This window comes from Sphingopyxis granuli NBRC 100800 (assembly GCF_001591045.1).
In the GTDB taxonomy this organism is placed as follows: domain Bacteria; phylum Pseudomonadota; class Alphaproteobacteria; order Sphingomonadales; family Sphingomonadaceae; genus Sphingopyxis; species Sphingopyxis granuli.
On the sequence record NZ_BCUA01000004.1, the window covers coordinates 1 to 57,671 of the forward strand.

Genomic DNA, 57,671 nt, shown 5'->3' on the forward strand with positions numbered 1-57,671 from the left:
GGCGGCGCGCAGCGCGGCCGCCTTGGCGCCGGTCGTCGCGGCGGCGAGCCGCTTCGCCGCAGCGCGCGCGCGCGCGCCCAGGGTGGCGACCAGCGCGTCGGCATCGGCAAAGGGCGGGGATTTCGGGGCTTCGGCGGTCATCGCGCGGCTCCTATCACGCTTTGGCGCGGCGGCGAAAGCCCCGTTGCGCCGCCCGCCTGCGCTGCTACGAAGGCGCGATGAGCGGGGATATCGAAGGCATCGGGGCGGCGGTGACGGCGGGGCTGGCGAGCCGCGCGATCGAGCCGCGGCACGGCGGCGCAGGCGGCGGTCACGAAGGCACGCGCTGCCTCAATTGCGGCACGACGCTCGTCGGGTCGCATTGCCACCGTTGCGGGCAAAAGGCCGACGTCCACCGCAGCTTCGGCGCGATCGGGCACGACCTCGTCCACGCCATCTTTCATTTCGAGGGCAAGCTGTGGAATACGCTGCCTTTGCTCGCCTGGCGGCCGGGCGACCTGACGCGCCGCTATATCCACGGCGAGCGCGCGCGCTTCATCTCGCCGCTCGCGCTGTTCCTGTTCGCGGTCTTCCTGACCTATGCGGTGCTGTCGATGGTCGGCGCGGGCGGCGGCGTCGGCGAAGAGATCGCGCGCGCGGCCGCCGAACAGACGCGCTCCAACGCGATCCGTTCGAGCCTGCAGGACGAGGTCGAACGGGTCGAGACGCGCCTCACGGACAAGAGCTTGCCCGCCGCCGAACGGCGGAAGTTGGAGAGCGCACGCGACACGCTCCAGAAAAGCGCCGACTATCTGGGCGTGGCGCGCAGCCTGACCCGCGAGGAGCGCGCGGCCGGCCCGCCCGTCCTCGCCGATCCGGTGCAGCAGGTCGCGACCAGCGCCAGTTTCGCGACGCGCACGAAGGCCGATACCGGGATTCCCGCCATCGATCACGGCCTGGATAAGGCGATCGCGAACCCTGGACTGCTCTTCTACAAATTGCAGGCCAATGCTTACAAGTTCGCCTGGGCGCTGATCCCGCTGTCGCTGCCCTTCATGTGGACGCTGTTCCCGTTCAGCCGCCGCTTCCACATGTACGATCATTTCGTCTTCGTGACCTATTCGATCAGCTTCGTGCTGCTGCTGTTCGTCGTCGTGCGGCTGCTCAACCTGACGCTGATCGGCGAGGTCGCGACGCTCGGCGCGATGCTCTATCTGCCCTTCCACATGTATAGGCAGCTTCGCGGCGCCTATCGCCTGTCGACCGCCGGCGCGCTCCTGCGTACGGCGCTGCTGCTCTTCTTCAGCCTGTTCGCGGCAATCAACTTCATTTTCCTGCTGCTCGCGCTTGGGCTGATGAGCTAGGATCGGGGCGTGGAGAATGAGGACAGCAGCGCATCGGACCTGATCGACGTCCGGATCGCCGCCCTCGGCGGCTGGCGCGGCGCGACGCTGGCGCGCATGCGCGCCCTGATCGCCGAAGCAGAGCCCGAGGTGGTCGAAACGGTGAAATGGCGCAAGCCGTCGAACCCGCTCGGGGTACCGGTCTGGGAGCGCGGCGGCATCCTGTGCACCGGTGAAGTCTATAAGGACAAGGTCAAGCTGACCTTCGCGAAGGGGGCGTCACTCGACGATCCCGCACGGCTGTTCAACGCCAGCCTCGACGGCAACACGCGCCGCGCGATCGACCTGTTCGAGGGCGATTCGATCGACGCGGCGGCGTTCAGGGCGCTGGTGCGCGAGGCCGTGGCCGCCAATGCGGCGAAGAAACCGCGGGGGTGATAGTCGACCGGTGGGCAAGGCCCTGACTTCGATGGCTCTGGATTGACCGGTTCGTCATTGCGAGCGGCGAAGCCGCGCGGCAATGACGAGGCCTTCCAACCGCGTCTAGCTATACGGCGGCGCGTCCTCGAACTCGGCGAACCACGGATAGTCGTTCGCGACGCTGGCGGTGAAGTTCGGCGGGCGCTTTTCGAGGAAGCTGGTCACGCCTTCGGCCGCGTCGGGGCTGCGGCCGCGCGCGAAGATGGCGCGGCTGTCCCAGCGGTGCGCGCTCATCGGATGCGGCGCGCCGAGCATGCGCCACAGCATATGGCGGGTCAGCGCGACCGACACCGGCGCACTGTCAGCGGTCATCTCGCGCGCCTTGGCGATCGCGGCGTCAATCAGGTCGCCGGGCGTGTGGACCGACTGGACCAGCCCCTTTTCCCGCGCCTCCGCGGCACCGATCAGCCGCCCCGAAAAGCACCAGTCGACCGCGGTCTGGATGCCGACGAGGCGCGGCAGGAACCAGCTCGACGCGGCTTCGGGGACGATGCCGCGCCGCGCGAAGACGAAGCCGTAGCGCGCCGTCTCGCTGGCGAGGCGCGCATCCATCGCCAGCGTCATCGTCGCGCCGATGCCGACCGCGGCGCCGTTGATCGCGCCGAGCACCGGCTTCCTGCTGTCGAAGATGCGCATCGACACGCGCCCGCCCGAATCGCGGATCAGCGGGTGCGACCAATCGATCGTGCCGTCTTCGGCGACCGGGCTTGCCGCCACCCCGTCGGGCAGCGTCGCCGCCTTGTCGGTGCGCTTGTCGTAATCGAAGGTCGCGGCCCCCTGGCCAAGGTCGGCCCCCGCGCAATAGGCGCGGTCGCCCGACCCGGTGAAGATCACCGCGCGCACCGCGTCGTCGGCGTCGCACTCGTCGAGCGCGGCGACGATCTCCAGCATCATCTGGGTGGTGAAGGCATTCATCCGGTCGGGCCGGTGCAGCGTCAGCAGTGCAATGCCGTCCTGCTTGTCGAGACGAATCTGGTCGAAGCTCATATCACTCTCCTTGGGGCTCGGGACATGGTTGCAAGCGGGACGGGTGAAGGCAAGTGCTAGTTGACGTGGACGTAAGCGTAAACCCGTGCAGCCTGCCTGCGCGGTCGGTTCGGGACCGGGCTCATCCTTTTCTTCGACAAGAAATCGTTCCCCGGCGAAAGCCGGGGTCCAGATGGTGCAGCGCTGCCCCGCGTGGACCCCGGCTTTCGCCGGGGAGCAGGTCGGGCCTGCCTGAGCAGCATACGGACCTGATGCGTTCGGGGTGACGGGCGCGAGGCACGCATCTTTCCTACCTTTCCGCCCCGGCGACGCGAGGGATGACGCGCCGCGACTTTGCCGCTATAGGCCGCCTCGTCGCCCCGGCGCCGCGCCTCGCCTGAGTCGCTTGTCGCCGGGGTCATTCTTTTGGTTCCGGCAGAAAGTGTTTGCGCCATGGCCCGTCGCCGCCAGATCTACGAAGGCAAAGCGAAGATCCTCTACGAAGGCCCCGAACCGGGCACGCTGATTCAGTATTTCAAGGACGACGCGACCGCTTTCAACGCGCAGAAGCGCGGGACGATCAACGGCAAGGGCGTGCTCAACAACCGGATTTCGGAGCATGTCTTCACGCTGCTCGGCAATATCGGCGTGCCGCATCACTTCATCCGCCGGCTCAACATGCGCGAACAGCTGATCCGCCAGGTCGAGATCGTGCCGATCGAGGTCGTCGTGCGCAACGTCGCTGCGGGTTCGCTGTCGAAGCGGCTGGGGATCGAGGAGGGGACGCAGCTTCCCCGCACGCTGATCGAATATTGCTTCAAGGACGACGCGCTCGGCGATCCGCTGGTCGCGGAGGAGCATATCGCCTGCTTCAACTGGTGCAGCCAGGACGAACTGCACGACATCCAGGACCTGGCGATCCGCATCAATGATTTCATGAGCGGCATGTTCGCGGCGGTCGGCATCCGCCTGATCGACTTCAAGCTGGAGTTCGGGCGCCTGTGGGACGGCGACTACAGCCGCATCATCCTGGCCGACGAGATCAGCCCCGATGGCTGTCGCCTGTGGGACATGACGACGAACGAGAAGCTCGACAAGGACCGCTTCCGCCGCGACCTCGGCGGCGAGGTCGAGGCGTATCAGGAGGTCGCGCGGCGGCTGGGGCTGATGCCCGAGGGCGGAGATACCGCGGTGCTCGACCTTGAAAGCCACCGCAAGAAAAAGGGATAGTCCGCGGTTCGCGGCGGACGCCGTTCGTCGAAGGATCGCGCGGCCGGCGCTTCCGCGGCTTGACGGGCGGGAAATCGCGGCCAGAACGGACGCATGACGCTTCGCCTGATCCGGCGCGCTTCGGCCGCGCTGTCGCCCCTTCTCCTGCTTGTCGCTCTCGCGCCGCCGACTTTCGCGCGCGCCGATGGCGCGCCGCCCGCCGCCTCCGCCGCCGTCAATCCGCAGACCGACGCCGCGCGCGCGTGGAATTTCGCGGCGAGCGACATAGCGGTCGATCCGAACATCGTCTTTGGCGTGCTGCCGAACGGGATGAAATATGCGCTGCTGCGCAACACGACGCCGAAGGACAGCGTCGTGATGCGCCTGCGCTTCGACGTCGGCAGCTTCGCCGAGGCCGACGACCAGCGCGGGCTCGCCCATTTCCTCGAGCATATGGCGTTCAACGGTTCGACCCATGTGCCCGAAGGGGAGATGGTCAAGCTGCTCGAGCGCAAGGGGCTGGCGTTCGGCGCCGACACCAACGCCTCGACCGGGTTCGACGAGACGATCTACAAGCTCGACCTGCCGGGGGCCTCGGACGACCTGATCGACACCGGGCTGATGCTGATGCGCGAGACGGCGAGCGAACTGACGATCGACCCGGCGGCGGTCGACCGCGAACGCGGCGTTATCCAGTCCGAACGGCGCGCCGGCGACAATTACCAGCGGCGCAACACGCTCGATCATTTCGCCTTTCTCGCGCCGGGCATGACGATCGCCGACCGCTTCCCGATCGGAACCGAGACGGTGATCCGCACCGCTACCGCGGCGCGCATCCGCGACCTCTATAACCGCTATTATCGGCCCGAGCGTGCGACGCTGGTGATGGTCGGCGATTTCGACCCGGCGGCGGTCGCGGCGAAGATCGAGGCGCGCTTTTCGGACTGGGCGGGGCGCGGCCCCGCCGGGCTCCATCCCGATATCGGCACGATCGACTATGCGCGGCCGTCCGCCGCCGACGATTTCGTCGACCCGGCGGTCGCCGATACCGTGACGCTGGCGATGTTCAAGCCGTGGGTCGAAGAGGCCGATACGCGGGCGAAGCGCGCCCGCTCGCTCGCCGAATCGGTGGGCGAGGCGATCGTCGGCCGCCGGCTGTCGAAGATCGCGCTGCGCGAGGATTCGCCGATCGTCGGCGGCTCATTCAGCGAGGCAGCGGGCTGGAAGGTCTTCGACCAGATCACGCTGAGCGCGGTCGCGAAGGAAGGCGCGTGGCGCGAGGCGCTCGCCATCCTCGAACAGGAATATCGCCGCGCGGTCGAGCACGGCTTCACCCAGGCCGAGGTCGACGAACAGGTCGCGATTCGCCGCACCGCGCTGCGCAACGCGGTGGCCGGCGTCGACACGCGGCGCAGCGCGACGCTCGCCGACACGCTGGTCAAGGCGGCGAAGGGCGATTTCGTCTTCGTCCGCCCCGAAACCTCGCAGACCTTGTTCGAACAGGTCGCACCGACGCTGTCGGCCGCGGCGGTCGCCGACGCCTTCCGGGGGCGCGTCGCGGGGATGAGCGCGCCGCTCGCGCGCGTGACGTCGAAGACGGCGATCGAGGGGGGAACCGATGCGATCCTCGCCGAACTGCGCGCCTCGCAGCAGGTCGCGGTGGCCCCGCCGGCCGAGGCGGCGACCGCCGCCTTCGCCTATCAGCATTTCGGCACGCCGGGGACGGTGGTCGCCGACGACCGCGTCGAGGATCTCGGCATCCGCCGCGTCCGCTTCGCCAACCATGTGATGCTGAACATCAAGCGGACCGATTTCCAGAAGGATCGCGTCTATCTGTCGGTGCGCGTCGACGGCGGCGACCTGCTCGCGACGCGCGACGACCCGACGAAGGTGGCGCTTGCCGGGTCGCTCTCGCTCGGCGGGCTCGCCGCGCACAGCCTCGACGAACTGCGCAGCATCCTCGCCGGCCGGACGGTCAGCCCCAGCTTCGGCAGTGGCACCGACGCTTTTGGCGGCAGCGCACTGACCTCGGCGGAGGATTTCGCGCTGCAGGCGAAGCTGATGGCGGCTTTCGTGACACATCCCGGCTATCGCGCCGACGGGCTCGCGCTGATCCGCCGCTACCTGCCGCAGCAATATGCCGCGAACGATGCGACCGCCGCGGCGGTGATCGCGCGCGACGCCGCGGGCATCGTCGCCGACGACGATCCGCGTGCGCAGACGCCGCCGCTCGACCGGCTGATGAGGCTCGACTGGTCGCAGCTCGAACCCGCGATCGCCGACAGCCTGGCCCACGGCGCGATCGAGATCGGCGTCGTCGGCGACATCGACGAACAGGCGGCGATCGACGCGATCGCGGCGACCTTCGGCGCGCTGCCCGACCGCCGCGCCGCCTTCGATCCGCGCACCACGGCGCGGGTGCGGCATTTCGCCACCGACCGCAGCGAACGCACGCTGATCCACAAGGGCGCCGCCGAGCAGGCCGAGCTGCGCGTCTATTGGCCCGCCCGCGACGACAGCGACCTGGCCGAGGCGATGCGGCTCAACCTGCTCGCGCGCGTGATGCAGCTCGAACTGGTCGAGGAGCTTCGCGAGCGGCTGGGCGAGACCTATAGCCCGGGGGCCGGCGCCAGCCTGTCGGACGAATATCCGGGATTCGGCTATCTGGTCGCGGCCGGCAATGTTGATTTCAAGGATCTCGCGACGACGCGCGCCGCGATCTTCGCCATTGCGAAGGCGCTGCGCGACAAGCCGGTCGACGCCGACATGCTCGACCGCGCGCGCCGTCCGCTGGTCGAGGCGATGACCAGGGCGCGACGCGAGAACAGCTATTGGCTCGCCTATGTCGCCGAGGCGACGAGCCGCGCCGACCGCCTCGACTGTAGCCGCAACGGAATCGCGGAAGTCGAGGCCGCGACCCCCGTCGATCTGCAGGCGCTCGCGCGGCGTTATCTGGTCGACGACAAGGCGCTGGTGATCCGGGCGGTGAGCGACAAGGCGGGGTCCTGATCGGGGGACTGGTTCGAATCGGGCGCCGATCGCCTCCCTTCCCGCTTGCGGGAGGGGTGGGGGGGAGGGCCGGCGGCCTTGCGTCGGTTGGCATCCCCTTTCGACAAGTAGCTGTTCCCCGGCGAAAGCCGGGGTCCACGCGGGGCAACGCAATGCCATCTGGACCCCGGCTTTCGCCGGGGAACAGGCCCTTACGTGTGTGAAGGATATATACGCCCCTGCGTCTGCCCACCCCGCCGCGGGTAGCGAGCAAGGTTCGCAACTCTTGCTGTCCCGCTCGCAAGCGTGGGAGTTCGATTCAGCCTCCCCCGACGCTTCCCGGCGCTCTGGCGCGCAGGAAATTGCCGAGTGCGACGAACAGCATTTCGCGGGCGTCGCCGCCGAGCATCTCGCCGCTCAGCCAGTCGAACTGCGCGCGGTTGCCGCGCGCCACGGCGCCGATCATCGTCGCGAGCAGCGCCTCGTCGAAGCTGACGCGCGGGCAGCAGGGCGGGGCAACCGCGAAGGGATCGGGCCAGATCTGGCCAATCGCCTCGACCACCAGCCGGTAACGCCGCGCGGCGAGCACATTGCCCCAGCGCCGTTCGAGTTCGGGCATCGGATCGCGCTCGCTGCGGCGGCAGAGAATGCAATAGCGCAGCGCGAGCACGGCCTGCGCGGCGTCGACGGGCAGGTCGCGGACCAGCGGTTGCGCGGTAAGCCGGCGAACCAGCGTGCTGCTTTCCATGGTGCCTCCCGTCGCGGCCCGGTCGCCTTGCAGTCCTCCCGCCGGGTCCGAAAAAGGTGCCGGCTGCCGCTTTCGCAGCAGCCGGCAGGAGGTGACTGCCTCACCGTGCTATTGAGAATTAATCGCAAATACAAGCAAAAAAAGAGGCACCATGAAGGTGCCTCCGATTCTCGCGGAAATCCGTGCCGGAGGCGCCTTCGCGGCGCCTCCTTGCGGGATGCGTCAATCGTCGCCGGCGGGCTTCGACTGGAGTTGGACGTAATTTTCCATCCCCATCCGCTCGATCATCTCGAACTGCTTCTCGAGTTCGTCGACATGATGCTCCTCGCTTTCGAGGATGTCGGCGAACAGGTCGCGGCTGACATAGTCGCGCACGCCCTCGGCATGGGCGATCGCGTCCTTGAGTAGCGGGATCGCCTCCTCCTCGAGCGCGAGGTCGGCCCTCAGTATCTCCTCGACCGTTTCGCCGACGCGCAGCCGGCCGAGCATCTGGAAGTTGGGCAGGCCGCCGAGGAAGAGGATGCGGTCGGCCAGCTTGTCGGCGTGTTTCATTTCGTCGATCGATTCCTCGCGCTCGAAATGCGCGAGCCGCGCGACGCCCCAATTGTCGAGCATGCGATAGTGCAGCCAATATTGGTTGATCGCGGTCAGCTCGTTCTTGAGCGCCTCATTGAGGAAATCGATGACCTTTTCGTCGCCCTTCATTTTCTTGTCCTGTCATTGTCCGGGTGGGATGGCGGGCGGCATCATAGCCGCCCGGACCCGGTCAGGCCAAGGCTAAAAAGAACGGAAATCCAAGGAAAATCAGGCAGTCGCCGCAGCGTCGCTGATGATATTGCGAGCGAATGACAGGCACTGGCCGCACTTGGGTTTGCGACCCAATTGCGCATAGGCGGCCTTGGCGCTGCGCAACTCGCCGCTCCGCGCCACATCGCGCAGTTCGCGTTCCCTTATTGCGTTGCAGACACAGACGACCATGTGCGAATCCCTCTCAACAACTCTCCCTCTAGAGATAGTGCGAAGGATTCGCAACAGCAAAGATGCGACTGGTTCGCAATCCCGGTTCGTGGCGCGCCGCGGTTCTTTCGCTCGCCGCCCTCTTTCGCCGCCCCTTGCCCGCGCGGCGATTCGCGGGCATAGGCGCGGTCCTTCTCCCACGCTGCTTCGCAAAGGTCCGCCGCCATGAAAGTCCAGGTTCATGTGACGCTCAAGCCCGGGGTGCTCGACCCGCAGGGCAAGGCGATCCACCACGCGCTCGAAGGGCTGGGCTTTGCGGGCGTCGAGGACGTTCGCGCCGGCCGCTTCATCGAACTCGACGTCGCCGACGACGTGACCGACGCCGACCTCGACGCGATGTGCGCGAAGCTGCTCGCCAATACCGTGATCGAAAACTACCGCATCACCCGCGCCTGACCGGCCGATATCGAAGGAGCCACGCCCATGAAGACCGCCGTCATCGTCTTTCCGGGCTCCAACTGCGACCGCGACATGGCGGTCGCGCTCGAAACCGTGACCGGCCGCGCGCCGGCGATGGTCTGGCACCGCGAGAGCGAACTGCCCGCGGGCACCGATTTCATCGCGCTGCCCGGCGGCTTTTCCTATGGCGACTATCTGCGGTCGGGCGCGATGGCGGCGCGCTCGCCGATCCTGCGCGCGGTTGCCGAGGCCGCGGGGCGCGGCGTTCCGGTGCTGGGCGTCTGCAACGGCTTTCAGGTGCTGACCGAGGCGCAGTTGCTGCCCGGCGCGCTGATGCGCAACGCGGGACTGAATTTCGTCTGCCGCAGCGTGCGGCTGACCGTCGAGAACAGCCAGTCGCTGTTCACCGCCGGCTATCGCGCGGGCGAGACGATCACGATTCCGGTGGCGCACCACGACGGCAATTATTTCGCCGACGATGCGACGCTCGACCGGCTCGAGGGCGAGGGACGCGTCGCCTTCCGCTATGCCGATGCGGTCAACGGATCGGCGCGGCGGATCGCCGGGGTGCTCAACGATGCGGGCAATGTGCTGGGCATGATGCCGCACCCCGAGCGCGCGATCGACCCCGCGCACGGCGGCACCGACGGCCTAAGGCTGTTCGAGGCCGCGCTCGGCGTCCTCGCCTGAGGCGACCGGATCGAGCGCCTCGGGCGCATCGCCGTGTGGCGGGTGCAGCCAGCGCCCGACGAGCAGCAGGATCGTCGGCCAGAACATCGTGTTCCAGATGTCGTGCCAGTGCGCCGCGTCGGGCTGGACCGCGGCGTCGCTCGCCTCGACCGTCATGTCGAGCCATTCGCCGCCGCACGCCATCGTGAGCACCGCCAGCCAGGCGACGAACCAGCCGCCGCGCCAGCGCCAGATCAGCCGGACGAGCAGGAAAAGCGCGAGGCCGAAATAGATGTGCAGCGCATCCTTGTCGAGCCCGGTCGCCTCGATGACCGAGACCTTCCGCGCCTCGAACAGCGAGGCCAGTTCGATCAGCGTCATGCCGGTTCAGCCTCTGGCGCCGAAGGGATTGAAGTCTGTGCCTTCGTCGAAGACGTCGACGCCCTCGCGGCGCTTCAGCGTCCCGACCACCCAATAGGTGAGGGGGGTCAGCGCGGCTTCCCAGCCCGTCTTGATCAACCATTGCGACAGCACGACCTGCATCAACTGGTCGGGCGGCCATCCGGCAAGCCCGTAAAAGGCGAGCGGGTAGAAAATCAGGCTGTCGAGACCCTGGCCGACGATCGTCGACCCGATGGTGCGCATCCACAGGAAGCGCCCGCCGGTCCACAGCTTCATCCGCGCGAGAACATAGGAGTTGGCGAATTCGCCGGCCCAGAAGGCGGTCATCGAGGCGATGACGATGCGCCAGCTGTTGCCGAAGACGAATTCGTAGCTCGCCTGCCCCGGCCAGCCGTCGGCGGGGGGCAATGCGACGACGACCCACGCCATGAAGGCCATGAAGGCGAGCGCGGCGAAGCCCGTCCAGATCACCCGCCGCGCGCGTGCATAGCCATAGACCTCGGTCAGCACGTCGCCGATGATGTAGCTGATCGGAAAGAAGAGGACGCCGGCGCCGAACGCCCACTGGCTGCCGTCGGGCATCGGGATGTAGCTGGGTTTCGAGGCGCCGATGATGTTCGACAGCAGCAGGATGGCGACGAAGGCCGCCATCACCAGGTCGTAATAGCGGAAGTGCCGGACGCTGGCGGCGCTGACCTGGGCGGGCCGGGCCGAAGCGGCCGAAGGGGCGACGGGGGAGTTGGGCATGGCGTTGCTGCTTAACCTGCTTTGCGCGATGCGCAAACCACGCTATGCGCCAGCGGGCACCGACCGCGCCGCGCGCCCGTAGCTCAGCTGGATAGAGCACCCGCCTTCTAAGCGGGTGGTCGCAGGTTCGAATCCTGCCGGGCGCGCCACATTCTTGTCCGGTTTCATTTGAGATGCACCTACGGTGCACAAGAATGGACCGGTTTGTTCGATTGAACGACAAGCATTGAGGCAATGCGAAATTTTCGGAGGGGCGATCGTGTCCGGCGCAACAATGCGAAGGTCCACCGATTACGCGAAATTTCCTTGATTTGTGCACTTGAAGAAGGCGACTAGAGGTTATCTGCTGCGATGCTTCGACGGCGGCCGCCTCAGAGCTCAGCCCCGAGCTTCAGGGGATAGAGGATTCCTAAACTGCACTCTCCGAGAGTTGATCGGTCATCGAGCCAGGCCGCCCGCACCGACGATGATCGACAACAAATGGCTTGTCAGCGCAGACGCGCCCTTTCGGTAAGCAATTTCACCCCAATCATCCCAACGGTGCACTCGCTCGGCGAGCCAGGCGAAGAGGTCATCGCGCGAATTTGCGTCGACGAAGGACTGCGACCACGCGATATTTCGCGTCGGCATCCGCGCGCCAACCTTAAGTCCGGTCAACGTCACCAGGTATCGAATTCCCAAATCTTCGCGCGCGAACAGATGGCGGCGAAACCCAATCTGTTGCTCAAAGGTGATCAGCGCCCGCTCTCGTGCCTCGGCGTCGAGTCCCGCGCTAGCACTTACCGCGGCGACAACCGCCGACATTGGCAAGCGCTCGAATTCCGGCTCGCGCGTGGCCTGCAGCATCATGAGGACCGACTTGCCCAACGAGGTCAGTCCCCCGCCGAGAAAATCCCTCCCGTTCGAATTCTCGACCATGCCGATGCTGGCGAGCCAGCACAGATAGAATCGCCAGAACATCATGTCCCCGCCGAAAACATCGTGGTTGCTCTCCGTGCCAAACCAGCGCGCATCGATCGCGGTCATGACCCTCAGCATCAGTTCATGCTGTTCGGGTGCGAAGTGGACCGGCGGAAATCCAAGTTCTCCCTCCCAGAAGGCGTCCCTGACGCTTGCCCAATTTCGCCCAGACGCATCCTCGTAGCCGCGCGGATTGGCTCGAAGCCACCAGCCCCACGGGAGTTCGCCGACGTGACGCTCAAAGTCAGCCACGGCCACCCCCGAGACGAGGGTCGAGGCCGAGCGGCGGCGGCGCGCCATCGCGCGCGGGCGCCGCGCCTCCTTCAGCGATTGCTCGCAGCTGAGCTGCGAGGGCGATCGTTTCCCTGACAACATAGGCATCGTCCCGATAGATCCGTGCAAGCTCCGAAGATTTCGATCCGGAGGAATTCGGCCCATCGCTCGGAATAAGATCGTAGGCATGATCGCAACTGAAGCCGAACCACCACGCATGCGAATCTTCGACGCGGTGGTCGGTTGCGTGTTCGACCGGATGGTAAACCGCCGGTCTTAGTGTCACGTGGCAGATGCGTCGCGCCTCGACGGCTAACCGACGCGTCGGACTCGGACCTTCTTCGCACAGTCTTGAATAAGTCAAACCGCCATGCACATCGATCCCGATGTCCGGCGGAACTGCGTTTGCATCCCAGCCCCAGAGAGGGTGATCCTTCGGAATGCCGACATATCCGCAGAGAAAGCCATTGTCCGTGTTACGCAACATGATGCAGTCGTATCCACTCGCCGTATCGCGCCAGCTGACCTTGTCCGCCTCTCCGAGCCACACCCCCTTGCCACCGGGCCGCGCGTCCTGATCGTAGAAAATTTCTTCTGCGGGAACGACGCATTCGCGAGTTGCATAGGCGCGGCCGGTGACGAGACCGACGCCGCCCTCTCGCGCGACTTCGCCTCCAACGCCGATTAGTTTTGCCAGAGCGAGTTCGGAGTCGACGATCGACAGCAGCGTGTCGTCCGTCGCGGGCGTAACCGCAAGCGTGGCGGCCTTTCGTTTGACGGGCGCCTTATGCCTGCCGGTCGGGACGAGCGCGTTGGACTTGGTGGACCTTTTGGTCATGCCTTTTCTCCAGTCTAATTAGGGGTGTCGATGCGCATAGTTTCGGGCAGAGCATTCATGCCGGTCGGTTCGATGGCACTGTTGGTGCGTAGCGTTCCCGCCACGTCAGCCGCTCGATGATCGGTCCAAGAGCTCGGGGATTGGCATCCAACGAGTAGACATGACTGGCGAGCCACCATTCCTCCTCGGCGCGACGGGCGTCAGGCACTTCTCGCCACCAGCATTTCGGATTGCTCGCAGCGTCCCATCGGTAGCCCCGCATTCGAAGCAAGTCCTTCACCTCGAAGGAGGCGCCGACCGCGCGGAAACGCCAGCTGGGCGCACGGGCGGTGGTGAGCATCTGGGCGAGCGCAGTCGTGCCATCAGGCATATTCTGTCGTAGAATTTGGATCACCGCGTCGACATCGTCCACGGCGCGGTGCGCACCGTGAAAGTATCCGCTCTGCGCAAGAAGCCACCCCAGCGACCGACCGTCGAAACCATTGGCGCGCCAGTCGATGTCGTTGCAGCTGCAGCACCACGCGAGCCCCGCAGCCTCTGGTAGCCGGCGTTCGACATGACGACGGTCGAAGGAGGCATTGTGCGCGCAGACAAATGTAGCGGATTTGAGAAGTCGCAGGGCCACCCCGTCGTCGATAGATTTGCCGGCCAGGTCGATGTTGGTGATGCCAGTTAGGCGCACAATGTCCTCGGGCAGTTCGCATCCCGGATCCTCTAACCACGAGTATGGCCGGTCGATCTTGACGATCACGCCAGCGGGGTCGACGCGAAAGCGCCGCAATGCGAGTTCGATGATCGCGTCCTCATCACCGATACCAGTTGTCTCGCAGTCGACGGCAACGCCGATAAAGGTATCGACCCGGCCGCCGACGCCGGTCTCTCCCTCGCGGACATCGAGCCGGCGCAGCAGGCGCACATCGTCATCGCCGTTCGGCACGCATAGCGCCGCCGGATCAGGAACCTCGTCCTGCATGGTTGTCTCCGATCGTTGAAGGAACTTTGCCTGAGCCGAACGCCCCCGTGAAGGACGGCTGATGTGGTCAGAAATGTTGTTAGGCCGCGAAGCGCTGCCTGAGGCTAATGTTTTAACGACGCGTGCCGACATAGGCGCGGCGTCGACCATCCTCATTTCGGATCAGACGTCGATGCGCTGCTCGATGGTTACTGCGAAATCATTGTGTAATGGATGATCTGCCTCAGGCGCCACACGGCGGATAAGTTCCGCGACGGGCTCCTGCACCAATGCCATCGCCACCGGCGTCGATTGGTGAAAACCTTCGCGAATGTCGGCAACGTTTGCCGCCGAATGTCCAAAGCGTTCACACAATCGGGCTGAGATCTCGGACGGATCATGTGCGATGGAGGCATGGAACGCCTGCAGCATCAGCTTTCGGTCAGAATAGATTATGGTGGCCGTGAACAAGCGGGGCGCTGCCAAAGGCCGATGGCCAGAGCGGTTACGCTTTTTCCCCGCCTTTCGTTTGGACGACGGGTATTGCCGTGATCGTCGGCGCTTGTCCTCTTCATCGTCTGAAAGAAGAGTATCAATAGCCGTTGGAGCGAGGTCGAGCCCAAGTGACAGCCCATGGACGAGAATGCTGCGCAAACAATGCTCGCGCTCGAGGCACGCGTCGATAGCCGCCCTGCCATCAAACAGCCGCCGCGGCGCGAGCATCCATGACATTGGGTCATGCTCGATCCCCTCGCGCTGGAAGCGGCCTCCCGTTTCTACCGCGACCAGCGCAACGCGTGTAATTGCACGTCGCGTGGTGATGATGGCGGTGTCACCGTAGGGACAGTCTTCCGCGAGTGGATCGAGAACGATCGGCTTTACTTCGATTGAGGCAGCATTGCCGGGGATGGTTTGCGGGGCAATGGTCATGAGGTCCATTGGAAGTCTCCTGGTCGCCGAAGTGGCAATTCCTCTTATGCAAAAGCGGGGCGACACCGCTGACGAATGACCATATGGAAACTTCAATTTATATTTCAATACTTCGTGAAGTATTGTATGTTAAGATCGGTTAACTAGGATTGCGAAAACCCTCAGTTTAAGCGCTCCCAAAGGGCACATCGCAAAAACGAATGTCCGATGGGCAGACAACTCTGCTCATTGATCGCGTCAAAAAACGGCTCGAGTTCGGCTCTACCGATCCTGGCAAGGGCTATGTCTTGCCGCGCTTCATTTTCAGCAGCAATTGTTCACGCTGCAAGCGCGCCATTTGTTTGCTCCGATTGTCGGATCGTTCCTTCTTGGACCCTCCACCGAGATCTGCGATCGCAGAAGCGGTCGGTGGCATCAGTGCCCTCACGTGATCTTCACGAATGCGGTCATGGCGCCGCAAATGGCTGAGATGGACCACGAAGGACCAGAGTAAATACATGTTGTCACGGAAGGTGCTTACGAGGTCGCTCACCGCGCCCGGGGTTTCGTCCAGCCGCAATTCAGTGATCAGCCCCACCCTGAACATCTTAATGATCTTCGGTTCCAGTCCCTCCTCCAAGTCAGGTTCGATCAACTGCTTACGCAGCTTCTCGGTGCCCATATTGGTCGCGATCATGCGGATCATCGCATGGGGCAGCGTAAGCAGCATCTGCTTGAGCACAGCTGCATCACTCATGCCTTTGGGTGCTTGCAGTTCATAAAGAATGCCGTTCATGCGGACTTTGCGCTCCGATGCGAGTCGTGGAGCAAGCCGCGCACTTTCCAGCATTACCGTTCCCCAACTGCGCCAAATGTGGCCCATATGCTCTCGCTTTTTCGCGTCGGTCATGTGCTCGAAATTGCGCAGCAGCCCCGAGTAGAGCATCAGCGAGAACATCAAGGCTTCATGAACGTCCGTGATCTTCGGTCGGAAAACTTCCTGCCTGCCTTCCTCGTCCTTCGGCATATCAACGTCGAACTCTTCGTCTTTCTCTTCTGGCGTGAGCGGCGGGGTTGCAATCCTCTCCGCCGCATCTTCGATCGTTTCTCCCCCGTCATCCTTCGGCAAGATATAGGTGTCGAAGATGTTCAGATCGATCGGCTGAAGATGCTTCGTGGCCTCGCCGAAAATCTGCATATGCCGATCTCGCACGAGGTCGATCAGGCGCGGATCATTCCTCGTCTTGCCGGCATAGTAGAGCAGCTCGTTCACGAATGTAAGATAGCGGTCATCCTCCATGACCCACTCCTTGAACGCCGGATCGACCGTCATCCGATAAGCGATGAAATACTCCATCACCCCGCGATAACGGAACGCGACCCGGTCATCGGAACGGCGTTCGAAAATCTTCGCGGACAGAAATTCATCCATCAGTTCGTCGAGCGGGGGCGCATCAAGCCCCATCTCGTCAAGACATTTCCGCATCGCTCCGCGCACATCCTCGCGAAGGGGCACATACTGGTTCTCGCGTGCCATCCAGGCGGCGACGTATGAAAGGAGGTTGGCCTTGTTGTTGAAGTCAAACGTGGCCCGGTAGCTTTGGTTCTCGGCAGCCTTCTCCAAGGTTGTCTCTACGAACTGTTCCATCAGGACTGCGCGATTGACCGGCGCGAACTTTCCGTTCGAGCCGAATATCTCCAACAGGATGGTCCCGTTAGCAGCCGTGAACGGCAGGTTGATCTCGCGGAACTGGTCCTGCAGCCGGTCCAGCCAGCCCTCTACGTCGTCGCAGTGCTCAAATTTGGTGATGAGCTGGCGCATATTTCGGCGCTTGAGTTCCTGCAGCTCGATGAAATCGAACCGCACCGGCATTTCTGGATTTATCTTTGCACCGAACCTGTAGACGGCGTCCCTGTTGCTCGAGAACACATACCTCGCCTTGGGATATGCCTTCACGAACTCACGCAGCAATTGCATGCGCCGGCTATCGTCGAACTGCACGTCATCGACCATGACACACAGGTGGCCCAGCTTGAGAAGGCCCTCCGCATCGTGCCCATCCGGCAATGGGGCAGCACCTCCCCGTATCAACCCAAGCACCTTGTTCACATTCTGAGCGACCTGCGAAAAATCGATTATGACAGGAAGACGTGGAAAATCCTTGCCCTCGATATCCCGCACCATACGATGCCGCAGTTCTCGAAGGAGGCTTGTGCGGCCGTATTCGGGACGTGCATAGATGATCGAGTTCCCGCTGCTCGAAACGAGGTCCCCAAAGGAAACCGGCTCCTCTATTTCCGCCGGTGCATCGGTCATTTTCGTATCGATAATCGACGTCTTCATCATCGGCGGTTCGACGAACCGATGATGCAATTCAGCGTCGCCGCCTGGCGCCGCATCCTCTTCGTCCAGCCGGCGCTTGAACTCTCCGCTCAGATGGGCCTTGAACTTTTCGAAATCGACCGGAGCTGCGATCTTCCGGAAGTGCTGACGGGCGTCATTGTCCTTATACCATTTCCCCCCTTTATGAATGTCGGTGCCTTCATCGAACTCGTTCCGCTCCTTGTAATAGGAGCGGATCAGGACCTCGGTGTGGTCGGTCGCTCTGTCGATCGTGATCAGTGAGTATCCGTTGTAGTATTCTTTCCTCGCAGTGAAGATCGCCCCCGCCTGATCGGTGAAGACTTCGCCCCGCAGGCCCGACACACTCCTCGGCTTAGGATCGTGCATATGGCCGAACAGGTGGTAGTGGGCGTGTTCAGCAATCTGGTCTTCGAGGTAGCGCGAGGTGGCCTCGCTGAGCGAAGCCAGTGGATGGTGCGTCGTGAAGATCCGCAGTGACTTCGGGGTTAACGCCTTCACGGCCTCCATGATTGCATATTCGGGCACGGCCAGATTACGCTCGTCGCCATCGAACTTGTCGCTTCCTCCAGTAGAGAACACGGCGGTATTGAACGTTACGATGTCGACATTGAGCGACTCAACCCGATCGACGCGAACGAAGGCGTTCTCCATTTTACGGACATGTTCGTGGTCATCCCCGCGCAGATAAGCCTGAAGGTCGTTGAACGCTGCGAACTTCTCTCTAGTCAGCTCGTCATATTCGCCGGCATCGAACCGCTGATTTAGCCGGGCCATTTCATCGCCCTTGCCCAAGTCTCCCCGCCACTCAACGTGGGTTTCAGCCGCGTCCTCGGTGACTCCACGCGAAAGATCGTGGTTGCCGGGCGTGAGGAAGATCCGGTCGTCGCTCGTTCCCGTGGCTTTCGAAATGCGCTCAATGAAAAAGTCATACGCCTCGTCGTGCGGATCCACGCCGGCTGCCTGAACCAGATCACCTGTGAAAAGGATCAAGTCGGGCTGGCGATGCCCGATGCACAGCCTCTTCAAATCATCGATCAAAGCGTCGACAACGATGCCCTGTTCCCGCGCCTTGCGCTGGGCATAGTGGAAGTCACTGATGTGCAGGACGGTGATGAGATCAGGATCAGTCATTCTAACCGCATAAGGAACAGTCAGTGAACATGCAATATGGCTGGAATCTCGAAACCACTTGTTTGGCAATAGCAATTCGACGTCCTACAAGGTTGGTCAAATTAGGGAGAATTCGTGCGTGACGATCGAGAAGACATTGTTCGCAGACGAACATAAGATGCGCGGCGCTATGGACGCAGGTGAATATCCGCGCGCACTCACTACCGAAGCAGTGAAGACCAACATTCGACAGGCCGAAGCGCTCGCTGGCGAGATGAGAGCAGGATGAAGGTCTTCGTCAGCAGCGTCATGAACGGGTTTGAGGACTACCGAGAGGCAGCCTTCGCCGCGATCCTGAGTCTCGATCACGATATCCTCCGTGCTGAGGACTTCCCGGCTTCGACCATTCCGTCACGCGTGGCATGCCTGCAGGGTGTGCGGGAAGCAGACCTCGTCGTCCTGATACTTGGCGAACGGTATGGTTGGTCCGAAACTCAATCGGGTATCTCGCCTACGCACGAGGAGTTCCGCGAAGCGGCAGCAGAGGGGAAAGTCATTCCGTTCGTGCAGTCCGGCGTGAGGCGCGAGGAGGCACAGCAACGGTTCGTCGACGAAGTCGAGGACTATGATTCTGGGATGCACCGCGGCCGAACTTTCCAGTCGCCGGAGGAGCTACGCACCGAAGTGACGCGTGCAATCGCCAGGCATCAACTTTCTGCTGCCACCACGCCGGTGGACGTCCCCGCGTTAGTGGGAAAGGCACGAAGCATGATTCCTCCCGAGGAATGCGGCATCGTGCGGATGTCCGGCCCCCTGCTGCATCTCGCGGTCGTCGGTGGTCCAACACAGACCATCCTGCGCCCCAGCGAGATTGAGGATCAGTCGCTGGTGGACGGGATGGTCGCAGACCTGTCCTCCCCCAACGGCTATTTCTCATACCGGCGTCGGAGCGAACCGCGTTTCGATCACGGCGCACTCTGCATCGAGCAGGAGAATGGGGCCGGCCTGCGCATCGATGAGGCTGGCGCGTTGCTTTTGTCCGTGCCGATTGAGGAAGCGACTGGGCACCTCAAGCCCCTGATCGAGGAACATGTCGGTCAGGCGATCAAGGAAGGGCTCGCCTTTGCGGACAGGATGCTAGAGAAGTTCGACCGCACGCAGCGGTTAACGCGCATCGTAATCGCTGCCGACATCAGCTCGAGCGGCGTGTTCGGATGGCGCACGGCCAGCCAGCAGGCGGCCAGTCCCGATTCCATGCAGATCGCGATGGACAGATCAGCGTCGGGTCCCGTCATGTTCAATCCGCCCGATCAGGCGCGGATGGTGTTACGGGCCGAGCGTAACCGCATGACCGAGGACATGCTTGCGCTACTCCGGCGTAAATACAAGAGCTGACAGACCGTCATTCTCGCACCTTAAATAGGCGCGTTACATGGACAAGTCGATGCGAATCATAGACCACGAACAGGCTGCTGCAGCGACTGCGTAAGGCGTAGCGGGCGTTCCAATCTCATGGCTAATCTTAGCCAAATGAATCGCTAAGCCGCGTAATGCCTTTTGAGAATGCGTAGCGCACCACCATCTCAATGAAATGGACATTGTCGACGTCCCTGTAACTCAGTGCAGCCGACGCCTTCGACCCCTCGGGCCCGTTGATTATGAATGAACCGGAAAAGGTCGTCACCGTCACGTCGCCCCAAGCGTATTCAGCGGGCTCGTCCCCCAAGAATTTCTTCCGGCGTAGAATGACAGAGGTGTCCTTTATGATCGCATTGCCGGCATGCAACGCGCGGCCGCTACGCAAATGCGATAAGATCCCGCTGACAATTTGTTCCATCAGCGCCTTCCATAAGCACCCGATAAACGCCTCGAAAATGCGACGATTGCTAAACTCGACCTTCGTGGTCTGACTGCCATCATTCCAAGAAATCAAATATTCGGTTCCAGTCGGGATACCATTGACCGAATTGTTAACTCCGCCCCAGCGCACGCTTCGAACGTCTTCCAAAGCTGTTACTTTGCCATTCCATTCAAGTCCCGAGGGACTAATCGCCAGCCGGGTTTTGAAAATCTTGCCAACGTCAGCTGCATAGGAAATCTCGGCTTCACGCGCGCTGGCCTGTGTCTCGAGATCATCGAGGGCAATGCCATCTTTGGCAATTGCTCCCGCAACTTGTGGAAGAGCCGAGAAGCTGGAACCCACCATTTCCGAGATTTGGCGCGACTCGTTGATAAGATTATGCTTGTTGAAGAGATCGATCGAAAGGTCGCGAATCATAAACGCCAGATTTTCGCTATCTCTGTCTTCCCGTCCCCGCAAAGTCGCGCTCATTTGCATTGGGTAGGTCAGCTCCTCCCACGTAATCAACAACGCAGCTAGTGCATTGATGATTGGCGGAAGAGCATCGGGACGATCGCCAGCCAAGGTGCGGGCCTTTTCGATTAGCCTCTCAGCCGTTGCGACCTCTTTCGCCAAGAAGGGTTGGGCGCGAAGTGCGTAGTCGTCGATAATTTCATGCAGGAAACGCGGAAAGAAATGTGCGCCAGCTGCATCCTTTGCCAACTCATACATGGCTTCCGCCATTTCCGCTGTAGGAGCTTGATCGAGAGCAGTGATAACGGCTCTTCGCCAAGCATGTTGTCTGGACTGAAACGCGTCGGCAGTGATCTGCTCATTTGATATCGCCGGCAGTCCGGCGATTTCGCGATCCTCGTTAATTTCACGAACAACCTGATCAAGCTGGGCTTCTTCGACCGCCGATACGACTTTAGTAACAAATCGCCTAAGCTCCGACATGGACGCCGGCGGCACCTTCGAAGCTACCATGATCAAGGCATTAGCCAGAGCCAATCCAGACAACGGGAGATTTTCTACCTCGCCAATACTGGTTGCCTCAACTGCCTTCATCGCAGTGCCAGGGGCGACACCGGGAAACCAACCAAATTCAGCTTCGACACGCCGCCTCGGATTGATCAACGTTGCACGGGCTTGCTGGCAGGTATCGGGATCGTGGTAGAGCGACTGATTGTCAGCTGCTTCCATGATACGATGGGCGTTGTCTCGGGTGCTTACGGCAAGTAATGCGAACGGATTCACTGCCAAACTGGTATCACTGGACACGACGGCGCCCCTCTGATTCAAGGATATAACGACGCCCATTGACGTTCGCTTCGGCTAGCGGGCGCTGCGAAGCGCGAATTTGCCGGTTCGAGCATGCGCCGTTGTATTTTCTGACGGCTGCGTTGAAGTCGTCAACGTTCCGATTGAAGCGGTCAGAATCTACGCCTTGTAGACTTTCAATCTCCGATTTTTGCGCCGACAATCTAATGTCTTCCGCCATACAATATTGCATCTCAGCCATAGTGAGAGTTGCGCCGCCGGGAGCAGGCATCATCTCTTCGGATGGAGCCGCAACTGGCACGTAATCCGATGTCGAGTCTCCGTCGTAAGGCGTATCTATGCCAGCGCCGCTTTCGACGCCATTGGTCGGCGCAGCCGATCCATCGGTCGCCATGTATTCGCCGGAAGCGTCAGTGGTGTCATCTTCGCCGTCGGATGCGGTTGAGTAGTCTTGCGCCGTTTCGTCATAATCAGGTGAAGATACGTCATCTACTACGGCGCGTGTGCCAGCGAAGAAGCAAGATTTGATCGCTAGGATTAGCGCGATTGCAATGACCCATCCTCCGATCTTCTTAATCCCGCTATACAACGCGCCTCCATCTTGATCGACTGGCTCAGAAGGTGGTCCGGCCCGCGGAGTTGGGGTCTGCAGAGGACGGGGAGCGGCTGCAATTTTATCAGCGGAAGCGATCGCCGCGTCGGCATCCGTCGCGAACGATGAGAGGCCGTCGAAACCAGTGGATATAGGTGGCAACATCGTTAGAAACCTATGCGTCGCTTATCTTCAGGATGTCGAGATGGACACCGCGACAATGCGGTCCCGATTTCCTCGTCTCCCACGCGATCTTTGCGCGCTTTGGCGGCTAGGCGACCTGCTTCTCGCACGACGAACGCCGCATCAGACAACGGTCGATCTGCCAGCCTTTGAGCGAGGCGCGGCACATCAGTGACGTTATTTGGAATATTTTCAAGCAGCGCTTCGAGCAGACCGGCAACCTCATCCGCGCCTGCATGATCGACGTGAATAACGTGATCAAAGCGGCCTCGCCGGAGGATCGCTGAATCGATCGCGTCGATCTGGTTCGTCATGCCTATCACGAGAACCCGATTAGCGCTCGCTTCTGGAATGCGCCTTAAAAACTCGGCAATCTCTTCAACATTGTGTTGATGCGCCCCGGATTCCCGCCTGTTCAAAAAAGCATCCATTTCGTCAATAATGACAACTGCCGGGGCCGACTTCATCGCTTCAGAAAAGATTTCGGCAACCTTGCGTGAAGTCTCGTGGATGTAGGGACTAGCGACACTTGATGCTTCAATAGAATAGCTGGGCCAGCCGAGGTGCTCGACCAGGCGTTCAACCGCATAGGTTTTGCCGCAACCAGTCGGCCCCTCAAGGACAATGCCGCCTGGAAATCCGATGCCCATCGCAGCATAACGATCCTCGTCGGCGACGATGTCCACCACGTGCTCATTAAAGAACGCGGAGAGTTCGCGGCGGCCAGGTAGGGCGAATGGCCCCAATTGCTTTACGCTGTCAGAATTATGAAGCCCCGTGTGCGGCTTGGTCGATGCCTTCCGGCTGCGTCCGAATGGCGTCTTTGGAGCTATTCCCGCAATACCTAAAAGATTGGAGATTTGCTCGTCCGTCGTCATTGGCATGATTTTCTGGAGAGCAACCACGTCGTCAGCTGATATATCGACCCCTCCGGTCAGATATGCTCCGAATACTTGCGCTTTGCTTTTTCGCCTGGCGTTCTCGGATGCGATCAATACAAACGCCTCGAATTCCTCGACGAAAATTGCCTCCTCGATCGTTCCGGATACCCGTGACAATGCCCTAGCGAAGGCCATCGCAGCGTTGGCAGATCGAGGTCGAGGCAGTTTCGATACCGACTCCACGATACCGGTCGCCAATATGAAACGATAACCCCTCCCGCTATAGGTGAGATGGGACCATTCGAGTTCATCCTCTCCGATCAGCGACGAGGGATCTGCGACAATGACTGCACGTCTGCCGTCCCTGGTCACATGGATCCACGCTACCTCGTCAAAAGTAAATGTCGCGCGGCCGAGCTGAACACCATCTGGCAATTGGAAGCCTTGAGGAAACGGAGATCCCTTCATCAGCCCCTCACAATGTTGGCCATAGCGAGCATTTCCTCTTCTCCAATTCGCGTAAAGCGCATGTTGTCGAGCTGAATGAGGATATCGCGCAACTTATCGAAATCTTGGCGTGCCAGGGCTGTCCGGCCTTTGTCTGTCAATCGTCCGTATTGAGCTTGATCGGCGAACTGCTCAGGGCTCTGAGCAAGCCATTGGAAGCGAGCAACGATAAACTCGTCCGAACGCCATAGGATGGCGATATTTTTGGAGCGAAGCTCAGACAAGTGGGATTCGAAGTCGTTTCCGTTGATGTCGATCGAATGCTGCGCCGTGCGCACCAAGGCATCGAATGCTTGCTCTTCATCCGGACGCGCCAGATCGCGGGCCAAGCCATCGAAGCTCTCGATGATACCGTTCAGATCTACTTGGCGAATCAACTTCAGATGATCACGGCGCAGGATTGAGATGTCCTTCCGAGCCGCCCTAATTTCATCAAGCGCCTGCTTGGTTTCCTCCGGTTCTGCCCGGTCGACGTCGATTGCTCCCGCCTTGGCAATCCTGTCACGGATTTGATTTATGCGAGGGTCGTCGATGTGAGCCGCAAAAGCGTCCAGTCTCTCAATGGTCGTCTCGGCCTCCACCGCGACAAGGGTCGCAGCTTGTCCGTAATCCAGCTGCGCGTCCTGACGCGCGTAGTAGTTGTGACCACTTGAGAACGAGCCGCCAATATCGGGCACCGAAATGTCGAGCCGAATGTTGCCTGCGTCAGTAATCTCGTATTCGCAATGAACCTCAGCGCCGGTTGCAATCATGCCTTCATCGAAGTCTGATCCGGAAACACGAAATGTGCCGATGAAGATATTATCTTCGATCGGTTCACGTATCGATCCCTCCCAAAGCTTGAAATTCAGTGCGCCCGGGCTTCCTGCTCGCAGGGTTTCGCCTGCGCGAAACTTAAGCACGCCCTTCTTCGGAAGCGGATCCCCTGCGCGCACGAGAGGCTCGAGGCCTCGCATTCCGTTCCGACCCTCAATTACCTCAATGCTGATCGTGTGCGATGCTGGAATTGCATCGATGGAAGCCGCGGTCCGGCTAATCGTGATACGATCGTCTGGGATGCTCACTGGACCGCCGTCGGCGTCGAAAACGAAGACACGAAAGGCATTCTGCCCTGGCTTCGACAGAGGGAGGTCAATCGACGCACCATCCTTCAGCAATTGCCGACCGGACGACCAACCTGTGTCCAGACTGTCCACTTGGAATTCGCCGACCATGCCCCCGACTTTCCTCGCGACGATTTTAGCCGACGCATCAGGAGTCCTTGCGACATAGGCGAATTCGAGCCCGTTCGAAGAGAGCGAACTACGGGCAGATTTCCTGCCGCGACTTTCAGTTTCCCAATTGATCGATTCCGCGAAAATAGCTGCACCTTCTGCAACCGCCGTCATCGGGTTAACGTCAGTGGAGGCAGAAATGCCAAGCTCGAATGCAACCTTGTCGCGAAGCGGCTTATATTGTGTCGGACCTCCCACGAAGACTACCCGATCAACATCGTGTGCGCTGATCCCGGCCTGATCCAGTGTTTCGCGCGCCGAATGAATGGCTTTCTGCAAGATGGGGTCGATGAGCGCATCGAGACGGGCACGGTCTAGGGGGATGTCAACATAGACTTCCTCTCCTGACCGATCCCGGACTCCAATCTCAGTCTCGGACAGCGCGATGACCGTATCTTCGGCGTGCGAAAGCTCGATCTTCGCTTTCTCTGCGGCCCAGGTCGCCATGCGGACCAACGTGTTGAACATCGGATTGGTCGCGAAGTCGTCACCGATGTCGAAGCTATCCACCAGCCAAGGCTTCACCACCTCATCCATGAGCGCGCGATCGATGTCGCGTCCACCGCACATTTCAACGCCGCCGTGAGCGAGCAGGCTGACGCGTCCCTTCATGCTCTGCGCGATTGCGATATCGAGCGTTCCTCCGCCCAGATCGAACACGAGAAACGTGCCATCACGGTTGCGCTGGCGCATGATGCTCATCACTGCGGCAACGGGTTCCTGCATGAGCGCGACGCGACCAATCCCAGCGCCCTCCGCGGCGGTCAATGTTGCGTCCTTCTGCATCTGATTAAATGCCGCCGGCACGGTAATTACCGTGCCCGTATCTCCGCCATTGCGCATTGACTCTGGTAGATACCCAAACAGGGTTCGTAAAATCTCGGCAGAGCATTCCTCGGGCGTCATTGTCTTATCGAGCGCCTTAAGTTTGATAGGCGTGCTGGTGCCCATCATGCGCTTAAAAAGAACCGCTGCGTTATCCGGATTACGAGCCGCATTATTGTAGGCGCGCGTCCCGACGAACTTATTGCCTCGTCGATCGAGGAATATTGCGGACGGAGTCACATCATGCTGCTCCGGGCTTTTGTAAAGAGACACGGATTCGCCGTCAAAACTCGCGATGGCGCTATTGGTAGTTCCTAGATCGATGCCAACGTAATTCATTCCATCACTTCCTAAGCATCATCGTGCCAGTCCGGCGCACGCCATCGGCACCCATGACAACGGGTTCCATCATTTGGTCGACGAACAGATCATCCTCAGGGCCAAAGTCGGCAGCATTGAGCGCCGTGGCAGCCATGCCGGGCTCATACGGTTGCCCTTCAAGATCAACGATGCGCAATCCGAGTGGCGAGAGCGTGTCCTCCAGCTTGCGCTGAAAATAGCGGATCTGATTGGATTGTCGTCCTGCCGATTTGATGTCCCGGGTATCGATCGATCGTTGAAACATGCGGCATAGTCGCCAGCTTTCGACTGCGAGGCCGATTAGCAAACCCTCGGTGTCAACTTGTCCGTCCACGTCCGCCCGCCCCTCAATTCGCATTCAATAGTTACTTAAACCGTGGCATTGTTTTAGGTTGGAACCATGCACTTCGCCAAGAGCATAGCTGCTAAATCTGAAGATTTTTATTTGGCGTAAGCGCCTTACGGGCGAACCATGGATCATCGGTGCGCTCCACCCTTAGCTTCGCCGCCGGATATTGCGTCACGACGGTCATTGCCTCCTCCGCGTCAGCGCGCAGCCATGTCTCGTGCGCGTCAGGGTGCAAGATCACCGGCATTCGATCGTGAATGTCCCAAAGTTCTTTGGTCGCATCGACCATTACGCCGGTATATGCGTTGCCCCATTCATCAGTGGGTCGCCAAAGTCCGGCCCATGCTGCAACCGGCTGGTCTGCAACGCTGATCCAGGTTCGGGTCATCTTACCCGCTTCGCCCTCTGCCTCTGCAAATGACGTGAATGGGATCAGACATCGTTGAGCTGGATCGGTGAACCACTGGCGCCATATGGTCCATAATTTATCGTCCCGAGCGTTGTTAGTCGCTGTCGGCTTGTTGGGCTTGCCGGTTCGCTTGTTGTTCGAGTGCCTCGGGAAACCCCAGGTCATCTGCTCGAGCACCCGCTCCCCGTGAACTTCGCGAACGACAATGCCGGGATACTGCGGATAGACGTCGGCGGGCACATTGAAACCGTAGGTCGCAGGTGTCGCGAAAAGCGAAGCCATTTCCTGCACCGTCGATTTGTTGGTGTAGAGATTGCACATGCGAATAGACTGGCGCCGGGTCGAGGTCTGTCAACTGTTTCGATGTGGGAAGACGACGTAAGTTTCCAAACTTTCGAGTTGCAGCGTGTCGCCTTCATGGTTCTGGCAGTTTGAGGTCAAACTCTGACCGCCACCATTCTCGGTTCTCGGGCGTGTTTGTTCCGCGGCTTCCCGGGCGATCCAAAGTTGGGTTGGATATTATACTGATTGCCCGGCGCAGTCCCGACAACCACCGAAAGCACTTCTGCAGATCCTCCCATGTGATGGAATGCTTTTCGCCGTTAAGTTCCCAATGCAGTTGGGCTGGCTCCTGCCCATTTTCCGCCGAGATGCCGACCAGCCCGTGACATAAGCCATTTCGCATATCGAGGGGGCCTTGCAACTGACATCGCACGACCTTGGCCAACGAAGGGCACAGTGAGGTGCCTGGATGCGCCGCGATCACTGCGCTTTCCCAAGTTCGCACGACGGCTGCAATGCCGTGAGCCCGTGGCGGCAGGGAGCCATGAAAGCGAATGACTTCGTCGCGCAAAGACTTTTCCAGCCTTGACCATACCAACAGCAGCGATCCCAATGAAGCGCTGATCCTGTCATAGTTCACTTCCAACGTAGTGCGACCTCTGCTTTCGCCATCGTCGGATCGCCATATTACCCACGCCCTAATGATTGGTAATCTGCGGAAGGCGCCACTTAACTTCGCGGCCGCTGTGTTCCCTATCGGCGGCGCCTTAGCTGGCGCTTCCATTCGATGATGTCGGGCATCGGCAACTGCCGCGTATGATCAATGTTCACCAGCTCGAGCGTTGCGAGCGTCCGCTTTCGTTTCGCAAAATAGCACTGCAGGCACCGCATACGCTTACGCACCTCGGGTAGCCGATCGTTCCAGCCTTTGCGCTCGAACAGATACCAGAGCGCGTGCGGATCGAAGATGCCAACATTCCCACACTTGCAAGACACCTGGACGGTATGATGCCTGCACGCGACGTCGAAAAGGTCGCTGATGGGGTTCACTAGCTGCCGACTCATGACTCGACAAAAGAGAACGAAAGAGGAACAATGGGCAAGAGAGATTCGAGTCGGAGTGTGGAAAAATGGATACGATCGACCGCAAATATCGCGGGCTGGAGATATGGGACGTCGATGACGTTGCACCCGAGATCAGAGACGAAGCGACCGCTGCCGCGTTGGCGGTGCTCGATCTAGAAGGCGTGTCGCCCCTGCAAGCTCGCGTTGCGCAGTTCACGCTAGAAGCGATGGATGACAAAGGCGTCCTCGATCGCGCTGATCCGTCAGACTTCGGCCTCAATATGGCGCACCTAAATGCTTGCCGAGAAGCTGAAGGCGCCGCCCGCCGATTGATTGAAAGGCTCGCGCCGAACCGCGCCGAACCCTATCTTATGCTCGGCGTCGCAGAATGGGCGCTAAGCGAATGGCAGACCCACGATACGGATCCGACCAAGTTATGACACCCGGTCACAACGGTAAGCCAGAGGCGGACCGCATCGCCGATTACCTGGAAGGCAAGGCACAGCGGTTCAAGGATCGCGCAGGCCGAACGGGCGATGTTGATCTACGCACTCGCGCCTCGACCCTGAATGCAGCCGCGTCGGACATTCGCGCGCGGTTGTTTGACGACTGACATGCACCGTGTTGATCGCGATTATCTCAGCACCTGTATCTATGTAGCCATCAAAACGATGCGTGCCGGGAAGAATGGAAAAGGAAAACATCCGGTCCCCGAATTGCGGGATGACTGGAATGTGCAGAAGCTGGTCAGCGTCGTGCTGAACCAGGTGGACAACGACAGCACGTTCGTTTGCCGCGCCGGACCCGACCCCACTGACATCGCATTCGTCCCATCCTACTCGACGAGGAAATTCGGGATCGACGAGCGGTGGCCCGATGGTATCCAACCGCGATGATGTTCACACTCCTGCTTGCCGCTGCCATCGTCCCCGCGGGGCAGGCCTTCGATTGCACCCCAACCGCGGTGTGGGACGGCGATGGACCAATCTGGTGCGCGGAAGGTCCGCACATACGCCTCTCCGGTATTGCCACTCGCGAGATGGATGGGACATGTCGTCCAGGGCATCCTTGTCCCGCCGCCGATCCCATCGCGGCACGAGATCATCTTGTCCGCTTGCTCGGCGACCGTGGCGGTGTGCGCCCCACAGGTCACGTCATTGTGGTCGGGCCGGTTATGCGATGCAGGTCAGCTGGTTCGGCCGGCGGCAATCGCACGGCCGCATTTTGCACTTCGCCCCGATCGGGTGATATTTCCTGCGCGATGGTGCGAGATGGCTATGCTGCGAAATGGGATCGCTATTGGAAAGGTCATCGCTGCCAGTGAAAGATGATCCGGAGGAGAAATCGCTGGCGTTCGCGATCGAATACTGGATGCTGACGGCATTGGTCGCCGGATCGTTCGTAGTCGGTATGATATCCGCAGTGAAATATCAGCTCAAATGATTGATCTTGAATGCCCGCGTGGGGGATGTAGCGCGGAGTATCGCGATCGCGTCCGCCCATATCGTATTTGTCGGAGTGATCCGGCACTGACAAGGTAAGCTACGCCATGGTTGACACACTGGATCTAAATACAACTTACCAAGCGATCATTTCGGCGGCAAAGGCACGCAAATTCATAGCCTATGGCGAAATCGCAAAAGCGCAAAGCCTCGATTGGCAAAAGGTGCGCTATGTCATGAATAGTCATCTTGAGACTTTGCTGGGAATAGCCGCCGCCAACGATTGGCCCCTACTGACGGCAATTGTGGTGAATCAGGACGGACTTCAATCGGGCAGTATGGTCGACAGCGCGATGGAAGGGTTCGTTGCGGCGGCGAAGCGAAATGGACGCTCGGTATCTTCGCCTGCTGATTTCGTTCGCGCCGAACAAGAAGCTACATTCGAATGGGCGCAAACTGCTCCAGAAAATCTTCCCGACGAAGTCGGTGCCTCATCAGCGCTAAAGGGGGCAGCGGGCCCAAGGTTCGTTCAATATTTCCCACATGTGCTCGATTTCCTGCGTGCGCATGGCGGCTCAGCGGAGCCGCGCGATGTATATGCTGCGCTGCCCAGTATGACTGAAGTTGGCGAGGACGAACTCACCAACAAGACTAAAGGCGGGCAATCTAAATTCGAGAACAAGGTCGGCTGGGCGCGGTTTTACCTCGCCAAGGCCGGACTTATTGACGGCAAGGATCGAGGCGTGTGGTCCCTGACGCCAGAGGGACGCGAAACCCACCTCGATCACGCGTCTTCTCTTGCTTTGTTCAAAGACGTTCAGTCGCGTTTCAAGGTGAAAGGCGGCAGCGATGTCGATGATGATGCACCCGCACCCACGATAATTGATGACACGCTACTTTTCGACGATCCCAACCGCCGATTCTGGTTTGTAGGTGCCGCGTGGGGTGGCAACGACGATCAAACTGATCGGTTTGTCGACGAAGGAATCTGGCAGAACGGTTACGACGACAAATTCTCAGAGCACGTGCAGCGGATGCAGGTTGGCGATCGCATCGCAATCAAGGCGGCATTCACGCAAAAGTATAATCTGCCGTTCGACAACGCTGGGAAGACGGTTTCCTGCATGCGGATCAAGGCTATCGGGACGATCACCGAAGCTTCAACCGACGCCAAAACCGTGAAGGTTGAATGGCAAAAGCTCGATCCGCCGAGGGAATGGTATTTCTACACTTATCGGGTGACCGTTGTGGAAGCGAATGCATCAGATGACATGGCGAGGCAACTGATCCAGTTCGCGTTCGGCGATCATCAACAAGACTATGAATTCTGGCTGCGCACGCCTGCTTTCGCCAAGAAGTATCGCCCCCAAATTGCGTTGGGCCTTGAACCGTTTTTCAGAGACGAACAGGACGAGACTGAGATCGAAAGTGACGAGTCCGCTTTCGAAGGGTATGATTTAGACACAATCGTCCAAGAAGGCTGCTTCCTTGACGATCACGAGCTTTCGGATGCGTTCGACCGGTTGAAGGCGAAACGAAACCTCATATTGCAGGGACCGCCTGGAACTGGAAAAACGTGGCTGGCGAAGCGGTTGGGATACGCGCTCATCGGAACCAAGGATCGCAAGGTCACGCGAAGGCGCCTGCGTTCAATTCAGTTTCATCCATCACTGTCTTACGAAGATTTTGTGCGTGGCTGGCGTCCCCATGGGAACGGGAACCTCTCACTGGTCGACGGCTTGTTTCTTGAGGCTGTCGAAACTGCGCGCGCTGAGCCTGACCGCCCTCTGGTTGTGGTCATCGAAGAAATCAATCGAGGCAACCCAGCGCAGATTTTTGGCGAGATGCTGACGCTGCTCGAACGGGATAAGAGGCGCGAAGAAGAAGCCATTGAGCTAGCGTATCGTCGAACCGAGGCCGAGCGCGTATTCATTCCGGAAAATCTCTATTTGATCGGGACGATGAATATCGCTGATCGCTCCTTGGCCCTTGTCGATCTCGCGTTGCGGCGCCGCTTTGCGTTTGTCACGCTCAGCCCAAGACTTAATGATCGATGGAAAGCCTGGTGCAGCGAGCACGCGCAAATTGACGAAGCGTCCATCGCCCTGATCCAGCAGCTCTTCACCGAGCTGAACGCGGAGATTGCTGGCGACCGGTCACTCGGTCCGCAATTTCAGATTGGGCACAGCTACGTCACGCCAGCAATATCGGAGGTCGTCAATGATCCGCGGGAATGGCTACGGAAGATTGTGACCACCGAAATTGCGCCGCTGCTCGAAGAGTATTGGTATGATAATCCAGACCGCGCTCGGAAATTGACGGGGCGACTGTCAGAAGCGCTGTGATGCTAACCGCGGAAATCGATAGCCCGGATGAGGAGGCTGACGGTCTGGTCGGCAAGATTCCGATCAAGAACGTCTGGCTTCTGTTTCTATATGCTTCTGGTCTTGCGCAATTTCGCGATCGCTTTGATGCAGAGGTCGAGCAGTCTCCCGACCTCAAATCCCTGATCGCGCGCCTCCTCTGCTATGCAGTGGAAAAACGACTTCGCCGAAATCTCAGCTTTGGTTATCGAAACCGAAACGAGGTTCTGAAGCGCATCCGAGGTCGCATCGATATTCTACAAACCGTCTCGGGAAATCTCCTCCGGCGCGGTGAAGTCGCATGCCGGTTTGAAGAACTTACGATTGACACTCCACGCAATCGATTGGTCCGGACAGCTTTGGCGCGTTTGTCATCGATTCTCGATGACTACGATCTCGCGCACCAATGCCGAACTTTGGCAAACGATCTCGGGCGCGTAGGTGTTTCTGGCCGCGAGCCCACACGATCGGAGATGGCAGCCGATCAAGTTGCACGCCATCAGGGCGATGATCGCCTTATGGTGTCACTTGCGACCGCCGTGTTCGATTTGGTCTTGCCCATGGAAGCGGCCGGCTCGCGCGCGGTGCCAAAGGCGGAGCGCGAAGAGACAGAATTTCGGAAACTCTTTGAGAAGGCCATCGGCAACTTTTTCGCCGCCGAACTTGATCGTGATGATGGCTGGAGGGTTTATCCCGGAAAGCATTATAGGTGGCCCGTTCAGGCAGCGTCGCATGGCCTAGCAGAATTCATGCCAATTATGATCACCGACATTATCATTGAGAACGAACGGCAACCGCGCCGGATCATTATCGATACCAAATTTGCGAACATTTTGACGGTATCAAACCACAGTGCTGAGCGGTTCAAGACTGGGCACCTCTACCAGCTTTACGCCTACCTACGTAGCCAGGAAGAAGACCACGATCCGGGATCATGGGATAGCGAAGGGTGGTTACTTTATCCGTCGATAGGCAAGGATGTCGACGAAGCCGCGACAATCCAAGGACATCGCGTTCGGTTGGTCACCATCAATCTGTCGCTGCCCAGCAGCGAGATCATCGCCCGTCTCAGAAATCTTCCGCTGCGTAGCGCGGTATCATACTATCATACGGCGAGGCCGCCGCAAGGAGCGCCCGCTGAACCAATGTAGGCGGAATTTTGCCGCGAACCGCGGCCAAGCGACGCAATGAATCGTCGATCGGCGCGGCTCAAATTTTTGTTCCAATAGTTCGCGAAATATTGTAGGTTAACGTCTCTTAACTACGGAATGCGGACTCCTGCCGCTTGCGGGATCTGCGCTTTCGTTTCAGGAGGCGGAATGGAAAAGAAGAGGGCCCGGATGGCGATGAGCGCTTTGAGCCAGGAAACGCGGCTCGCAGTGTTCATGCTGCTGATTGACGCAGGCGATGCGGGTTTGGCGGCAGGCGCAATCTCGGAAACGACGAAGACATCGCCCACGGCAATGAGCGCGCATCTTGCCATACTGTCCCAAGCTGGACTGGTTAAATCAAAAAAGGTTGGTCGCAAGGTGATCTACCGGGCACTGCCTCGGATTGCAGATGAACTGGCCGACTTTCTCAGAAATATCACCGGGTCCGATGCACGCCCCTGATAATCGGAAATTTTGAATTCGTTCCACGGCTGGCACGCTTTGTTTCTCAGGCAAAGCTAGACCTGGATAATGATCGTGGTTTGGCTCGATTCTGCGAGCATCCTATAAGGAAATATTCCGCTTCCGCGGAACGATTGGAGAGTATGAGTGGCAACGCAATTGACTGGTCAAAGCACTACGCTAGCTTCCTTTATCTGGAAGAACGCGGACGATCTCTGGGGCGACTTCAAGCATACCGATTTCGGCAAGATCATTCTTCCTTTCACCCTGCTGCGCCGCCTGGAGTGCGTGCTGGAGCCGACGCGCGAAGCAGCGCAGGAAATCTGCGCTAATCTGGCAGGTGAGGACATCGACCTCGGCATCATCTTGCGCCAGACTACCGGATTCCCGTTTTACAATACCTCGAACTACACGCTGGGGACTCTCGGAGCGACGCGGACGCGCCAGAATCTCGAGGACTACATCTCCAAGTTCAGTGACAACGCGCGCGTGATCTTCGAGCAGTTCGACTTTGCGAACACCATCGCCCGCATGGATAAGCAAGGCGTCCTCTATCGTATCTGCCAGAACTTTGCGGACACCGACCTGCACCCAGATGCCGTGCCCGAGCGCGTTATGAGCAACATCTACGAGGATCTCATCCGTCGGTTCGGCGCTGAAGTGAATGAGGCGGCCGAGGACTTCATGACGCCCCGCGACGTCGTTCATCTCGCCATTGAGCTGTTGCTTGATCAGGACGACGAATTGTTCGTCAACAACCCTGGCCTCATTCGCACGCTCTACGACCCGACTTGCGGCACGGGCGGTTTCCTGTCGGACGGCATGGAGCACGTTCAGAGCCTGCGGGATCGCTACAACATCGCGCCAGTCGTCGTGCCGCATGGCCAAGAGCTTGAGCCCGAGACGCATGCTGTCTGCCTTGCCGGCATGCTCCTCAAGACACTGGAATCCGATCCTGGCCGCGATCTCTCGCAGAACATCAAGCTCGGCAGCACGCTGTCCAACGACCAATATTCGGATGAACGGTTCCACTACTGCATTTCGAACCCGCCATTCGGAAAAAAGTGGGACAAGGACCAGACTGCTGTCTTGCGCGAGCACAGCGAGAAGAAGTTCGAAGGGCGCTTCGGTCCCAAGCTGCCTCGCGTTAGCGACGGCTCGATGCTGTTCCTGCTGCACCTAGTCAGCAAGCTCGAAACGCCGGAGCGGGGCGGTGGCCGCGCTGCCATCGTGCTTTCGGGATCGCCGCTGTTCAACGGCAACGCTGGTCAGGGCGAATCTGAGATCCGGCGTCACCTTCTGGAGAACGATTATGTCGAGGCGATCATCGCTTTGCCAACCGAGATTTTCTTTCGCACCGGCATAGGAACTTACATCTGGCTGCTGTCGAACAAAAAGCCGGGAACGCGCCAGGGCAAGGTGCAGTTGATCGATGCCACCAGGCTCTACACGCCCATGCGCAAGAGCGAGGGCAACAAGAAGCGCGCCATCAGCCCCGACCAGACCCGCCAGATCGTCGCCAGCTACTCAGCCTTCGAACCGACCAAAACTTCGAAAATATTCGACTACGAGGAGTTCGGATACCGTCGGGTCAAGGTATTGCGCCCGCTGCGCATGAAAATCTTGATCACCGAGAAGAGCTTCGAACAGCTCGAGGCGGACTCGGCGTGGAACAAGCTTGCCGACGAGCAGAAGGAAGCCTGGACCTCGACCCTGATCGCCCATGCGGGCCGCGAGCAGGCCTATGACTGGCTGGAGCCGTTCGCCAAAGCTGCCGCCAAAAAGAACAAGGCGCTCGGCAAGGTGGGCAAGCCGCTGATCAAGGCGTTTGTCGGCGCCTTCGGCGTGCGCGATGCGGAAGCGGATCTCGTTGTCGACAGTAATGGCGATGTGGTGGCCGACGATACTCTGACGGACTTCGAGAACGTGCCGCTTGGTATGACGATTGAGGACTTTATGGCGAGCGAGGTGCTGCCTTGGGCCGGTGACGCCTACGTTGATCGTAGCTATCGGGATGAGCAGGACAAAGGCATCGGCGTGGTAGGCTACGAGATCAATTTCAACCGCTATTTCTACGAGTATCAGCCGCCCCGCGACCTCGAAGCGATCGATGCTGATCTAAAGGCTGTCGAGGCGGATATCGCGTCAGTGCTAGCGGAGGTGACAGAATGACTTTTTCACCTAGTCAGCATCTCAATGAGAGTGCGGTAAAATCTTGGAACCGAATCCGTGCAAAAAGCATCATTCGAGAAGTTGATGACCGATCCATGGACGGCGCTGAGGAACTTCTTGGTCTGTCAGCGGCACGGGGTGTTCTAAAAAAATCAGATATCGCACATCGATCCGCCGACGCTGAGAGCCTTATCGGATATAAACGAGTCAGCCAGGGAGACCTTGTCTGCAATAAGATGCAGGCTTGGAATGGCGTCTTTGGAATTTCTCCATACGCCGGAATAACTAGCCCCGATTATGCTGTTTATCGCTTTTATGAAAATTGTGAGCCAAGCTTCATTGAATACCTCGTCAAAACGCCTCTTTATGCAACTGATTTCAAGTGTCGATCGAATGGTATTGGCACGGGGTTTATGCGTCTGAATCCCTCTGAATTTCTTGATACCGATTTCTGGCTTCCGTCGATGGACGATCAACGTGCGGTCGTGCAATTCATCGACATCAGAGTCAATCAGCTTGATCAATTGGTCGAACGGAAAAACAAATTCATTCGACTTTTGGCCGAGCGTATGACGTCCAGTGTGATTGAAGCAACGAAGCCGAGGGCAGAGTGGCACAGTAGGCCGTTTTGGACGATTGCACAGCCGAAGAGCATTTCGGGCCAAGTGGGCGAAGCTCTCCTCTCTGTTTACCTAGATCGTGGCGTTATTCCGTATTCAGAGGGCGGCGGCCTCGTTCATAAGCCAGCAGAAAGCTTGGAAAAATATCAGCTCGTTGAGCCGGGTGACCTCGTCATGAATAATCAGCAAGCGTGGCGAGGCTCGCTCGGCGTATCCGAGCACCGGGGCATTGTCAGCCCGGCATATCTAATCTTCGAGCTCGATGGCGAGGAGTTAGACTCGGCGTTCGCCAACTACGCATTCCGTAGTCGTCACTATGTCGACCAGTTCATGCTCGCGTCTATGAGCGTCGGCGACATCCAGCGGCAGATCAAGTGGCCCCATCTGCGTCGCGTCATGGTTTCGCTGCCGCCTCTCTCCGAGCAGAAGCGTATCGTTGAAGAACTCAACACTCGCCTTTCCCGACTGGAAGGGCTCATCGCCAGCACGCGCCTGAGTGTGACGTATCTGCAGGAAAAGCGCACCGCCCTCATTACCGCCGCTGTAACCGGCAAGATCGACGTCAGGAATGCCGCATGAGCGACCTTCACCACGAAAAGCACCTCGAGGCCTATATCGTCGACAAGCTGGACCAGCAGGGCTGGCTCGTCGGTGCCTCGACGGATTACGACAAGGACTTCGCGCTCTACACCGACGACCTCGTCGAATGGATCAAGGAAACGCAACCGGCCAAGTGGGACAAGCTCGTCGCGCTAAACGCAGACAACGCACTTCAGGTGCTGAAGAACCGGCTCGATCAGGCGCTGGAAAAGCACGGAACCGTCCAGATCCTGCGCCGTGGTTTCGACATTGCCGGTTGCGGTCACATCGACGTAAGCGAGGCCGCCCCGGAGGATCAGCGCAACCAGGATGTGGTTGCCCGCTATGCTGCAAACCGCCTGCGCGTGGTTCCGCAGCTGCGATACCATCACGGCGCAGACTACGAGATCGACCTCTCTTTTTTCATCAACGGCTTGCCGGTCGCGACGGTCGAGCTCAAGACCGACTTCGTGCAGTCAGTCGAAGCGGCCAAGCAGCAGTATCGCGAAGATCGCCTGCCGGTTGATCCGCGCACAAAGCGCAAGGAGCCGTTGCTCGCCTTCAAGCGGGGCGCCGTGGTGCATTTTGCGATGTCCGACAGCGAAATCTGGATGACGACCAAACTGGCCGGCGAGAATACGTTCTTCCTGCCCTTTAACAAGGGCAACAAGGATCGCGCCGGCAATGAAGCGCGAGACGACGGCGAATACCCTGTCGCCTACTTCTGGGAGGATGTGTTGCAGCGCGACGCATGGCTGCGCATTTTCCACAGCTTCGTCTATGTTGAGAAGAAAGAGGTCGTCGACCTCAAGGGCAACTGGTCGATCAAGGAAACGCTGATCTTTCCGCGCTTTCATCAGTGGGCCGCCGTGAACAAGATGATCGCGGACGCCAAGGAGAAAGGGCCCGGGCAGGCCTATCTTTGCGAACATAGCGCTGGATCAGGGAAGACGTCGACCATTGCGTGGACTGCCCACGATCTCGTGAAGCTACGCCAGGACAATGGCACGCCGATCTTCGACGCCGCCATCATCGTCACGGACCGTAACGTGCTCGACAGTCAGCTGCAGGACGCGGTCCAGCAGATCGATCACCAGTCCGGCCTGATCGCAGCAATCGACCGGGAGACCAGTTCGAAGTCGAAGAGCCAGCAGCTCACCGACGCGCTGCTCAAGGGCGTTCCCATCATTGTGGTCACGATCCAGACTTTCCCTTACGCGATGGAAGCCATCCTCACCGAGAAGTCGCTCAAGGAGAAGAACTTCGCGGTCATCATCGATGAGGCGCATACGTCGCAGACCGGCACCACTGCCTCGAAACTCCAGGCCACCCTTGCGCTGAGCTCGAAGCAAGCCATGGACAAAATGACTGTCGAAGACCTACTGGCTGAAATTCAAAACTCACGGGCGCGCCCGAAGAATATCTCGCAGTTCGCGTTTACCGCGACACCCAAGCACTCGACGCTGATGTTGTTCGGGCGCCCGGCCGACCCAACAAAGCCGGTATCGGACGACAACAAACCGGAATCGTTTCACCGATACAAGATGCGGCAGGCGATCGACGAAGGCTTCATCAAGGACGTGCTGGAAGGCTACATACCGTATCAGACGGCATTCAACCTCGGCAAGGATATGGTCGATGCCAAGCGCGTCGACGGCAAGGCCGCCAAGCGGGCCCTTGCAAAATGGATGACGCTACACCCGACGAACGTGACCCAGAAGGTTCAGTTCATCATGGAGCACTTCACCAAGAACGTCGCGCACCTGCTCGAGGGCAAGGCGAAGGCCATGGTGGTGACAAGCTCACGCTCAGCGGCGGTCCGCTACAAAAAGGCATTTGACGCCTTCATTGAGAAGCACCCGCAGTATGGCGATATTTATGCGCTCGTGGCTTTTTCAGGCCAGCTTACCGGCAAAGAGGTGATGCACGTCGATGATGCGAAAGCGCCAGGCGAGACCTTCGTCGTCGACGAGGACACCACCTATAGCGAAGACTCCATGAACCCGGCCGTCCGCGGTCAGGATTTGCGCCTCGCCTTCGATCGCCCCGAGTATCGAGTGATGCTAGTCGCCAACAAGTTCCAGACTGGCTTCGACCAGCCAAAGCTGACCGCGATGTATATCGACAAGAAGATCGCGAACGACGTCGAGATTGTGCAGACCCTTTCGCGACTCAACCGGACGTTTCCTGGCAAAGACCGGACCTTCGTTATCGACTTCGTGAATGATCCCGCGGTCGTGCGAGCTGCTTTCGCTCAATATGACGATGGCGCCCAGATCGAAGAGGTCCAGGACCTCAATGTTATCTACGAAATGCGCGACCGTCTGGATGAGGCAGGCATCTTCCACGCTTCCCATCTCGAAGCGTTCAAGCGAGCCCGGTTCAAGACGGCGCAGGCGATTACCTCGAACCAGGACGCGCAGCACAAGGAACTGTTCGCCGCCACTCAGGAGCCGACGGATACATATAACGTGATGCTCAAGGACGCCCGAAAGGAGGCTCAGGCAGCCGAAGCAGAATTCGAGAGGGCCAAGGAAAAGGGAGATGAGGACGGCCAGAAGGCTGCTGATCACCGCCGGGACCTTGCCGCTGCGCAAATCGGCGGCCTCACCGATTTCAAGGCGGGCCTGGATCGCTTCACCCGAACCTACGCCTATATCGCTCAGCTCGTCGAGCTAGGGGATCCCGAACTCGAAAACGTCGCGACCTTCGCCAAGCTCCTTTCGAAGCGCCTCGATGGCGTGACGCCCGACACCGTCGACCTCCGCGGGATCACGCTGACCGGTTTCGAAATTAAGGAACGGAAGGGCGATGGCAGCAATGCGCCTGATCCTGACGAGCCGCTCGTCCTGACCCCCGTCGGCGCTGGCGGATCTCCCGCACCTGGCAGCAAGCCAGTTTACCTACAGGAGATCATACAGCGTCTAAACAGCCTGTTCGGCGAGGCGGCGCCGCTTAGCGACCAAGCTCACTTTGTGAACCAGATCGCGTCGATAGCGCAGGAAAACGAAGTGGTGATGGCTCAGGTGAACCAGAGCGACAAGGCGCTGGCCATGAAGGGCAATCTGCCCGGCTCGGTGCAGAACGCGGTCGTAAGGTCGCTGACGTCGAACAAGAGCCTCGCGTCACTGCTTCTCAAGGAAGATCGCCAGGCGATGGGGATCCTGACCAACATCATCTACGATATCCTGAAGTCAGGCGAAAAGCTGGATGCAGAAGCTCTAGCCCTCGAGTGATGCGGCTATCACCACATGAGCGAGGCCCACCTTGGCCGTTACTGCTGCGAGTTCGATCTCCGCTACAACACCCGCAGCATGACCGATGGCGAGCGCGCTGCCGCTATCGTCAAGGGCATGAGCGGCGGCCGCCTCACTTATCGGCAGATTGACACAATCGGAGCCTATATGGTTCGATGACCCCCGCGTGATCGGGGAGCGTCGCAAGCGCTGGACTCGTTAGTTCACCTGTCGCATTTTCTCTCGTTGGAGGGAAGCAACATGCTGGCAGAACTAACCGCGGGCTATCAGGCCACGAAGGCGGCGCTCGACATTACGAAGGGCATTCAGGCGCTCAAAACCGAGGCCGAAGTAAATGCTGCGATCATCGACATTCAACGGCTGACCATCGAAGCCCAGCATAGCCTTATGCAGGCCCAAGCGAGCCATACGGCGCTAATTGGACGCATAACGGAGCTTGAACAGGAAATTGTGCGCCTCAAAGACTGGGAAACTGAACGCCAACGCTACCAACTTCGCCAGATTGATAGTTCGGCCTTCGCTTACATGCACAAGCCGGGAATGGAAAACGGCGAGCCAGCGCATTGGCTTTGCACACAGTGCTTCGATAGCGGTCATAGGAGCATTCTCCAGCCTTACGAGGCTGGCGGCAGTCAACGCGGTGGCGCGCAGATGCGGCATAGATGCAACCGTTGTAGCGCCGTTGTTAGCGTATTTTACCGCCGTAGGCCTGAGCGCCCTTACGTGACCGACGAGCCTGCTTAAGTGGCTCATGCGGCTTGTGCGGGGTCGCGAACATCTGCGGTAGCGCGGTCTCGCGGCGGCGCTCGGTTTTGGCCTAAGCGTAAGTCTCAGTCGCTTTGCTCAATGTCTTGTCGCCTGTCCAAAGCCGAGCGCTTCCAACTCGATCCGCGTGATAGCCGATGGCTCGTCGCCACGGTAATAAGGCAGTGCGGCCAAGCGATTTGTTGCGCGGCGGCGTAGCTCGTGATTGATGACATTTTCACGTTCCAAGAGGGCTACCACCCGCACATCTTCATGGGCCTCGTAGAGAGCCTGCATCTGCAAAAATATGGCATCATTTACGCGCTGTGGGGACGACCCGAAAAAGACGGCTACCGGGCTTCTGTCGGGCGCGCGGATTACCATGTCGGGGATTGTATCCGACAAGATCGGGCTGACTGCGACATCTTGGTCAACTTCCGCTCGCCCTTCGAGCCTTTCTAGAATCCTGGCAGCAGCATCCTCTTTGAATGTGCTGGCGACCCTATCCCTTGTGAGAAGCAGGAAATCGTTGATGCGCAGCATAAAAGACAGGAAGCGCATGGCCGCTTTGGGCAAGTCCGCTTCGCGCATCGATTCAGTGTGAAGCAGCATCTCATCTTCATCGAACTGCACGCCGTGGCTGTCCAAAAGCGACGCAAACGCATCGGCGCGAGTCTCGGTGCTGAACTCTACGCCAGAAGCCTCTAGGAACGGCACAGTCGCCCCATCGTCCTCGATACGATAATTGCCGGGGCGCGACTTATCGCGGACAATGTAGAAGGCCACAGAGTCGCCATCATCCCGGCGGAATGTGGTCGTGACAGCGTAGCCGACTGGAACGTCCGTCAGCTTCAAATCACCACAGAAGGCTTGGCAAAGCGCCTCTTTCACCCGAACACATCCTTATCGAGCCGGAAGAATCGCACGGTTTCGGACCAAAGGAAAGCCTTTAACCCACCGTGCGCTTCTCGGTTGAACGTAGTTCGTCGATGCGACGCGCGTGCCGCCGGCAGCCTTTTTACCCAAGGCCCGTGAACCAAAGTGCCTCTCGGCGCCGTGTCAATTTCGTTCTGTTCGCCGCACAGCGTATGCAGATGCCAGCCCGTGACGTGATCGGCGTGATATTCATAGCAACACACGACGGTCGTATCATTGCCCTGCTTCAGTCCAAGATGGATATGGGCCTTGCTCTTATCGTCGCAGACCAAGATACGAATAACGAACTGTCGCCCTTCGCATGTAAACTCCGCGAAACGCCACTCCCACGCTGATCCAAAAGACCAAGCTTTCTTGCCCGCTTTCGACAGCGGGAACTTCGCCTTGGGCGCTTTGCCACTGCCCCAGTCACCAATGGACAGGTTTAGCTTTTTCCCCCGTATGATGTCTTGAACCCGCATCTCGGCATGACTGCGCGAATTGACCCCCGCTAGTCAAACCAAACTTCAAACCGGCCTGTCACGCTGCTTCGATCTGAGACTCGAGCGATGCTATGTCAGGCATATAATTGTCGTTGCATCGACCGCGAAAACGTTTCGCAAAATTCGAATAAACCCAAAAAAGGACATTAAAAAATGAATTCACCCGACTTCTCGGGGATCGACCCGCTGCGCGTTCCTGAAGCTCGCCGCCGTGTTGCTGCTCTGAACGAATACCTGAGCCTTCCCAACCCGTCGTCAAATGATACCTTGCGTATCGCGGCTTCGATCGGTCTCAGCCGAAGCCAGTTTTGTCGCTTAACGCGAGTATGGCGGGACCATCAGGACGCCAGCCTGCTAGTCGTAGGGAAGCGCGGTCCGGCTAACCGAAAGTATAATGTCGATCAGCGCGCCGTCTCGATTGCCCAAGAACTGCTGGCCGAGGCTGGTCCGACTGCAAGTCTTGCGCTGATTGCTCCCCAAATCGAAAAGCGATGCGCTGAAGCAGGTATCTCACCGCCAGCTCGATCGACAATCAATAACTACATAAAGGCCGCTCGAGCTGGAACAGCGGCGCCAGCGGCGGGGCCTCCTCGCATCGTGGTTGGTCGTATGTGGTTTCATATTCCAATTACCGCAGCCGGCTCCGATGATATGCCCACCCTTCTCACCGCGGTTCTCCTCCCAGAGCGTATCGTGGTAGCGCACGGAATCTCAGCAGATCCATTGTCGCCGCCGTCGGTAAATGACCTGATCGACAGGCTGGCCGGTGTCAGTTCGTCCGATAGCGAGGCACGGGAGCTTCTACTTGATCCCGATGATCGCCGCGTCGGCAGTGAGGCCCTCGCGCGCGCGGGCCTCGGCAGCACAAGATCCTACAATCGCTCAGTCCAACGAGAATTGTCGAAGGCGTTCGGGGGCTCACTTGGCCCACTTGCTGTCATCCATCAACGCGGAATGGCGCGCCCTGCGACCAAGCGGGTAATTACCCGTCATGACGAGCCGCTGCCTGTTGAGAATGCAATGGAAATCATAGAAAATGCAGTGCTTTCCCATAATGCATCCATCGGCATGGCCCCAGTCAGGTTTTCGTTGGCACCATATTGACAGATAGGAGCAACCGCTCGTCGGCGTGCCTGCGCGTTAACGTCAGATATACTTGTCTTCAAGGCCAATCGGAGTTCGACGTTATCATGTAGCGAGAACGCGGAGCGCCTTTGCCAAGCCGTCCGGCATCACCGAACGCCCGGAATATTGACCCAATCTTCCCAAAATGTCGGTGTTGTGTTGCTCGACCGCAATGGTTAGCGCCGTGCGCGCGGCATCATCGGTCCAAGGGGTCATGTCGCCATTGTCAGGAGAAGCCTGACCCTTTTCAGTTCGTCCAGGAGTAATCTCGATGCGACCAATGCGGGGTCCGACGAGCTTCCGGAAGTAGCGTCCGTAGCGGGTGGGCGCGATGTTAATTCCTGCACCGAGATCAGCCTCTATTAGCCGCGACCGAAACGCAGCAGACCGCTCGCGGTCGTCCCCCACCTCAATGTCGATCCTAGTCAGCCGGTCGGCCCATTTTAACTCGGACAACATGCCTTCAATCCGCTCGATCGCGTTCCGAGCAGCTTGCCGATAGCCTTCAATTTCGTTGGTTGTGCCGCCTGTCCATGCGCCGAGGATCAGTTGGGTGCCCTCGTCGATCAACGTGAAAAGAATGTGAGGTCGTCCGTCCGCCCGCGGGAGATTGATTGCAGATAGTCCCAGCTTAACTGCATGTCCGGCCTGTCCGGTCGCCTGCTTGCGGCGCAATTCTGTCTCCACGATGCTGCGCAAGCGGGTCGACCCAGGGAGCTTTTGCTCATCGATATCGGCGGCGTCGACCAGTAAGCGGACAAGTTCACTGACGCTCGCGCCGTCATTCATCGCAACCACGTCAGCGACCACAGCCTGTAGTGCATTTATTGCCTCTGGGTCCAAGCGCTGGCGCGATGCCGGGGACCCGGCGAACGCGCCCAGTGACGCCAGAGTTCTCGATTCGCGGAATTCCGCCGATATCGTATAGAAGCGGGTGCGGCTAAGGCCGGACGCTTCGAGCGCCGATCCCAAAGTTATGTCGCCAGCCTGCCAAGCAAGAATGGCTTCCAACCGTCGGCGCGCTCTCGTGCGCTGCGCTGGCGTCATCGCGGTCCAGACCGCGAGATCCGAATCGGAGAGTGATTCGGGGAAAGCGCCTTCTGAGGTTTCCTGATTCTGACCGCTCAAATTCAAATCCAAGATTTTGCTGCCATCGGGCTCACTGCGAAACACCCTACGGGTGATACATTGAAATTTCGGCGCTGCAAACCAATTTACAGATGAGAATGGGATTTTGATTGACAGATAAGAACGGGATTTACATATAAGAATGAACTCAGCTCGGAGGTTCAATCATGTCCCGTCAAATTTGCGAAATCTCATCCCTTCAACCTGACCGCGATGAAGCAAGCAGAAGCGCCGACCCAGTCGAAACGCACGAAGCGGGAAATTTTGCCGTGGAAGGTTTCGATCACGATGCGGCTCAATGTGACAATCAGAATTTGGATGAGCGGCGTCGCCGTTCATGGACGCGACGTCGTCCCAGATGCCGAACCTCGTGGTTTCGGATTATTTACAAAGCCGGAGGACCCCACTCATGAGCGCAATTGTTGGCAGCGTTGACGGACCGTTCGCATTCCATCCTGTTGGTGGGGAAGCCGGTGAGCGGATTAAAATACCTCTCTCGCAGAAGGTCGTGCGCGGAGTTGAAATCCATCGTCGGCTGCGAGATGTATCGTTCGTGCCCGATCGCACCCGGTTGGTCCCGCGAGTTGACTTGCCCGTCGCAGATGAACGTCTGGCGAGCATGGGCGAGATAATCATGGAGGCCAATGGGGGCTCGATCCGCACCCGCTCCGGCGATCGGGCGCATGAGAATGGCTGGTGGCCGTCTCGTAAGCGGGGTCGATTGCAACACTGGGAGGGGACTGCCCAGCGCTTCGCTCTCCTCGCAATGGAATGTGATTTTACGGTGGAGTGGGCTCAGTCCGAGCCTTGCCTTCTTCGGTTTCCAATCGGCGATGAGTGGTTTGAGTGGTATCCGGATTTGCTTGTTCGGCGGTTCAACGCTCCTGATGAATTGTGGGAAATTAAGCGTGACGAACGCCAGCTTGAAGACGAACGCTACCGACTCAAGCTTGCAGGGGCTGATGAGATTTGCCGCCGTGTAGGGATCCGCTTTCGCCTTGTCATGGCGCACGAGATCGTTGCCGATCGCTTTCACCGGGATAACCTCGAACTCTTCGCAGCACGCCGGTTCGTGAACATTCGGCCAGAGCACATGCGCCGCTTCGAGGCATTTGGCATTCAGAATGGCCCAAGCACAACATATGGCGAGCTTGCCCGGGTCATCGATCCGCAATGTCCCACCCGGGGCGCCGCCATAATCCAGGGACTCACGGTCCTGCGCCGGGTCGAAATAGACCTGCGCCCATTACTCACAAACCGAACACCGCTCTGCATCCATTGATCGGATTCACTGTGTGACTTGATCCCGATGCCACCCGTGGGTGGCGACCCTCAGAAATCGTGGCGTCATTTGGCGTCCCGTTCCGGGTTTGCAGGCTCGGTTCATTCGAGATCGTGCCTGCGGTCGGCGACATGCTGACGCACGCTCTCCTCACGAGGAGAAATAGCGTGAACGATCTGCCTTTGCCCGAGTATAATTATCCCGTCGGCACAATCATTGAGATTGACGGCCGCCCACATCGACCGCCCGTCCAGCATATACCTGGCCGACTTACAATCATCGATTGTCACACCGGCCAGCCGTTCCTTGTGCCAGATGGCAACGGCGGCACTATGATGCCCACTCATGACGATTTCGATCGCCTTCTCATCGACGATCGTATCGAGGTCAAGTTCGCGCAGAATGTCCTCGCGTCGAGGGCGCTCGCCACGAGAGCCGAATGGGACCTGTCGGATCTAGAAGAGTTCGATCCGGGCATTCGCAAGGTTATTGCACAGGTCGAATTGCTCGACTCTAAAGGCGTAAAAAACGGTGTGCTCGCCATTGCGAAAGGTCTGGCTGAACACTGGAGGGAGGAACTGCGGGAGCAGTTTGGCGACCCCGATCGTCCCGAGAACATAAAGCGCTGGCGGATGAAGAGCGGCAAACCAGGTGCCCGCGATTTGCGCTTGCTTGTCCGCCTCAGTGGTAACGTTGCGCGCAGGCCCCACGACGCCGAGATACCAAAAGAGATCCGCAACAAACACGCAATGGCTGCAATGGCAGCCAACGACAGAATCAACATGAAAGCGGCATTTTCGCTCGCCCAAGCAGAGTTGATAGAGGTGAATGAGGGGCGCAGTGCGCTGTATGGGAAGCCTGAAACTCCATACCCGCTTTTCAGCTATGCTACTTTTCGTCGCGACTGCATTGCAATCGATGGGTCAGAATTCGTTGCAGAGCGCGATGGCAAGCAGATGGTGGAAAGCGCGATGCGCGGGGGCGGGAAGCCGCTCACGGCGAGCCGAATTCTTGAGAAAGTGATCATCGATCACACTCCTTTGGACGCGTTCGTCGTCGTTGACCTAGAGCGCGATGTTGTCGCCGGCCGTCCTTGGCTGACATTGGCAATCGATGTTTATAGCCGAGCCATCGTTGCTTGGGTCATAACCTTTCGCCCACCCAGCTACTGGACGGTATGTGAGTGCCTTCGCCGCATGAACCTTCCGAAACGGCCTCCAGCTGCGGATGCCAATAGATATCCTATTCTCAAACGTATTTGTGGGAAACCGACAGAGCTGATCCTTGATAATGCAAGCGAGTTCACCGGTCATGGCCTCGAGGACGCGGCGAAGTGCGGATCATTCTCCGTGCGCTTCTGTCCGATAAAGAAGCCGCGCTACCGCGCAATCGGCGAGCGGGCGATCGGCACTTTCCAGCGTCGCATGCTCGAGCACCTGCCGGGCGCGACCCGACCTATCGCTGAGACAGACCGCTCTGGTCACGATGCCGCAGACAAGGCAGTGGCCACCATGAATGAGTTGGAAGCGCTCGCAAACAAGACGGCGGCGGAATTTCACGTTGAACCGCATGAGGGCATCAACAATCTGCAGCCTGCTCTTTTATGGCAGCGGTCAGCAAACCGCCACGGCATCGACGTGATGGCTGATCTTCGCCGATTCCGCCTTGAAACCTTCGAGACCAAGTCGAACGTAAAGGTCACGAAAAGCGGGGTGCGCGTATTTAATGGCCTTCGGTATCACTGCGCCATTGGCGTGCCGCGCCTGATCAACAACTGTCTGCGCTTTGAACCTCGACGCCAAAAACGCGTCGATGCAACGATCCATACCAAGATTAAGTTCGATCCAGATAACATTGCCGTCATCCACGTGTGGGACAAGACGACAAAAACCTACGTAGACCTCAAATGCGCTGACGAGACCTATGCCGATGGCATGCCTCTCTGGTTTCACAAAGAACTGGTGGAACTGGCCAAAGCGGATGCCACTGGCGCCCCCAAATCATCCGCAGTTTCTCGCCGCAAATCCACGCCTCAAAAGGCAGATGCCGAACTCAAACGCATCGCCGAGACCGAGGACGACGAAATCACCCCCAAGGGCTTTAATACCGAGGCAGAGCGGCTAGAATCTCGCGCACGTCGGATTGCGGCCATTCGAGCGATCAAACCGGGTGCCAAGCATCGCGAACGATTAACGCTGGCTCGACTCTACGATATTCCGCGGGTTCGCGCGATTACCGGCAATATTGTCCATCTCGACACCGATTTTGCGCGATCGGCCACTACCGACGACTTTATAGCCCATGATGTCTCAGCACTAACGATGCTCGATCAAGAAATCTTGGCGCCACGCCCCGGTGTTTCTGCCGCGCGGCCTCGCACAGGGAAGGGGGACCGGCGCGCGCTCGGCGCACCGCGCAAGTCCGAAGTTCCGTTTGACCAGAATACGTCGGCAACCGCGACCCGAAGCCGCCGCCGCAACGCTCGCGGATAATTCACGCACCCGCCCGCACCGGTTGCGGGCGGGGGCACCAAAAAAGGGCATGTTCATGACGTATCAGATTGAAGATTTTCGCGACGATCCCGATCACGACGAGCAGCAGATTCGAGACCTTGCGGTCGCCGGAAACCTGAATGCAACCAGCTTACCCAATAATCGAAACCGTAGGAAAACCGTTCGTCAGCTTATCGCGGAACGCCGCTTGGCAGTTCGCTCCATCCGTGTGGAATATGGCCCGCAAGTGGAGTTGGAGGACGCATTCGACGAAATACTCGACGGCGCGCGTCTGCTGCGCAAAGCTAAGCTTCCGCAGCCGGCGGTTCACCTGCTTGCCGAAAGCTTCTCGGGAAAGAGCGTAGGCGCTATCAGTTACGTGCAGAAGCGCGCCAAATGTGGCAGTGAACATGATGGCATTACGCCCGTCGCCTATTGCCGGATCGACACTGACGGCACAATCGGTTCCGTTGCGGCGGATATACTGAAGGCACTTGGGGAAAAGCGGCCAGACGCCTTGGCGCCCGATAAACGTTGGGACAGGGCCCGCCACGCGATCCGTTCCCACGGCGTTTCTCTCCTAATCTTCGATGAGTTCCAGCGCGCGGGTCGTCGCCCCACAATTAGCCCCTCAATCGCTGGCAAAATCCTGGACATAATGGATAGCGGAGATTGTGGCGTGGCATTCCTTGGCAAAAGGGACGCCATTAATGTGTTTAAGTCCTGCCCCGATTTGATGAACCGCTTGGATGCACCAGTCCAAATTCCACCGCTTCGTTGGGCAACAGACCGAGAAGAATTCGTGGCGTTTGCTGACGCATTCGATCAGGCTCTGGTTGACGCTAATATCACCAAGTTCAAGTCAGGACTGGGGGAGTGGGCCACCGCGCAAAGGCTACTCGAAGCGTCAAACGGTCTTATCGGTCAGTTTAGCCGAATAGTCGAGACCGCTGTCATAATGATTACGCGCGATGGTAACGACGCTATCACTCAGGATGATCTGCGCGACGCGGTTCAGGAATGGTCAATTGGCAACCAGCGCATCAGTTATAATCCATTCGTTACGTCATTATCGGACATGGATGCCACCGAAAATACCAGTCCGACGGGATCGAGTTTTGAGGAATTCGGAAAGGCCAAATTTAGTTCTGGCCCGCGCAGGCGAGCCGCGAACGGTTCCAATCACGGTGAGGGCGAGCTGTGAGTTCGCAAGCAAAGCCAGAAAAAGAGTTCGCATTCATTGAAGGTGAATCTTTCAATGGTGCGGTAGCTCGCTGGGCGGCCACGGCTTGGGTGGATCGTATGCTCGACCTTACCCGCGCCGCGGGAGTCAGAAGTTACCTTAGACACACGGCAGCTGGCGCATCCGCAGCGAATATCCGTTGGCTGGCAAAAGAAATGGAGGTTGATCCTCAGGAATTGCACTGTCGCGCCACACCGCAGGTTAATGGCGACAACGTCACCAATGGGCAACGAGCCTTTTATGGTCTGCTCGTGCCAGCCACCATGATCGAAGGGCTCGCACGCCGCTATGCTCCTGCAGCATTCTGCTTGCCAAACGGAGAATATCACCGCGCGCTTTGGGACCTTCGCCTCTTTCCCGTCTGCATAGAGACGGGCCAGCCGTTACAAACTCGATGTCATGACCCGAACTGCGGTAATCGCCGCGTCGGATGGCAGCGCCCACTTGGAATAGCGACCTGCGAACATTGCATGGCCGACCTGTCTGATGCTCAAGTTGACGCGATCTCACCAACTTTGCTGAACGCACTCAAGCCTGTCGCTGGGTTATTTCAACCTACAATGCGAAGCGCTTCCCTGGCGTTGCTGCCTCCCGCAATTACATCCGATGGCGGGCAGCTTGCCGTTGACCTTCTGATCCAACTTGTTCCGGTTATTAATCCCGCGCTGACCCACATCCGCAGCGGATTACATCGGACTGATCCCGTGCAAGCGTGCGAAGCGCTGGTTCAAGCGTGGGATTTGATGAAGGGATGGCCGGACCGCTTCCAGGACTTTGCGTTGACCCAAGTGCTGTCGCGCGGGCCCGGACGCGGTGATGGAAATCGAGGGAGAACTGTGCGGTTCCTCAAAATGAAACCCCAGACGACCCGGTCTGCCGCGTTGGTGGGTCTTGCCACTGGGGTGCGCGAGGCGATCGACTTGCTCGGACCTAATGCCCAAGCGATCTCCTCCTCGACCTGTTCGATCAAGCGTGCTGCTTCCATGTTAGGGCTCGGGACGCAAGAAGTGGCAACGCTAAGGCGCCAACAGGCTCTTCGATCACGGCTCGTTCTTAGCGGCTATCGTCTCCAACCTGTCTTCGATCGTGCTGAACTCGATCAGCTTGCTGTGGGCATCGCTGGCCGGCAGGGGTTCGCCTCCATCGCCTCTCACCTCGGAATCTCCCATCACGGGGTTGAACAGCTTGCCGACATGAAACTGATCGAACTTCATGAGCATCCGTTTTTCTTGGAGCGCTACAAGATGCATCAGAGCACGGCAGCATCGTTCATGGAGCTAGAGAGAACACTAAGGGATCGACAGACTGACCTTTCTCGCGCTTCCAGCATAACGCTTGCTCAGGCAATGAAATCTGTGGGTGGACGGCTCAAACCGTGGGGACCAGTGATAGCCGAACTGCTCGAGAAACGCATACCATATCAGATTAAAACAGGGCCGGATTCGTTGGTTAGGCGCATTTGCATTCGAGTTACGGATGTAGCGAGCGTCTCCGAACTCACCTTCAACGCCAGTGCGGTCAGGCGATTTGCCTTCGCTAAAATGATGTCGAAGAAAGATGCGATGGAGGCCCTCAACATAGGTCCTAGGCAGGGCACTAAATTGTTCGCGCCTGTGGAAACTGAAAAGGGTTGCCGCGCGAAAACAGTCGATATTCAGTGGACGTTGGATCTCGCCGCGCGCTGCATTTCGGTGGCCGAACTTGCGGCGCGTCGAGGAGTGCCCGCCCGGACAGCGTATTGCGATGCAGTGCGCGCTGACATGCCCTGGCTATGCGAAGCCGGCTTTTGCCGATCAGCAACCGAAGCAAGATTCCTGCCCCAAGTTCTGACCCGCTGACGCGAGGCATGCTCTCGTTGCTCGTAGTCAGGTGTGTCACTGTGCAGCAGTCGTCCGACAAGAGTAGGTCCACGGTTTGATCAAACGGTGGCACGTTAAGTCCACGGTATGCAACTTTCGTTCGATGCAAACTTGGAGATATCCAAGGGAGCGGGTCATCGTTAGTGCAACCGGACATTTCTCTTGGACGTCAACCCCCGCGCCGTGGGTTCTATCGCGACTTCGGGCTATTCGCGAGGCCTCGCCCGGCCAGGCCGGATCGATGGTGGTGTCGAAGCTGGCAAGGATCGACGGTGCACCTGTTCGTATCGAACCGATTCCCTATTGCCGGTCAGCGATCCCTGAGCGCTGCAGCTCAACCATTCGCGAGGTGTCGGAACGCCGCGTCGAGCGCCGCCATGAGCCGCGCCGGCCGTTCCAGAGGTATCAGATGGCCGGTCCGATCGACGATCGTCATCGTCGATTGCGGGATATGCTCGTGCAGCGCCACGCTTTCCTCGACGGACCTCAGCTCGTCATTGGCCGCGACGACGACGAGCGTCGGGCACTGGATCTCGCCGAGGCGCGCGGTGTCGTCGTCGCGGCGGAGCCGGGACTGGCGATCGAAGACGTCGCCGCCTAAACGGCTGCTCATCCGCTGAACGCGCGCAATCAGTTCGTCGCTGCGATGCGCCGGATGAAGGGAGCGGCTGACCGCGCTGCGGCTGAGTTCGCGAAAGCCCGTCCGGCCCAGCCGCGTGGGCGCGCGCGGGGCGCTGCTGCGGGACGATGTCGCGATCAACGCAAGGCCAAGGACCCGTTCCGGCGCCCGATACGCGATCTGCCGGGCAACATATCCGCCCATCGAAAAGCCGACCAGCAGGGTGGGTCCGGTCATCGACCGAACGGCGCGGTCCGCCATCGCCTCGATCGAGCCGTCCCGCGTCGTATCGGCATCGACGACATGGCCGAGACGCGCAAGGCCGGGACGCATATCGCTCCACAGATCGGCGTCGAGCATGAAGCCGGGAAGGAGAAGAATATCCATCGGCCCGCTTTGGCACGGCCGATGCCCTCCGTCACCAGCGCGACGCGCAGTATCCCATTACCACGCCCTGGGGCGCGGTTTCGGCCGTGCCCTCCGCTGCGCGGCCGTCAGTGCGCGCTGCCGCCCAGCGCCGCCAGCGGGACGTGCCGCCAGAGCTGGCGAATCTCTTCGTCGTGGCCGGTGAGATCGTATCGCAGCAGCGAGACCGGCAGGCGGCCGGTGTTCATCAGATAATCGTGATAATCGCGGATCGAGAATTTGTCGCCGAGCTGCCGCTTGCGGTCGACGAGCAGCTTCTGCAACTGCATCGCCCCGATCGTGTAGGTCATCCCATAGCCGGGCGGACGGCGGATATAGATGCCCGCGTCGACGCGCGCGACATTATCGTCGAGATAGGGTGTCCATTCCTTCCAGAAATTCATCGTCTGCTCGACGCTCATCTCGTTGCGCTGCATCTTCACGTCGCCGATCGTGCGCGCGGCGCGGAACAGGCCGAAGATGTAGATGAGCTCGCGCGTCCGCGGCCGGTCGTCGAACAGCCCGAGCTGGAGCGCGGTTTCCTCGAGGTAGAAGCCCCACCCCTCGGTCCGCCCGCTGTCGCTGACGAGGCGGCGGATCGGGTGCGTCACGCGTTTGCCCGTCATGCCGTCGAACCGGTGCCCGGGGAAGGTGGCGTGAAGATGGTCGGGCGAGGCGTCGCGGAACTGCACCTGTTCCCAGAACATCGGGCCGTTCGGCCGGACGATCCACGGGGCGTTGAAGCCCACCTCCTGATAACTATCCGGAATATAGTCGGGGATCGAGATGATCTCTTCGTCGCGCAGCCATTTGCGGATCTTGGCGTCGGTCCCGGCGAGCTGCGCCTCATATTCCTCGGCCGATCGGGGCAACTGCAGCTCGGGCAGATTGCGGTTGCGGTGCCGCTCGGTCGTGTAGTTCGCCCAGTGCCGATCGAGCTCGCGCTCGGCGAGCGTGACGATCTGGTCCGAATCATAGGGCATCAGCCGGACGTTCTTCAGGAACCAGTCATAGGCGGGCTTGCCGACGCCGGCCTGCGCCGTCATCGTCGGCCGCGATGCGACGAGCCAGTCGCGAAAGCCCGCGATCGCCTTTTGCGCCGCGTCGATGTCTCCTACCAGAGCGGGCTGCTGTGTCGCGGCACGCCCGCGCAGGTCGGCGAACCAGCCGATCAGCCCCTCGGGCTCCACCGCGCGATAGGGCATGCCGTGACCGACGCCGTCGCCATGCGACAGGCTGTGGATCGCCAGGTCGGCATAATCGGCAGCGACCGAATCGAGATTGACCCGCGCCTGCGCCAGATAGGCGGGAATGGTCCGCAGCCGCGCCCGGAACGCCGTCAGCGCGTCGCCCTTCAGTGGCAGGTCGGTGTAGGCGAGGCGCTGCAGCTCGTCGACATACATGCCCGGATCGCGCGCCCACGGCTTGGTGACGTTGAGCGTGAAGTCCATCAGGTCCATCTGCGCGCGGACGGCCAGATAGTCGACCTGCCGGTGGCGGTCCCAGCGCGCGACCCCGAAATCGGGCAGCTTCGCCTGAAAGGCGCGCAGCTCGGCGCGGCGCTTCTCGACGGTGGCGGGGCTGTAATCCACGACGCCGTTCACGGCTGTGGGCGTCTTCCATTCGGTGAAGGCGGCGAACAGTGTGACGAGATCGTCGTAGCTGCCCTGGCCGTCGGGTGGGCTGTCGGGGCCGGGCGCCGCCTGTTGGGTGGCCGCGGCGGCGACGGGGATCGGGCTGCTCGCGCCCGCCAGCAGCGCCGCGATGGCCAGGATGGGTGCCTTGCGCATGGATCGTCTCCTCCCGTGTATCTGCCGTGACCGGGCCGGCAGTTTCAATTTAGTTCTAAAAACGCGTGAATTTGGTTATGATGTAATGCTTGTGGCGCGAGGTCAAGGGACCATTTACTGCTGGGCGGCGGCATCGGTCGCGCCGGGCGAAGGACGGCCGCCGCAGCAAGCGATAGGTGGCGGCGGTCGCGGCGTGGACGGGACGGTCTTTTCCTGTATGGCTTTGCATATCAATCCATTATCCGGCTTGCATCCCCCGGCGGAGGGGAAAGAATCTCTCGTCCGAGAAGGCTGTCCGTTCCAAAAATGACAGTTTTCACATTTTTTTATGGCGCGGAATTGACTGTCGCTTCACATTATGCTCAAAATCACGCAACTGTTCACGGGAATGGCGGTAATCAATGCCGGCGACCGTGGAAGTCACAGACGGGTTTCCAGTTCGGGGAGTTTAGGAGCATGGGTATGAAGCGGGTTGCAGGCATTCGGGCGGGATTGCAGGGCGGATCGGCGCTCTTCCTGTCGATGGCGGTAATGGGGACGGCCATGGCCCAGGCCCCAGTTTCCGAAAATGACGGCATCGCCGACGACAGCGCGGGCATCGTCGTCACCGGGTCGCGCATTCCGCGCCCCGACGTCGATTCGAACAGCCCGGTCAACGTGGTCGGCGAGAGCGAGATCAAGCTGGCGGCGACGGTCGAGAGCGAGCAGCTCCTCAACGCGCTGCCGCAGGCCGTCTCGGGGTCGGGCGCGCAGTCCAACTCCGGCAACGGGTCGGCGACGGTCAACCTCCGCAACCTCGGCGCCGTGCGCACGCTGGTCCTCCAGAACGGCCGCCGCATCGTCGGCGCGTCGCAGGACGGCGTCGTCGACCTCAACATGATCCCGCCCTCGCTGGTGTCGCGGGTCGAGGTCGTCACCGGCGGCGCTTCGGCCGTCTACGGTTCGGACGCGATGGCGGGCGTCGTCAACTTCGTCACCAAGGACGATTTCGAGGGACTCGAGATCGGCGGCTCCTACGGCATCAGCGACGAGGGCGACGCGCAGCGCTACAACGTCGACCTGACCGTCGGCGGCAACTTCGCCGACGGCCGCGGCAATATCGTCTTCCACGGCAGCTATTACGATCGTGCGATGGTCAAGGGCGCGGCCCGCGATCATGCGGTCGTCTATCTGGCCGACGCCATCGTCGACGGAAAGCCGGTGCTGATCCCGTCGGGCAACGGTGTGACGCCGCAGGGCACGATCTTCAGCCCGCAGCTGGTTGGCCTCACCGATCCCTATGGCAACACCATCGGCACCGCGGGCATCTTCTTCGCGCCCGAGGGGTGGCGCGCCTATCGCGCGAGCGACGGGTTCAACGACCGTCCCTACACCAATCTGCAGATGCCGATGCAGCGCTGGCAGGGGTCGGTCATCGGTCATTACGACGTGACCGACGACGTCACGGCCTTCTGGGAAGGGTCGTACGTCCACAGCAAGATCAACTCGACGCTGGGCGCCGTGCCGATGAGCAGCTCGGGCTTCATCCCCGGGTTCCAGCTCGACCTGCGCAATCCCTATCTCGCGCCGACGCTGCGCGATTTCCTGAGCGCCAACATGGATGCCGACGGGGATAATCTGGTTCCTGTGAACATCAACCGGCGTCTGCTCGACGGCGGGTCGCGCACCAGCGACCAGACGCGCGATTTCTATCGCTTCGTCGTCGGCCTGCGCGGCAATCTGACCGACCGGCTGAAGTGGGAGGTCTTCTACAACCAGGGCGAGACCAAGGTGACCGACGTCCAGGGCGGCGGCGTGCTCATCGACAATTTCGCCAACGGCTTCCTGACCGATCCGACCGATCCCTACAAGTGCGCGGTCGCCGATCCGAAGTGCGTCGTTCTCAATCCCTTCGGCCTCAATTCGCTGACGCCGGAGATGATGAACTATATCTACACCGACCTCACCAACATCACGACGATCCGGCAGAAGCAGGCCGGCGCGAGCGTGACGGGGTCGCTCTTCTCGCTGCCCGCCGGCGACGTCGGCATCGCGCTGGGCGCGGAATATCGCAAGGAAAGCTCCGCCTTCGATCCCGATCAGCTCTATGTGCAGGGCAAGGCGCTGTCGCGTGCGGCGGGGCTCAGCCCGACCGCGGGATCGTTCGACGTCTCCGAACTCTATGGCGAGCTCTATGTGCCGATCCTCGCCGACATGCCGGGGATCCAGCTGCTCGCGTTCGAGGGCGGCCTGCGCTACTCCGACTATTCGACCGCGGGCGGGGTCTGGTCGTACAAGCTGGGCGGCGAATATTCGCCGTTCCGCGGCCTGAAGCTGCGCGGCCTCTATCAGCGCGCGGTGCGTGCGCCGAACGTCGTCGAACTCTATTCGGGTGCGACCAACACGGCGCCGCAGGCGGTCGACTTCTGCAACGCGACGCCCGAGCGCACGGCGGCGGAGCGCGACTTCTGCGTCAACTCGCTGGGCGTTCCGGGGGCCGTCATCGACGTGTTCCAGCAGGAAAACCAGCAGATCCGCGCGATCACCGGCGGCAATCCGAACCTTCAGGAAGAAACCTCGGACACTTGGTCGGTCGGCGCGGTGGTTCGTCCCGACTTCGTCCCGAACCTTCAGTTGACGGTGGATTATTACAATATCCGCATCAAGGACGCGATCGGATCGTTCGGCGGCGGCCTGCAGTCGGTGATCAACGCGTGCAATGCCAACATGTCGATGAGCAACATCTTCTGTCAGCCGCTCAGCAAGCGGACCCCCGACGGTCAGCTCTATGACGTTGCGCTGCTCAACGCGAACATCGCTAACATGAAGGCGTCGGGCATCGACTATCGTATCGACTACCGGCACAGCCTGGGTTCGGGTAGCCTCAGCTACTATCTGGCGGGCACCTATCTGATCGATTCGATCACGCAGGGCAGCCCGATCGCGAACCCGGTCAATTGTGCCGGCTTCATCGGCGGCGGCAGCTGTTCGACGGCCAACCCCAAGTGGCGCTTCACGCAGCGCCTGACCTGGGAAGTCGACAAGCTGCAGCTTTCGCTCCGCCACCGCTTCATCGGTTCCGCGAAGGATGGTCGAATCGCGGGAGCAAAGGCTTCGGGCGCGGCGATTCCCTTGCTCGCCGTGCCCGAAACCGGCGACGTCCATTACTTCGACCTCAGCGCCAACTATGACGTGATGGACAATTTCAGCTTCTTCGCGGCGGTCGACAATCTGTTCGACCGTGATCCGCCCTACTACCTCTACGAGCGTGAAACCTACGACGCCATCGGTCGCCGGTTCACGATCGGGTTCCGGGCGAACTTCTGAGTGGAAAGGCAC

50 protein-coding genes and 1 tRNA gene are annotated in these 57,671 nt (G+C 59.7%); 28 read left to right on the plus strand and 23 right to left on the minus strand.

The window, feature by feature from the left end; all coding sequences use genetic code 11:
* Nucleotides 1–218 precede the first annotated feature (218 nt).
* Nucleotides 219–1,343, plus strand: coding sequence for a DUF3667 domain-containing protein (locus tag SGR02S_RS01850; protein WP_067105317.1), 1,125 nt, complete (start codon nucleotides 219–221; stop codon nucleotides 1,341–1,343).
* 9 nt (nucleotides 1,344–1,352) lie between these two features.
* Complete coding sequence (locus SGR02S_RS01855) at nucleotides 1,353–1,760, plus strand: DUF1801 domain-containing protein (protein WP_067105318.1); 408 nt, start codon at nucleotides 1,353–1,355, stop codon at nucleotides 1,758–1,760.
* A 105-nt stretch (nucleotides 1,761–1,865) separates the two neighbouring features.
* On the opposite strand, the gene SGR02S_RS01860 is transcribed toward SGR02S_RS01855, so the two are convergent.
* Nucleotides 1,866–2,789, minus strand: coding sequence for a crotonase/enoyl-CoA hydratase family protein (locus SGR02S_RS01860; protein ID WP_067105319.1), 924 nt, complete (start codon nucleotides 2,787–2,789; stop codon nucleotides 1,866–1,868).
* A 432-nt stretch (nucleotides 2,790–3,221) separates the two neighbouring features.
* On the opposite strand from SGR02S_RS01860, the gene purC reads away from it, so the two are divergent.
* A complete protein-coding gene (gene purC, locus SGR02S_RS01865; RefSeq protein ID WP_067105320.1) occupies nucleotides 3,222–3,998 on the plus strand; it encodes a phosphoribosylaminoimidazolesuccinocarboxamide synthase in 777 nt (258 codons plus the stop codon).
* Between the two features lie 93 nt (nucleotides 3,999–4,091).
* Nucleotides 4,092–6,986: a M16 family metallopeptidase gene (locus tag SGR02S_RS01870; protein WP_067105321.1), complete on the plus strand. Its 2,895-nt coding sequence runs from the start codon at nucleotides 4,092–4,094 to the stop codon at nucleotides 6,984–6,986.
* Between the two features lie 298 nt (nucleotides 6,987–7,284).
* Here the strand turns inward: SGR02S_RS01870 and SGR02S_RS01875 are convergent, their stop codons facing one another.
* The 3 genes from SGR02S_RS01875 to SGR02S_RS01885 all read right to left on the minus strand — a co-directional run bounded on the left by SGR02S_RS01875 (nucleotide 7,285) and on the right by SGR02S_RS01885 (nucleotide 8,691).
* A complete protein-coding gene (locus tag SGR02S_RS01875) occupies nucleotides 7,285–7,713 on the minus strand; it encodes an addiction module antidote protein (protein ID WP_067105322.1) in 429 nt (142 codons plus the stop codon).
* 222 nt (nucleotides 7,714–7,935) lie between these two features.
* On the minus strand, nucleotides 7,936–8,418 hold the full coding sequence (gene bfr / locus SGR02S_RS01880; protein ID WP_067105323.1) for a bacterioferritin: 483 nt from the start codon (nucleotides 8,416–8,418) through the stop codon (nucleotides 7,936–7,938).
* Nucleotides 8,419–8,517: 99 nt separating this feature from the next.
* On the minus strand, nucleotides 8,518–8,691 hold the full coding sequence (locus SGR02S_RS01885) for a (2Fe-2S)-binding protein (protein WP_067105324.1): 174 nt from the start codon (nucleotides 8,689–8,691) through the stop codon (nucleotides 8,518–8,520).
* 204 nt (nucleotides 8,692–8,895) lie between these two features.
* Between SGR02S_RS01885 and purS the strand changes: the two genes are divergently transcribed.
* On the plus strand, nucleotides 8,896–9,126 hold the full coding sequence (gene purS, locus SGR02S_RS01890) for a phosphoribosylformylglycinamidine synthase subunit PurS (RefSeq protein WP_067105325.1): 231 nt from the start codon (nucleotides 8,896–8,898) through the stop codon (nucleotides 9,124–9,126).
* 27 nt (nucleotides 9,127–9,153) lie between these two features.
* Nucleotides 9,154–9,819 carry a phosphoribosylformylglycinamidine synthase subunit PurQ gene (gene purQ, locus SGR02S_RS01895; RefSeq protein WP_067105326.1) on the plus strand — a complete coding sequence of 222 codons (666 nt, stop codon included), beginning with the start codon at nucleotides 9,154–9,156 and terminating at the stop codon, nucleotides 9,817–9,819.
* Here purQ and SGR02S_RS01900 read toward each other — a convergent pair.
* Both SGR02S_RS01900 and SGR02S_RS01905 read right to left on the minus strand, forming a co-directional pair.
* Nucleotides 9,781–10,179, minus strand: a complete 399-nt coding sequence (locus SGR02S_RS01900) for a hypothetical protein (protein WP_067105327.1) — start codon at nucleotides 10,177–10,179, stop codon at nucleotides 9,781–9,783. The two genes, purQ and SGR02S_RS01900, sit on opposite strands and share 39 nt — an antisense overlap.
* A 6-nt stretch (nucleotides 10,180–10,185) precedes the next feature.
* Complete coding sequence (locus SGR02S_RS01905) at nucleotides 10,186–10,947, minus strand: queuosine precursor transporter (RefSeq protein ID WP_067105328.1); 762 nt, start codon at nucleotides 10,945–10,947, stop codon at nucleotides 10,186–10,188.
* Nucleotides 10,948–11,019: 72 nt separating this feature from the next.
* Between SGR02S_RS01905 and SGR02S_RS01910 the strand changes: the two genes are divergently transcribed.
* Nucleotides 11,020–11,096, plus strand: a tRNA-Arg gene (locus SGR02S_RS01910).
* Nucleotides 11,097–11,385: 289 nt separating this feature from the next.
* Here the strand turns inward: SGR02S_RS01910 and SGR02S_RS01915 are convergent.
* From SGR02S_RS01915 to SGR02S_RS01935, 5 genes are all read right to left on the minus strand, one after another.
* Nucleotides 11,386–12,159, minus strand: a complete 774-nt coding sequence (locus tag SGR02S_RS01915; protein WP_255211368.1) for a hypothetical protein — start codon at nucleotides 12,157–12,159, stop codon at nucleotides 11,386–11,388.
* The gene (locus tag SGR02S_RS01920; RefSeq protein ID WP_067105330.1) at nucleotides 12,152–13,018 is read right to left on the minus strand and encodes a hypothetical protein; all 867 of its coding nucleotides are present in this window, start codon (nucleotides 13,016–13,018) and stop codon (nucleotides 12,152–12,154) included. Before SGR02S_RS01920 ends, SGR02S_RS01915 begins: the two co-directional genes overlap by 8 nt.
* 55 nt (nucleotides 13,019–13,073) lie before the next feature.
* Complete coding sequence (locus SGR02S_RS01925; protein WP_067105331.1) at nucleotides 13,074–13,991, minus strand: 3'-5' exonuclease; 918 nt, start codon at nucleotides 13,989–13,991, stop codon at nucleotides 13,074–13,076.
* 162 nt (nucleotides 13,992–14,153) lie between these two features.
* On the minus strand, nucleotides 14,154–14,909 hold the full coding sequence (locus SGR02S_RS20340; RefSeq protein ID WP_067105332.1) for a hypothetical protein: 756 nt from the start codon (nucleotides 14,907–14,909) through the stop codon (nucleotides 14,154–14,156).
* 271 nt (nucleotides 14,910–15,180) lie between these two features.
* Complete coding sequence (locus SGR02S_RS01935; protein WP_067105333.1) at nucleotides 15,181–18,375, minus strand: metallophosphoesterase family protein; 3,195 nt, start codon at nucleotides 18,373–18,375, stop codon at nucleotides 15,181–15,183.
* A gap of 118 nt (nucleotides 18,376–18,493) precedes the next feature.
* On the opposite strand from SGR02S_RS01935, the gene SGR02S_RS19845 reads away from it, so the two are divergent.
* Both SGR02S_RS19845 and SGR02S_RS01940 read left to right on the plus strand, forming a co-directional pair.
* Nucleotides 18,494–18,643: a hypothetical protein gene (locus tag SGR02S_RS19845; protein WP_156482920.1), complete on the plus strand. Its 150-nt coding sequence runs from the start codon at nucleotides 18,494–18,496 to the stop codon at nucleotides 18,641–18,643.
* The gene (locus tag SGR02S_RS01940) at nucleotides 18,640–19,749 is read left to right on the plus strand and encodes a DUF4062 domain-containing protein (protein ID WP_067105334.1); all 1,110 of its coding nucleotides are present in this window, start codon (nucleotides 18,640–18,642) and stop codon (nucleotides 19,747–19,749) included. Before SGR02S_RS19845 ends, SGR02S_RS01940 begins: the two co-directional genes overlap by 4 nt.
* Nucleotides 19,750–19,876: 127 nt before the next feature.
* Here SGR02S_RS01940 and SGR02S_RS01945 read toward each other — a convergent pair whose 3' ends face one another.
* The 7 genes from SGR02S_RS01945 to SGR02S_RS20185 form a co-directional block, all read right to left on the minus strand.
* A complete protein-coding gene (locus tag SGR02S_RS01945) occupies nucleotides 19,877–21,397 on the minus strand; it encodes a hypothetical protein (protein WP_156482921.1) in 1,521 nt (506 codons plus the stop codon).
* Between the two features lie 67 nt (nucleotides 21,398–21,464).
* Nucleotides 21,465–22,064, minus strand: coding sequence for a hypothetical protein (locus tag SGR02S_RS19850; protein WP_156482922.1), 600 nt, complete (start codon nucleotides 22,062–22,064; stop codon nucleotides 21,465–21,467).
* Nucleotides 22,065–22,234: 170 nt separating this feature from the next.
* Entirely contained in the window at nucleotides 22,235–23,599 is a 1,365-nt protein-coding gene (locus SGR02S_RS19455) for an ATP-binding protein (RefSeq protein WP_082796895.1), read from the minus strand.
* On the minus strand, nucleotides 23,599–26,076 hold the full coding sequence (locus SGR02S_RS01950; protein ID WP_067105336.1) for an Hsp70 family protein: 2,478 nt from the start codon (nucleotides 26,074–26,076) through the stop codon (nucleotides 23,599–23,601). Before SGR02S_RS01950 ends, SGR02S_RS19455 begins: the two co-directional genes overlap by 1 nt.
* Before the next feature lie 4 nt (nucleotides 26,077–26,080).
* Nucleotides 26,081–26,431: a hypothetical protein gene (locus SGR02S_RS01955; RefSeq protein ID WP_218000089.1), complete on the minus strand. Its 351-nt coding sequence runs from the start codon at nucleotides 26,429–26,431 to the stop codon at nucleotides 26,081–26,083.
* A 91-nt stretch (nucleotides 26,432–26,522) separates the two neighbouring features.
* Nucleotides 26,523–27,176, minus strand: a complete 654-nt coding sequence (locus tag SGR02S_RS01960) for an SOS response-associated peptidase (protein ID WP_067105338.1) — start codon at nucleotides 27,174–27,176, stop codon at nucleotides 26,523–26,525.
* 714 nt (nucleotides 27,177–27,890) lie between these two features.
* Entirely contained in the window at nucleotides 27,891–28,187 is a 297-nt protein-coding gene (locus SGR02S_RS20185) for a hypothetical protein (protein ID WP_003049567.1), read from the minus strand.
* 80 nt (nucleotides 28,188–28,267) lie between these two features.
* Here SGR02S_RS20185 and SGR02S_RS01970 point away from each other — a divergent pair, with 80 nt between their 5' ends.
* The 13 genes from SGR02S_RS01970 to SGR02S_RS02010 all read left to right on the plus strand — a co-directional run bounded on the left by SGR02S_RS01970 (nucleotide 28,268) and on the right by SGR02S_RS02010 (nucleotide 40,992).
* Entirely contained in the window at nucleotides 28,268–28,642 is a 375-nt protein-coding gene (locus tag SGR02S_RS01970; RefSeq protein WP_067105339.1) for a hypothetical protein, read from the plus strand.
* Nucleotides 28,639–28,815 (plus strand): hypothetical protein, encoded by a 177-nt coding sequence (locus tag SGR02S_RS19855; protein WP_156482923.1) that lies wholly within the window; start codon nucleotides 28,639–28,641, stop codon nucleotides 28,813–28,815. The genes SGR02S_RS01970 and SGR02S_RS19855 overlap by 4 nt, the downstream gene beginning before the upstream one ends.
* Before the next feature lies 1 nt (nucleotide 28,816).
* Nucleotides 28,817–29,098, plus strand: coding sequence for a hypothetical protein (locus SGR02S_RS19860; protein ID WP_156482924.1), 282 nt, complete (start codon nucleotides 28,817–28,819; stop codon nucleotides 29,096–29,098).
* Nucleotides 29,095–29,526, plus strand: a complete 432-nt coding sequence (locus SGR02S_RS20515; RefSeq protein WP_082796896.1) for a hypothetical protein — start codon at nucleotides 29,095–29,097, stop codon at nucleotides 29,524–29,526. Before SGR02S_RS19860 ends, SGR02S_RS20515 begins: the two co-directional genes overlap by 4 nt.
* Nucleotides 29,490–29,645 carry a hypothetical protein gene (locus tag SGR02S_RS20375; RefSeq protein ID WP_218000090.1) on the plus strand — a complete coding sequence of 52 codons (156 nt, stop codon included), beginning with the start codon at nucleotides 29,490–29,492 and terminating at the stop codon, nucleotides 29,643–29,645. The genes SGR02S_RS20515 and SGR02S_RS20375 overlap by 37 nt, the downstream gene beginning before the upstream one ends.
* Nucleotides 29,646–29,751: 106 nt before the next feature.
* Nucleotides 29,752–31,989 (plus strand): AAA family ATPase, encoded by a 2,238-nt coding sequence (locus tag SGR02S_RS01980; protein ID WP_218000091.1) that lies wholly within the window; start codon nucleotides 29,752–29,754, stop codon nucleotides 31,987–31,989.
* Nucleotides 31,989–33,158, plus strand: a complete 1,170-nt coding sequence (mcrC, locus tag SGR02S_RS01985; protein WP_067105341.1) for a 5-methylcytosine-specific restriction endonuclease system specificity protein McrC — start codon at nucleotides 31,989–31,991, stop codon at nucleotides 33,156–33,158. Before SGR02S_RS01980 ends, mcrC begins: the two co-directional genes overlap by 1 nt.
* 168 nt (nucleotides 33,159–33,326) lie before the next feature.
* A complete protein-coding gene (locus SGR02S_RS01990; RefSeq protein WP_169799613.1) occupies nucleotides 33,327–33,620 on the plus strand; it encodes an ArsR/SmtB family transcription factor in 294 nt (97 codons plus the stop codon).
* 147 nt (nucleotides 33,621–33,767) lie between these two features.
* Nucleotides 33,768–35,792, plus strand: coding sequence for a type I restriction-modification system subunit M (locus SGR02S_RS01995; RefSeq protein WP_067105343.1), 2,025 nt, complete (start codon nucleotides 33,768–33,770; stop codon nucleotides 35,790–35,792).
* Nucleotides 35,789–36,991, plus strand: coding sequence for a restriction endonuclease subunit S (locus SGR02S_RS02000; protein WP_156482925.1), 1,203 nt, complete (start codon nucleotides 35,789–35,791; stop codon nucleotides 36,989–36,991). Before SGR02S_RS01995 ends, SGR02S_RS02000 begins: the two co-directional genes overlap by 4 nt.
* Nucleotides 36,988–40,227 (plus strand): type I restriction endonuclease subunit R, encoded by a 3,240-nt coding sequence (locus tag SGR02S_RS02005; RefSeq protein ID WP_067105345.1) that lies wholly within the window; start codon nucleotides 36,988–36,990, stop codon nucleotides 40,225–40,227. Before SGR02S_RS02000 ends, SGR02S_RS02005 begins: the two co-directional genes overlap by 4 nt.
* Before the next feature lie 15 nt (nucleotides 40,228–40,242).
* Nucleotides 40,243–40,407 carry a hypothetical protein gene (locus tag SGR02S_RS19865; protein WP_156482926.1) on the plus strand — a complete coding sequence of 55 codons (165 nt, stop codon included), beginning with the start codon at nucleotides 40,243–40,245 and terminating at the stop codon, nucleotides 40,405–40,407.
* Between the two features lie 81 nt (nucleotides 40,408–40,488).
* Nucleotides 40,489–40,992 (plus strand): hypothetical protein, encoded by a 504-nt coding sequence (locus SGR02S_RS02010; protein WP_067105346.1) that lies wholly within the window; start codon nucleotides 40,489–40,491, stop codon nucleotides 40,990–40,992.
* A 99-nt stretch (nucleotides 40,993–41,091) separates the two neighbouring features.
* Here SGR02S_RS02010 and SGR02S_RS02015 read toward each other — a convergent pair whose 3' ends face one another.
* Entirely contained in the window at nucleotides 41,092–41,883 is a 792-nt protein-coding gene (locus SGR02S_RS02015) for a DUF1828 domain-containing protein (RefSeq protein WP_067105347.1), read from the minus strand.
* Complete coding sequence (locus SGR02S_RS19870; protein WP_156482927.1) at nucleotides 41,880–42,389, minus strand: hypothetical protein; 510 nt, start codon at nucleotides 42,387–42,389, stop codon at nucleotides 41,880–41,882. Before SGR02S_RS19870 ends, SGR02S_RS02015 begins: the two co-directional genes overlap by 4 nt.
* A 174-nt stretch (nucleotides 42,390–42,563) precedes the next feature.
* On the opposite strand from SGR02S_RS19870, the gene SGR02S_RS19875 reads away from it, so the two are divergent.
* Nucleotides 42,564–43,514 carry a hypothetical protein gene (locus SGR02S_RS19875; protein ID WP_156482928.1) on the plus strand — a complete coding sequence of 317 codons (951 nt, stop codon included), beginning with the start codon at nucleotides 42,564–42,566 and terminating at the stop codon, nucleotides 43,512–43,514.
* A gap of 84 nt (nucleotides 43,515–43,598) precedes the next feature.
* Here SGR02S_RS19875 and SGR02S_RS02020 read toward each other — a convergent pair whose 3' ends face one another.
* Complete coding sequence (locus SGR02S_RS02020) at nucleotides 43,599–44,708, minus strand: hypothetical protein (RefSeq protein ID WP_062177117.1); 1,110 nt, start codon at nucleotides 44,706–44,708, stop codon at nucleotides 43,599–43,601.
* Nucleotides 44,709–45,072: 364 nt separating this feature from the next.
* Between SGR02S_RS02020 and SGR02S_RS19880 the strand changes: the two genes are divergently transcribed.
* From SGR02S_RS19880 to SGR02S_RS19885, 4 genes are all read left to right on the plus strand, one after another.
* Nucleotides 45,073–45,945, plus strand: coding sequence for a hypothetical protein (locus SGR02S_RS19880; RefSeq protein WP_156482929.1), 873 nt, complete (start codon nucleotides 45,073–45,075; stop codon nucleotides 45,943–45,945).
* Nucleotides 45,946–46,112: 167 nt separating this feature from the next.
* Complete coding sequence (locus SGR02S_RS02035; RefSeq protein WP_169799614.1) at nucleotides 46,113–48,437, plus strand: integrase catalytic domain-containing protein; 2,325 nt, start codon at nucleotides 46,113–46,115, stop codon at nucleotides 48,435–48,437.
* A gap of 55 nt (nucleotides 48,438–48,492) precedes the next feature.
* Nucleotides 48,493–49,641 (plus strand): TniB family NTP-binding protein, encoded by a 1,149-nt coding sequence (locus SGR02S_RS02040; protein ID WP_169799615.1) that lies wholly within the window; start codon nucleotides 48,493–48,495, stop codon nucleotides 49,639–49,641.
* A complete protein-coding gene (locus SGR02S_RS19885; protein ID WP_156482930.1) occupies nucleotides 49,638–51,518 on the plus strand; it encodes a hypothetical protein in 1,881 nt (626 codons plus the stop codon). The genes SGR02S_RS02040 and SGR02S_RS19885 overlap by 4 nt, the downstream gene beginning before the upstream one ends.
* A gap of 355 nt (nucleotides 51,519–51,873) precedes the next feature.
* Here the strand turns inward: SGR02S_RS19885 and SGR02S_RS02050 are convergent, their stop codons facing one another.
* Together SGR02S_RS02050 and SGR02S_RS02055 are read right to left on the minus strand one after the other, a co-directional pair.
* Complete coding sequence (locus tag SGR02S_RS02050; protein ID WP_067105351.1) at nucleotides 51,874–52,545, minus strand: alpha/beta fold hydrolase; 672 nt, start codon at nucleotides 52,543–52,545, stop codon at nucleotides 51,874–51,876.
* 107 nt (nucleotides 52,546–52,652) lie between these two features.
* Entirely contained in the window at nucleotides 52,653–54,353 is a 1,701-nt protein-coding gene (locus SGR02S_RS02055; protein WP_067105352.1) for a DUF885 family protein, read from the minus strand.
* A 462-nt stretch (nucleotides 54,354–54,815) separates the two neighbouring features.
* Here SGR02S_RS02055 and SGR02S_RS02060 point away from each other — a divergent pair, with 462 nt between their 5' ends.
* Nucleotides 54,816–57,659, plus strand: a complete 2,844-nt coding sequence (locus tag SGR02S_RS02060) for a TonB-dependent receptor domain-containing protein (protein WP_169799616.1) — start codon at nucleotides 54,816–54,818, stop codon at nucleotides 57,657–57,659.
* Nucleotides 57,660–57,671: the final 12 nt, after the last annotated feature.

What these genes read in the sequence shown, in the direction of transcription:
- SGR02S_RS01850 (WP_067105317.1), top strand. Translation starts at nt 219, where the DNA reads ATGAGCGGGGATATCGAAGGCATCGGGGCGGCGGTGACGGCGGGGCTG.
- SGR02S_RS01860 (WP_067105319.1), bottom strand. Translation starts at nt 2,789, where the DNA reads ATGAGCTTCGACCAGATTCGTCTCGACAAGCAGGACGGCATTGCACTG.
- purC (WP_067105320.1), top strand. Translation starts at nt 3,222, where the DNA reads ATGGCCCGTCGCCGCCAGATCTACGAAGGCAAAGCGAAGATCCTCTAC.
- SGR02S_RS01870 (WP_067105321.1), top strand. Translation starts at nt 4,092, where the DNA reads ATGACGCTTCGCCTGATCCGGCGCGCTTCGGCCGCGCTGTCGCCCCTT.
- SGR02S_RS01875 (WP_067105322.1), bottom strand. Translation starts at nt 7,713, where the DNA reads ATGGAAAGCAGCACGCTGGTTCGCCGGCTTACCGCGCAACCGCTGGTC.
- bfr (WP_067105323.1), bottom strand. Translation starts at nt 8,418, where the DNA reads ATGAAGGGCGACGAAAAGGTCATCGATTTCCTCAATGAGGCGCTCAAG.
- SGR02S_RS01885 (WP_067105324.1), bottom strand. Translation starts at nt 8,691, where the DNA reads ATGGTCGTCTGTGTCTGCAACGCAATAAGGGAACGCGAACTGCGCGAT.
- purS (WP_067105325.1), top strand. Translation starts at nt 8,896, where the DNA reads ATGAAAGTCCAGGTTCATGTGACGCTCAAGCCCGGGGTGCTCGACCCG.
- purQ (WP_067105326.1), top strand. Translation starts at nt 9,154, where the DNA reads ATGAAGACCGCCGTCATCGTCTTTCCGGGCTCCAACTGCGACCGCGAC.
- SGR02S_RS01900 (WP_067105327.1), bottom strand. Translation starts at nt 10,179, where the DNA reads ATGACGCTGATCGAACTGGCCTCGCTGTTCGAGGCGCGGAAGGTCTCG.
- SGR02S_RS01905 (WP_067105328.1), bottom strand. Translation starts at nt 10,947, where the DNA reads ATGCCCAACTCCCCCGTCGCCCCTTCGGCCGCTTCGGCCCGGCCCGCC.
- SGR02S_RS01920 (WP_067105330.1), bottom strand. Translation starts at nt 13,018, where the DNA reads ATGACCAAAAGGTCCACCAAGTCCAACGCGCTCGTCCCGACCGGCAGG.
- SGR02S_RS01925 (WP_067105331.1), bottom strand. Translation starts at nt 13,991, where the DNA reads ATGCAGGACGAGGTTCCTGATCCGGCGGCGCTATGCGTGCCGAACGGC.
- SGR02S_RS20340 (WP_067105332.1), bottom strand. Translation starts at nt 14,909, where the DNA reads ATGGACCTCATGACCATTGCCCCGCAAACCATCCCCGGCAATGCTGCC.
- SGR02S_RS01935 (WP_067105333.1), bottom strand. Translation starts at nt 18,375, where the DNA reads ATGACTGATCCTGATCTCATCACCGTCCTGCACATCAGTGACTTCCAC.
- SGR02S_RS01940 (WP_067105334.1), top strand. Translation starts at nt 18,640, where the DNA reads ATGAAGGTCTTCGTCAGCAGCGTCATGAACGGGTTTGAGGACTACCGA.
- SGR02S_RS01945 (WP_156482921.1), bottom strand. Translation starts at nt 21,397, where the DNA reads ATGGAAGCAGCTGACAATCAGTCGCTCTACCACGATCCCGATACCTGC.
- SGR02S_RS19455 (WP_082796895.1), bottom strand. Translation starts at nt 23,599, where the DNA reads ATGAAGGGATCTCCGTTTCCTCAAGGCTTCCAATTGCCAGATGGTGTT.
- SGR02S_RS01950 (WP_067105336.1), bottom strand. Translation starts at nt 26,076, where the DNA reads ATGAATTACGTTGGCATCGATCTAGGAACTACCAATAGCGCCATCGCG.
- SGR02S_RS01960 (WP_067105338.1), bottom strand. Translation starts at nt 27,176, where the DNA reads ATGTGCAATCTCTACACCAACAAATCGACGGTGCAGGAAATGGCTTCG.
- SGR02S_RS01970 (WP_067105339.1), top strand. Translation starts at nt 28,268, where the DNA reads ATGGATACGATCGACCGCAAATATCGCGGGCTGGAGATATGGGACGTC.
- SGR02S_RS19855 (WP_156482923.1), top strand. Translation starts at nt 28,639, where the DNA reads ATGACACCCGGTCACAACGGTAAGCCAGAGGCGGACCGCATCGCCGAT.
- SGR02S_RS19860 (WP_156482924.1), top strand. Translation starts at nt 28,817, where the DNA reads ATGCACCGTGTTGATCGCGATTATCTCAGCACCTGTATCTATGTAGCC.
- SGR02S_RS20515 (WP_082796896.1), top strand. Translation starts at nt 29,095, where the DNA reads ATGATGTTCACACTCCTGCTTGCCGCTGCCATCGTCCCCGCGGGGCAG.
- SGR02S_RS20375 (WP_218000090.1), top strand. Translation starts at nt 29,490, where the DNA reads ATGGGATCGCTATTGGAAAGGTCATCGCTGCCAGTGAAAGATGATCCG.
- SGR02S_RS01980 (WP_218000091.1), top strand. Translation starts at nt 29,752, where the DNA reads ATGGTTGACACACTGGATCTAAATACAACTTACCAAGCGATCATTTCG.
- mcrC (WP_067105341.1), top strand. Translation starts at nt 31,989, where the DNA reads ATGCTAACCGCGGAAATCGATAGCCCGGATGAGGAGGCTGACGGTCTG.
- SGR02S_RS01990 (WP_169799613.1), top strand. Translation starts at nt 33,327, where the DNA reads ATGGAAAAGAAGAGGGCCCGGATGGCGATGAGCGCTTTGAGCCAGGAA.
- SGR02S_RS02000 (WP_156482925.1), top strand. Translation starts at nt 35,789, where the DNA reads ATGACTTTTTCACCTAGTCAGCATCTCAATGAGAGTGCGGTAAAATCT.
- SGR02S_RS02005 (WP_067105345.1), top strand. Translation starts at nt 36,988, where the DNA reads ATGAGCGACCTTCACCACGAAAAGCACCTCGAGGCCTATATCGTCGAC.
- SGR02S_RS19865 (WP_156482926.1), top strand. Translation starts at nt 40,243, where the DNA reads ATGAGCGAGGCCCACCTTGGCCGTTACTGCTGCGAGTTCGATCTCCGC.
- SGR02S_RS02010 (WP_067105346.1), top strand. Translation starts at nt 40,489, where the DNA reads ATGCTGGCAGAACTAACCGCGGGCTATCAGGCCACGAAGGCGGCGCTC.
- SGR02S_RS19870 (WP_156482927.1), bottom strand. Translation starts at nt 42,389, where the DNA reads ATGCGGGTTCAAGACATCATACGGGGGAAAAAGCTAAACCTGTCCATT.
- SGR02S_RS19875 (WP_156482928.1), top strand. Translation starts at nt 42,564, where the DNA reads ATGAATTCACCCGACTTCTCGGGGATCGACCCGCTGCGCGTTCCTGAA.
- SGR02S_RS19880 (WP_156482929.1), top strand. Translation starts at nt 45,073, where the DNA reads ATGAGCGCAATTGTTGGCAGCGTTGACGGACCGTTCGCATTCCATCCT.
- SGR02S_RS02040 (WP_169799615.1), top strand. Translation starts at nt 48,493, where the DNA reads ATGACGTATCAGATTGAAGATTTTCGCGACGATCCCGATCACGACGAG.
- SGR02S_RS02050 (WP_067105351.1), bottom strand. Translation starts at nt 52,545, where the DNA reads ATGGATATTCTTCTCCTTCCCGGCTTCATGCTCGACGCCGATCTGTGG.
- SGR02S_RS02055 (WP_067105352.1), bottom strand. Translation starts at nt 54,353, where the DNA reads ATGCGCAAGGCACCCATCCTGGCCATCGCGGCGCTGCTGGCGGGCGCG.
- SGR02S_RS02060 (WP_169799616.1), top strand. Translation starts at nt 54,816, where the DNA reads ATGAAGCGGGTTGCAGGCATTCGGGCGGGATTGCAGGGCGGATCGGCG.